The organism is Mycobacterium palustre, assembly GCF_002101785.1.
Taxonomy (GTDB): Bacteria; Actinomycetota; Actinomycetes; order Mycobacteriales; family Mycobacteriaceae; genus Mycobacterium; species Mycobacterium palustre.
The window spans coordinates 54204-111507 of the sequence record NZ_LQPJ01000112.1; the positions used below are offsets into that span (position 1 = coordinate 54204).

General features: G+C 71.2%; 52 protein-coding genes and 2 pseudogenes (2 of these 54 only partly in view). 37 read left to right on the forward strand and 17 right to left on the reverse strand.

Annotated elements, in window-relative coordinates; genetic code table 11:
- Positions 1 to 387, reverse strand: a pseudogene (gene mycP, locus AWC19_RS17405) (type VII secretion-associated serine protease mycosin) (it extends 920 nt beyond the left edge of the window).
- A complete protein-coding gene (eccD, locus tag AWC19_RS17410; RefSeq protein ID WP_245849070.1) occupies positions 384 to 1748 on the reverse strand; it encodes a type VII secretion integral membrane protein EccD in 1365 nt (454 codons plus the stop codon). Before eccD ends, mycP begins: the two are co-directional and overlap by 4 nt.
- A gap of 130 nt (positions 1749 to 1878) precedes the next feature.
- On the opposite strand from eccD, the gene eccCa reads away from it, so the two are divergent.
- From eccCa to AWC19_RS17455, 9 genes are all read left to right on the forward strand, one after another.
- Positions 1879 to 5499 carry a type VII secretion protein EccCa gene (eccCa, locus tag AWC19_RS17415; RefSeq protein WP_085079301.1) on the forward strand — a complete coding sequence of 1207 codons (3621 nt, stop codon included), beginning with the start codon at positions 1879 to 1881 and terminating at the stop codon, positions 5497 to 5499.
- The gene (locus AWC19_RS17420) at positions 5496 to 6764 is read left to right on the forward strand and encodes a type VII secretion-associated protein (RefSeq protein WP_245849074.1); all 1269 of its coding nucleotides are present in this window, start codon (positions 5496 to 5498) and stop codon (positions 6762 to 6764) included. Before eccCa ends, AWC19_RS17420 begins: the two co-directional genes overlap by 4 nt.
- A 53-nt stretch (positions 6765 to 6817) precedes the next feature.
- Positions 6818 to 7129 (forward strand): WXG100 family type VII secretion target, encoded by a 312-nt coding sequence (locus tag AWC19_RS17425; RefSeq protein WP_085079302.1) that lies wholly within the window; start codon positions 6818 to 6820, stop codon positions 7127 to 7129.
- 14 nt (positions 7130 to 7143) lie between these two features.
- Entirely contained in the window at positions 7144 to 7440 is a 297-nt protein-coding gene (locus tag AWC19_RS17430; protein WP_085079366.1) for a WXG100 family type VII secretion target, read from the forward strand.
- A gap of 227 nt (positions 7441 to 7667) precedes the next feature.
- Positions 7668 to 8111 carry a 50S ribosomal protein L13 gene (gene rplM / locus AWC19_RS17435; protein ID WP_085079303.1) on the forward strand — a complete coding sequence of 148 codons (444 nt, stop codon included), beginning with the start codon at positions 7668 to 7670 and terminating at the stop codon, positions 8109 to 8111.
- On the forward strand, positions 8108 to 8587 hold the full coding sequence (rpsI, locus tag AWC19_RS17440; RefSeq protein ID WP_085079304.1) for a 30S ribosomal protein S9: 480 nt from the start codon (positions 8108 to 8110) through the stop codon (positions 8585 to 8587). Before rplM ends, rpsI begins: the two co-directional genes overlap by 4 nt.
- Before the next feature lie 148 nt (positions 8588 to 8735).
- A complete protein-coding gene (gene glmM, locus AWC19_RS17445; RefSeq protein ID WP_085079305.1) occupies positions 8736 to 10073 on the forward strand; it encodes a phosphoglucosamine mutase in 1338 nt (445 codons plus the stop codon).
- 46 nt (positions 10074 to 10119) lie between these two features.
- Positions 10120 to 10407, forward strand: coding sequence for a type VII secretion target (locus AWC19_RS17450; RefSeq protein WP_085079306.1), 288 nt, complete (start codon positions 10120 to 10122; stop codon positions 10405 to 10407).
- A gap of 2 nt (positions 10408 to 10409) precedes the next feature.
- Positions 10410 to 11831: a hypothetical protein gene (locus AWC19_RS17455; protein WP_085079307.1), complete on the forward strand. Its 1422-nt coding sequence runs from the start codon at positions 10410 to 10412 to the stop codon at positions 11829 to 11831.
- 4 nt (positions 11832 to 11835) lie between these two features.
- Here AWC19_RS17455 and AWC19_RS17460 read toward each other — a convergent pair whose 3' ends face one another.
- From AWC19_RS17460 to AWC19_RS17470, 3 genes are all read right to left on the reverse strand, one after another.
- Complete coding sequence (locus AWC19_RS17460; RefSeq protein WP_085079308.1) at positions 11836 to 12879, reverse strand: LLM class F420-dependent oxidoreductase; 1044 nt, start codon at positions 12877 to 12879, stop codon at positions 11836 to 11838.
- A 102-nt stretch (positions 12880 to 12981) separates the two neighbouring features.
- Complete coding sequence (locus tag AWC19_RS17465; RefSeq protein ID WP_085079309.1) at positions 12982 to 13821, reverse strand: dienelactone hydrolase family protein; 840 nt, start codon at positions 13819 to 13821, stop codon at positions 12982 to 12984.
- A gap of 70 nt (positions 13822 to 13891) precedes the next feature.
- Positions 13892 to 14104 (reverse strand): Rv1535 family protein, encoded by a 213-nt coding sequence (locus AWC19_RS17470; protein WP_085079310.1) that lies wholly within the window; start codon positions 14102 to 14104, stop codon positions 13892 to 13894.
- A 518-nt stretch (positions 14105 to 14622) separates the two neighbouring features.
- On the opposite strand from AWC19_RS17470, the gene glmS reads away from it, so the two are divergent.
- The 3 genes from glmS (at position 14623) to AWC19_RS17485 (ending at position 18217) form a co-directional block, all read left to right on the forward strand.
- Complete coding sequence (gene glmS / locus AWC19_RS17475; protein ID WP_085079311.1) at positions 14623 to 16509, forward strand: glutamine--fructose-6-phosphate transaminase (isomerizing); 1887 nt, start codon at positions 14623 to 14625, stop codon at positions 16507 to 16509.
- A gap of 115 nt (positions 16510 to 16624) precedes the next feature.
- The gene (locus AWC19_RS17480) at positions 16625 to 17464 is read left to right on the forward strand and encodes a DUF4436 domain-containing protein (RefSeq protein ID WP_085079312.1); all 840 of its coding nucleotides are present in this window, start codon (positions 16625 to 16627) and stop codon (positions 17462 to 17464) included.
- Between the two features lie 45 nt (positions 17465 to 17509).
- Complete coding sequence (locus AWC19_RS17485; protein WP_245849076.1) at positions 17510 to 18217, forward strand: rhomboid-like protein; 708 nt, start codon at positions 17510 to 17512, stop codon at positions 18215 to 18217.
- 27 nt (positions 18218 to 18244) lie between these two features.
- Here the strand turns inward: AWC19_RS17485 and AWC19_RS17490 are convergent, their stop codons facing one another.
- Positions 18245 to 19171, reverse strand: coding sequence for an SAM-dependent methyltransferase (locus tag AWC19_RS17490; protein ID WP_085079313.1), 927 nt, complete (start codon positions 19169 to 19171; stop codon positions 18245 to 18247).
- A 73-nt stretch (positions 19172 to 19244) separates the two neighbouring features.
- On the opposite strand from AWC19_RS17490, the gene AWC19_RS17495 reads away from it, so the two are divergent.
- From AWC19_RS17495 to groL, 10 genes are all read left to right on the forward strand, one after another.
- A complete protein-coding gene (locus AWC19_RS17495) occupies positions 19245 to 20666 on the forward strand; it encodes an NAD(P)H-hydrate dehydratase (RefSeq protein WP_085079368.1) in 1422 nt (473 codons plus the stop codon).
- Between the two features lie 15 nt (positions 20667 to 20681).
- On the forward strand, positions 20682 to 22064 hold the full coding sequence (gene gad, locus AWC19_RS17500; RefSeq protein WP_085079314.1) for a glutamate decarboxylase: 1383 nt from the start codon (positions 20682 to 20684) through the stop codon (positions 22062 to 22064).
- Positions 22065 to 22109: 45 nt separating this feature from the next.
- On the forward strand, positions 22110 to 23285 hold the full coding sequence (gene alr, locus AWC19_RS17505) for an alanine racemase (protein ID WP_085079369.1): 1176 nt from the start codon (positions 22110 to 22112) through the stop codon (positions 23283 to 23285).
- Positions 23286 to 23337: 52 nt separating this feature from the next.
- Positions 23338 to 24390, forward strand: coding sequence for an alpha/beta fold hydrolase (locus tag AWC19_RS17510; RefSeq protein WP_211284943.1), 1053 nt, complete (start codon positions 23338 to 23340; stop codon positions 24388 to 24390).
- A complete protein-coding gene (gene tsaE, locus AWC19_RS17515; protein ID WP_085079316.1) occupies positions 24383 to 24847 on the forward strand; it encodes a tRNA (adenosine(37)-N6)-threonylcarbamoyltransferase complex ATPase subunit type 1 TsaE in 465 nt (154 codons plus the stop codon). The genes AWC19_RS17510 and tsaE overlap by 8 nt, the downstream gene beginning before the upstream one ends.
- A gap of 56 nt (positions 24848 to 24903) precedes the next feature.
- Positions 24904 to 25467, forward strand: coding sequence for a tRNA (adenosine(37)-N6)-threonylcarbamoyltransferase complex dimerization subunit type 1 TsaB (gene tsaB / locus AWC19_RS17520; RefSeq protein WP_245849088.1), 564 nt, complete (start codon positions 24904 to 24906; stop codon positions 25465 to 25467).
- On the forward strand, positions 25464 to 25931 hold the full coding sequence (rimI, locus tag AWC19_RS17525; RefSeq protein WP_085079318.1) for a ribosomal protein S18-alanine N-acetyltransferase: 468 nt from the start codon (positions 25464 to 25466) through the stop codon (positions 25929 to 25931). The genes tsaB and rimI overlap by 4 nt, the downstream gene beginning before the upstream one ends.
- Positions 25928 to 26956: a tRNA (adenosine(37)-N6)-threonylcarbamoyltransferase complex transferase subunit TsaD gene (gene tsaD, locus AWC19_RS17530; protein WP_085079319.1), complete on the forward strand. Its 1029-nt coding sequence runs from the start codon at positions 25928 to 25930 to the stop codon at positions 26954 to 26956. Before rimI ends, tsaD begins: the two co-directional genes overlap by 4 nt.
- A gap of 238 nt (positions 26957 to 27194) precedes the next feature.
- Positions 27195 to 27497, forward strand: coding sequence for a co-chaperone GroES (gene groES, locus AWC19_RS17535; RefSeq protein WP_007167930.1), 303 nt, complete (start codon positions 27195 to 27197; stop codon positions 27495 to 27497).
- An 84-nt stretch (positions 27498 to 27581) separates the two neighbouring features.
- Entirely contained in the window at positions 27582 to 29201 is a 1620-nt protein-coding gene (gene groL / locus AWC19_RS17540; protein ID WP_085079320.1) for a chaperonin GroEL, read from the forward strand.
- Between the two features lie 92 nt (positions 29202 to 29293).
- Here groL and AWC19_RS17545 read toward each other — a convergent pair whose 3' ends face one another.
- The gene (locus tag AWC19_RS17545; RefSeq protein WP_085079321.1) at positions 29294 to 29836 is read right to left on the reverse strand and encodes a lipoprotein LpqH; all 543 of its coding nucleotides are present in this window, start codon (positions 29834 to 29836) and stop codon (positions 29294 to 29296) included.
- Between the two features lie 125 nt (positions 29837 to 29961).
- On the opposite strand from AWC19_RS17545, the gene AWC19_RS17550 reads away from it, so the two are divergent.
- The gene (locus AWC19_RS17550; protein ID WP_245849078.1) at positions 29962 to 30699 is read left to right on the forward strand and encodes a hypothetical protein; all 738 of its coding nucleotides are present in this window, start codon (positions 29962 to 29964) and stop codon (positions 30697 to 30699) included.
- 160 nt (positions 30700 to 30859) lie between these two features.
- On the forward strand, positions 30860 to 31810 hold the full coding sequence (locus AWC19_RS17555; protein WP_085079371.1) for an LLM class F420-dependent oxidoreductase: 951 nt from the start codon (positions 30860 to 30862) through the stop codon (positions 31808 to 31810).
- A gap of 129 nt (positions 31811 to 31939) precedes the next feature.
- On the opposite strand, the gene AWC19_RS17560 is transcribed toward AWC19_RS17555, so the two are convergent.
- The gene (locus tag AWC19_RS17560) at positions 31940 to 32248 is read right to left on the reverse strand and encodes a WhiB family transcriptional regulator (RefSeq protein ID WP_085079322.1); all 309 of its coding nucleotides are present in this window, start codon (positions 32246 to 32248) and stop codon (positions 31940 to 31942) included.
- Between the two features lie 356 nt (positions 32249 to 32604).
- On the opposite strand from AWC19_RS17560, the gene AWC19_RS17565 reads away from it, so the two are divergent.
- The 3 genes from AWC19_RS17565 to AWC19_RS17575 all read left to right on the forward strand — a co-directional run bounded on the left by AWC19_RS17565 (position 32605) and on the right by AWC19_RS17575 (position 34903).
- Positions 32605 to 33417, forward strand: a complete 813-nt coding sequence (locus tag AWC19_RS17565; RefSeq protein ID WP_085079372.1) for a hypothetical protein — start codon at positions 32605 to 32607, stop codon at positions 33415 to 33417.
- A gap of 81 nt (positions 33418 to 33498) precedes the next feature.
- Complete coding sequence (locus tag AWC19_RS17570) at positions 33499 to 34074, forward strand: sigma-70 family RNA polymerase sigma factor (protein WP_085079323.1); 576 nt, start codon at positions 33499 to 33501, stop codon at positions 34072 to 34074.
- Positions 34067 to 34903 (forward strand): anti-sigma-D factor RsdA, encoded by an 837-nt coding sequence (locus AWC19_RS17575; RefSeq protein WP_085079324.1) that lies wholly within the window; start codon positions 34067 to 34069, stop codon positions 34901 to 34903. Before AWC19_RS17570 ends, AWC19_RS17575 begins: the two co-directional genes overlap by 8 nt.
- A gap of 26 nt (positions 34904 to 34929) precedes the next feature.
- Here AWC19_RS17575 and AWC19_RS17580 read toward each other — a convergent pair whose 3' ends face one another.
- Positions 34930 to 35340 (reverse strand): DUF5319 domain-containing protein, encoded by a 411-nt coding sequence (locus AWC19_RS17580; protein WP_085079325.1) that lies wholly within the window; start codon positions 35338 to 35340, stop codon positions 34930 to 34932.
- Positions 35341 to 35502: 162 nt separating this feature from the next.
- On the opposite strand from AWC19_RS17580, the gene guaB reads away from it, so the two are divergent.
- Positions 35503 to 37101: an IMP dehydrogenase gene (gene guaB, locus AWC19_RS17585; RefSeq protein WP_085079326.1), complete on the forward strand. Its 1599-nt coding sequence runs from the start codon at positions 35503 to 35505 to the stop codon at positions 37099 to 37101.
- 14 nt (positions 37102 to 37115) lie between these two features.
- Positions 37116 to 38243, forward strand: coding sequence for a GuaB3 family IMP dehydrogenase-related protein (locus AWC19_RS17590; protein WP_085079373.1), 1128 nt, complete (start codon positions 37116 to 37118; stop codon positions 38241 to 38243).
- 17 nt (positions 38244 to 38260) lie between these two features.
- On the opposite strand, the gene AWC19_RS17595 is transcribed toward AWC19_RS17590, so the two are convergent.
- Positions 38261 to 38854: a TetR/AcrR family transcriptional regulator gene (locus AWC19_RS17595; RefSeq protein ID WP_085079327.1), complete on the reverse strand. Its 594-nt coding sequence runs from the start codon at positions 38852 to 38854 to the stop codon at positions 38261 to 38263.
- Positions 38855 to 38955: 101 nt separating this feature from the next.
- On the opposite strand from AWC19_RS17595, the gene AWC19_RS17600 reads away from it, so the two are divergent.
- From AWC19_RS17600 to AWC19_RS17610, 3 genes are all read left to right on the forward strand, one after another.
- Positions 38956 to 40971, forward strand: a complete 2016-nt coding sequence (locus AWC19_RS17600; RefSeq protein ID WP_085079328.1) for a molybdopterin-containing oxidoreductase family protein — start codon at positions 38956 to 38958, stop codon at positions 40969 to 40971.
- Positions 40968 to 42065, forward strand: coding sequence for an NAD(P)H-dependent amine dehydrogenase family protein (locus AWC19_RS17605; protein WP_245849080.1), 1098 nt, complete (start codon positions 40968 to 40970; stop codon positions 42063 to 42065). Before AWC19_RS17600 ends, AWC19_RS17605 begins: the two co-directional genes overlap by 4 nt.
- Before the next feature lie 62 nt (positions 42066 to 42127).
- Positions 42128 to 43873, forward strand: a complete 1746-nt coding sequence (locus AWC19_RS17610) for a GMC oxidoreductase (protein WP_085079329.1) — start codon at positions 42128 to 42130, stop codon at positions 43871 to 43873.
- Here the strand turns inward: AWC19_RS17610 and AWC19_RS17615 are convergent.
- Positions 43870 to 44763: a TauD/TfdA dioxygenase family protein gene (locus AWC19_RS17615; protein WP_085079330.1), complete on the reverse strand. Its 894-nt coding sequence runs from the start codon at positions 44761 to 44763 to the stop codon at positions 43870 to 43872. The genes AWC19_RS17610 and AWC19_RS17615 overlap by 4 nt on opposite strands.
- Positions 44764 to 44821: 58 nt before the next feature.
- On the opposite strand from AWC19_RS17615, the gene AWC19_RS17620 reads away from it, so the two are divergent.
- Positions 44822 to 45400: a TetR/AcrR family transcriptional regulator gene (locus AWC19_RS17620; RefSeq protein WP_085079331.1), complete on the forward strand. Its 579-nt coding sequence runs from the start codon at positions 44822 to 44824 to the stop codon at positions 45398 to 45400.
- Here the strand turns inward: AWC19_RS17620 and AWC19_RS17625 are convergent.
- The 4 genes and pseudogenes from AWC19_RS17625 to AWC19_RS31420 form a co-directional block, all read right to left on the reverse strand.
- On the reverse strand, positions 45394 to 47760 hold the full coding sequence (locus AWC19_RS17625) for a glycoside hydrolase family 65 protein (protein WP_085079332.1): 2367 nt from the start codon (positions 47758 to 47760) through the stop codon (positions 45394 to 45396). The two genes, AWC19_RS17620 and AWC19_RS17625, sit on opposite strands and share 7 nt — an antisense overlap.
- A gap of 13 nt (positions 47761 to 47773) precedes the next feature.
- Positions 47774 to 48550, reverse strand: a complete 777-nt coding sequence (locus tag AWC19_RS17630; protein WP_245849090.1) for a beta-phosphoglucomutase family hydrolase — start codon at positions 48548 to 48550, stop codon at positions 47774 to 47776.
- Between the two features lie 232 nt (positions 48551 to 48782).
- Positions 48783 to 49007: a hypothetical protein gene (locus AWC19_RS17635; protein ID WP_085079334.1), complete on the reverse strand. Its 225-nt coding sequence runs from the start codon at positions 49005 to 49007 to the stop codon at positions 48783 to 48785.
- A gap of 226 nt (positions 49008 to 49233) precedes the next feature.
- Positions 49234 to 49702 (reverse strand): annotated as a pseudogene (locus AWC19_RS31420) (MFS transporter); the annotation flags it as partial.
- A gap of 238 nt (positions 49703 to 49940) precedes the next feature.
- On the opposite strand from AWC19_RS31420, the gene AWC19_RS30730 reads away from it, so the two are divergent.
- From AWC19_RS30730 to AWC19_RS17660, 4 genes are all read left to right on the forward strand, one after another.
- Positions 49941 to 50132, forward strand: a complete 192-nt coding sequence (locus AWC19_RS30730; protein WP_245849082.1) for an SCP2 sterol-binding domain-containing protein — start codon at positions 49941 to 49943, stop codon at positions 50130 to 50132.
- 60 nt (positions 50133 to 50192) lie between these two features.
- Positions 50193 to 51764: a glutamine-hydrolyzing GMP synthase gene (guaA, locus tag AWC19_RS17650; RefSeq protein WP_085079335.1), complete on the forward strand. Its 1572-nt coding sequence runs from the start codon at positions 50193 to 50195 to the stop codon at positions 51762 to 51764.
- A 190-nt stretch (positions 51765 to 51954) separates the two neighbouring features.
- The gene (locus AWC19_RS17655) at positions 51955 to 52623 is read left to right on the forward strand and encodes a hypothetical protein (protein WP_085079336.1); all 669 of its coding nucleotides are present in this window, start codon (positions 51955 to 51957) and stop codon (positions 52621 to 52623) included.
- A gap of 51 nt (positions 52624 to 52674) precedes the next feature.
- Positions 52675 to 54210 (forward strand): DNA polymerase Y family protein, encoded by a 1536-nt coding sequence (locus tag AWC19_RS17660; RefSeq protein WP_085079337.1) that lies wholly within the window; start codon positions 52675 to 52677, stop codon positions 54208 to 54210.
- On the opposite strand, the gene AWC19_RS17665 is transcribed toward AWC19_RS17660, so the two are convergent.
- Positions 54211 to 55365, reverse strand: coding sequence for an alpha-hydroxy-acid oxidizing protein (locus AWC19_RS17665; protein WP_085079338.1), 1155 nt, complete (start codon positions 55363 to 55365; stop codon positions 54211 to 54213).
- A gap of 11 nt (positions 55366 to 55376) precedes the next feature.
- Positions 55377 to 57304: the 3' portion of an FAD-binding and (Fe-S)-binding domain-containing protein gene (locus AWC19_RS17670; RefSeq protein WP_085079339.1), read on the reverse strand. It continues 1219 nt past the right edge of the window; 1928 of the gene's 3147 nt are visible here — the last part of the coding sequence; its start codon lies off the right edge, out of view — the gene reads right to left on this strand; the stop codon is at positions 55377 to 55379.

Below are 57304 nucleotides of genomic sequence, written 5' to 3' on the forward strand. Positions count from 1 at the left end.
CAGGGTGCCGTGGGCGTCGCAGTCCTGGGTGCCGTCGCCGCCGGCCACGTAATCGCCGCCGGCCACCACGTCGGGCAGCCGGCGCTGGCGTGAGACCCCGGTGTCGATGACCGCGATCCGTTGTCCCGCACCGCGCGTCAGCTGCCAGACCCGCGGAAGGTCGTCGAGGCCCGCGAGCTGGCCACGGCCCGTTGTGGAGCCGGCCGGGATCGTCGCACACACCTCGCGCTGCACCGTCGGCCACGGCGGCGCCGGGAGAGCCGGCTTCGGCAACAACGTGTCGTCGATCTGCGGCGGCGAAACCGCCTGCGCCCAGGGCGATCCCGGGACAACCAGCGCGGCGAGCGCCGCCGCCGCCAGCAGGCGCACCAGGCGGGTGGCGATCACGTCAGGCTCAACCCGCGGACGGCGGAGTACAGCCCGGACGCCCAGGCCGCCAGGGGCACCACCGCCGCCAGCGCCAGCCATTCCAGGATCTCGGCGCCGCGCCGCAGCGCCGGCGGGAGCGCTACCGCCGGGGCGACGAAGCCCAGGTGAATCGCCGCGGCGGCCAGCGACGCCGTCGCCGCGGTTATCCATGCCCCGCGCCCGTCCGTGGCCGAGGCCGCGACCGCGAACGTCGCGGCGACGACGGTCGTCCCGCCGATGGCGCACACCAGTGCGCGTGCTTGACCCTGCGACCGGGCGCGCGCCAGCAGCAGCGCGCCGGCGAGGCCGCCGAAAGCCAGGCAGCTCGGCCGCGGGGCGCCCGCTAGCACGGTGACGACGGCGCCGAGGGCGGCCGCCGACGAGGCCGCGGAAACCAAGCCGGTGAGCCAGCCCTCGGCGCGAAACGCCTTGTCCGCCAAGTCATCAGCGGGCTCATGATCGAGTGGCGGTGTGAGCCGCGGCGACAACCCGGCCAGCAGGAGGGAGATGCGCGGCGCCCACCCGATCAGGCCGAGCGACGTCAGTGTCAGCACCGACCCGACAGCGGCCACCGGGGCGCCGGTCAGCACCCCTCCCAGCGCGGCGAGCGCAGCGAGCGTAGCCGCACACGCGATCGCCGTCAGCGCGACGACACCGCAGCCGACCGCGCGGATCGCCAGCACCGCCGTGGCCGCCGCCGCGGCGGCGGCCAGCAACGCGTTGGGCAGACCCGGACCGCCGGGCACCGTCAGCAAGCCGGCGACCGCCGAGAACGCGATGCCGGTGACGCTCAGCGCAAGCGCGGCCATCGCGTCGCGATACGACCTGTGTGCGACCGCCGCGCCAAGCAGCGCGATGACCCCGGCCGCCGCCGCGATGCCCGCCGCGGCGCCGTCTTCGCCGAAGCCATTGGCCCTCATCTCGTTTCGGATGAGGACCACGGCACCGATGCCGGTGAGGCAGCCCGCCGCCATGGCACCGACGAGACGGGCCGACCGCCGCCGGGGCCCGGGCGCCCGCCCCGCGCGAAGCGCGCTCGCTACGGCCTCGGCCACGTCGTCGCAGCGGGGGGTGAGTCGCGGTGTCGGCGTATGGGTCAAGACCAGCACGTCACCGTCTCGAATGCCGTTCTGCGCCAAGGTCTTCGACGAATCCAACGCGCACGCGCCCGGTGTGAACAGCTGATAGCGCTTGGCCTCGCAATCACCGGAACCGTCAAGGAAGTCCACGATCGACGGGATCAGGACTGCGACGGGAACCTCGGCGGGCAGGGCTAGATCGACGTCGGCGGTGCCCGCATGAACGGACACGCGGCGCAGCCCCGATTCGGACGCAGGCAACGGAGACCCCCTCGCTCGGATTACCGGCACAGTAGCCACGTTTCGGACCCGGTCCATCCGGTTGTCCACAGGCGACTTGCAGCCGACTCGGGCCCCGCTTACCGTCGCCAAACGCTGGGAGGGGGCGAGATTGACTCAAAGTTTCGCGCCGGTGGCGCGGCGGCCGCCGCCGGCGGTCGCCACCGCGGACGTCGTCGTCGAGGCGCCACCGGACCCGCCACCTCGACCCCCGAGCGTGCTGCCTCGGCTGGTGCCGGTTGTCGCATTGGTCGTGAGCCTGGGCGCCATGGCGGCGGCCTACTGGTCCGGCTCGTCGGTCACCCGCAACCCGATGATCGCGGCGTTCCCGATCATGATGCTGGTCTCGACCGCGGTGAGCGTGGCGGCCGGGCGCGGCCCGCGGCGAGCCGGCGGCGTCGACTCGGATCGGGCCGACTATCTCGGATACTTGTGCGAACTGCGCCGCACCGTCACCGAAACCGCGGCGGCCCAGCGTCTTTCGCTGCTCTGGAGCCACCCCGATCCGGACACGCTGTGGACGTTGATCGGGGGGCCTCGGATGTGGGAGCGGCAGGTGCGCGACACCGACTTCGGCGTGGTCCGCGCCGGCCTGGGAACGCAGCCGCTGGCCACCCGGTTGGTGGCCCCGGAGCCGAAATCGGGGCAGCGCGCGGATCCGGTCACCGCCACGGCCCTGCGTCGATTCCTCGACGCACAGTCGACGGTGGGCGAGGTGCCCCTCACCGTGGGGCTGGGAGCCGAAGGGACGGTGACGGTCGACGGCGACGGGGAGGCGGTGCGCGCACTGCTGCGGGCACTGATCTGCCAACTGGCCGTGCTGCACCCACCGGACCAACTGCTGGTCGTCGCCGCGCTCAGCGACCGCCATCATGCCGACTGGGATTGGCTGAAGTGGTTGCCGCACAACCAGCATCCGGTCGCCACGGACGCGGTGGGATCCGCCCGCCTGGTGTATCGGAGCCTGGGGCAGGCCCGCGACGCTATAACCGGTGCCGGCGCACCGCACCGGGTGATCGTCGCCGACCTGGACGACCGCACCGATCCGGATGTCGCCGAGACGATTACCGGTGCGACCATCCTGCGGGTCTGCGCCCGCGCCGACGACACGGCGGTGACGGTCCGTCGTGCCGGCGTGGTTCAGCCGCTGCCACGGCCCGACCGGATGAGTCGGTTGGACGCGCTGGTATGCGCCCGTCGGCTCGCGAAATACCGCGCCGGCTCGAGCGGGGCCGACGAAATCGCCTGGCTCGAGGTGGCCGGGCCGGCCGATGCCGCACACGCCGGTCGGCTCCGCGTTCCCATCGGCACCACCGCCGACGGAGCGCCGCTGCTGCTGGACATCAAAGAGGCCGCCGAAAACGGCATGGGGCCACATGGCCTGTGCGTGGGCGCCACCGGGTCGGGCAAGTCGGAGCTGCTGCGCACCATCGCGGTGGGCATGATGGCCCGGAACTCCCCGGAGGAACTCAACCTGCTGCTCATCGATTTCAAGGGCGGCGCAACGTTTCTCGATCTGTCGCGGGCCCCTCACGTGGCCGCGGTCATCACCAACCTTGCCGAGGAGGCGCCGTTGGTGGCCCGCATGCACGACGCGCTGGCGGGCGAGATGAACCGCCGGCAACAGCTGCTGCGAACGGCGCGCTGCGCCGGCGTCGCGGCCTACCAGCGGGCGCGTCGAGCGGGCGGCGCCTTGCCCCCGCTGCCGACATTGTTCATCGTCGTCGACGAATTCTCCGAATTGCTCAGCCAGCACCCCGATTTCGCCGACATCTTCGTCGCGATCGGCCGGCTCGGCCGCTCGCTGGGGATGCACCTGCTGCTGGCCAGTCAGCGGCTCGACGAGGGCCGGCTGCGCGGGCTGGAGGCGCATCTGTCCTACCGCATCTGCCTGAAGACCCTCTCCGCGGGAGAATCGCGGGCGGCGCTGGGTACACCCGATGCGTATCACCTGCCGAATACGCCCGGCGCGGGTTTGCTCCGCTGCAGCCACGGCGAACCGGTTCGCTTTCAGGCCGCGTTCGTTTCGGCGCCGCTGCGCGTCGCGCCGCGGCGCGTCGCGGCGGTGCGGGCGCCGTCGGTCAGCCTCTTCAGCGCCCGGCCGGCCGGCGCCCCGGCGCGGGCGACGGAGGTGGCCGCGCCGCCGCCAAGGACCGTCCTGCAAGCCGTCCTGGACCGCCTGGAGGGACAGGGACCGCCCGCGCACCCGGTGTGGCTACCGCCGCTGGGCGCGCCGCCCGCGCTGGGCGCCCTGCTCGGCGACGGTGCGCCCGTGTTGGCCGACCTGACCGTTGCGATCGGCATCGTCGACCGACCATTCGAGCAGTGCCACACCCCGCTGACGGTCGACTTATCCGGGGCCGCAGGCAACGTCGCGGTCGTCGGTGCGCCCCGATCGGGCAAGTCGAGCGCGCTGCGAACCCTTGTCACCGCCTTGGCCGCGACGCACGACGCGCACCGGGTCCACTTCTACTGCCTGGACTTCGGCGGTGGGGCGCTGGCGTCGCTGCGCTCCTTGCCGCATGTGGGCGCCGTCGCCGGGCGGGCCGAGCCGGAGCTGGTGCGGCGGACGGTCGCCGAGCTGGAGTGCGTCATCCGTTGCAGGGAGGCGCGGAGGTCCGATGAACCCGTCGCCGACGTGTTCCTCGTCGTCGACGGCTGGGCCGGCCTGCGTCACGAGTTCGAGGCGCTCGAGGGCCCGATCACCGCGCTTGCCGCGCAAGGCCTTTCGTTCGGCGTGCACCTGATGTTGTCGGCGTCGCGCTGGGCGGAGATCAGGCCGTCGCTGAAGGATCAAATCGGCACCCGCATCGAGCTGCGGCTGGGTGATCCCGCGGATTCCGAGATCGACCGCAAGCGGGCCCGGCAGGTGCCCCACGATCGCCCGGGCCGCGGCCTGTCCCCCGAGGGGCTGCACATGGTGATCGCCCGGCCCATCGACGACCTTCCCGAGGGCGACGCGGTCGCCCCGCCGATACCGCTGTTGCCCAGCCACGTGGACCTCGACACCGTGGTGCGCGGGGCGGATGCCGGGGCCGCCGGGCGGATCCTCCTCGGCGTCGAGGAGCGCCGGCTCGCCCCGGTGACGGTCGATTTCAGCCGGCATGCGCATCTGCTGATCCTCGGGGACAACGAGTGCGGCAAGACCGCCACGCTGCGCACCCTGTGCCGCGAGATCGTTCGGACGCAATCCTCCGCGCGAGCCGAACTGCTCATCGTCGACTTCCGCCGAGCCCTGCTGGGCGTCGTGGAGTCGGAACACCTTGGCGGCTACGCCACGTCGCCGGCCGCACTCGGTGCGGTGCTGCCGGGTCTGCTCGACGTCCTGCGACGGCGCATGCCACCCGCGGACGCGACCCAGGCGCAGCTGCGGGCGCGGTCCTGGTGGTCGGGGCCGGACGTCTATCTCGTCGTCGACGATTACGACCTCGTCGCGACCCCGGCGGGTAATCCGCTCGCGCCCCTCACCGAATACTTGCCGTTCGCAACGGATCTGGGGCTGCACCTCATCGTGGCGCGCCGCAGCGGCGGCGCCGAGCGCGCGTTGTTCGAGCCGCTGTTGGCCGGGCTGCGCGACCTCGGCTGCCTGACGCTGACGATGAGCAGGCGCCCGGACGACGGTCCCCTGTGGGGCCCCGGCCGCCCCGCGCGATTGCCGCCGGGCCGAGGCCTGCTGGCCGCGAGCGGCGGCGACGAACTGCTCGTACAAGTGGCCTGGACCCCGGCGCCGTGAGACCGGCCACCGGCCCACGCCGCGCGATCATCGAGGCGGGGCCCGGCACGATCCGCCGATTGTGTTGTGGCACAACGGCACAGCCTGACGACGACACATCTGAGATCGTCGGGGAGGCGCTGGGCGCGATAGACGATCGGGTGGCGCTCGTCGCCGGCCGCCCGGTCACCGTCGACTCGTTGTGGCGCAGCGTGTTTCGGTCACTGGAGTGCGAGCACCGCGACGGCCTGGTCCTGGTGCATCCGTCATGGTGGTCGTCGGCGCGTGTCGCCGTGGCGACCAACGCCGCCAAGCGGACGACCGGCGAGGTGGTGGCGCGCCCCCGGGCCTGGCTGCTGGCGCAGGCGGCCGACGGGCGCCGCGACGCGACCGTCGTCGTGGAGATCGACGAGCGGCTGGTGGTGGTCACCGGCGCGCGGACGGCCGCGATACCCCGGATCGAAGAACCGGCCCTTATCGTCGAGCAGACCGTGGCGGTCGTCGCGGACATGGCGCGGGGGACGGCGACCACCGTGGTGATCGATGCTCCCGCAACGGTCGCGGCGGCGGTGCCGCTCGGCGCATCGCTAGCCGCTGCGCTGCGCGACGGCGGGCGACCGGTGATCGAAATCGGTGACGCCCGGCTGTGCCGCGTGGCCCGGTCCGCGCTGGCGATCCCCGACGAGCCCCGCGTGGCCGGCGGGGACGACGAGCGCGGCCCGGTTCGCCGCCGACGCCGGATGGCGGCCGGCGCCTCGGGTGCGGCCGTCGTCGTGACCGGCTTGTTGCTGGGGCTTCCCGCCGTGGCGGCGCCGGGCCGTCGGGGGACGCCGCCGCCGGTGCCGGTCCCGGCGGCGCCGACGACGTTTCTGGTCGAAGGGCGCGTGGCGCTGGAGGTGCCCGCCGCGTGGCCGACGCAGCGGGTGGTCTCCGGGCCCGGTTCGGCGCGGGTGCAGGTCACGTCGCCCACGGATCCGGAGGTCGCCTTGCACGTCACGCAGTCGCCCGTGGCCGGCGAGACGCTAAGCGGCGCCGCCGAGCGGTTGAAGCACGCGATCGACGCGGAGGCCGCCGGGGTGTTCGTCGACTTCAATCCGTCCGGCGCCACGGCGGGACGGCCCGCGGTGACCTATCGCGAGGTGCGCCCGCAGCATCACGTGCGGTGGACGGTGCTGCTGGACGGCCCGGTCCGGATCAGCATCGGCTGCCAGAGCCGGCCCGGCGACGAGGACGCCGTCCGCGAGGCCTGCGAGCGGGCGGTGCGGTCCGCCCACGCGATCGGATAGGCCGGCGACCGAGACGGACGGAACCGAACCGGCACCGGCGCGGTCCTACTTGTATGGCGAACACATTGAGCACCGACTTCGACCTGATGCGCTCGGTCGCGGACACGACGGACGCGCGCAATGACGAAATCCGGGCGACGTTGCAGGCCTTCATCAGCAGGATGAGCAACACGCCGCCATCGGTGTGGGGCGGGCTCGCGGCGGGGCGGTTCAAAGAGGTGGTCGATCGCTGGAACGCCGAGTCGACGCGGCTGTATCACGTCTTGCACAGGATCGCCGAGACCATCCGGCACAACGAGGCCACGCTGCGGGCGGCGGGCCACGATCATGCCGACCGCATCGTTGCGGCCGGCGGAAACTTGTGACGGGCGGGCGACCCGTGGACCCCGTGCTCTCGTACAACTTCGGCGAAATCGAATACTCGGTACGCCAGGAGATCCACGCCACCGCGGCCCGTTTCAACGCCGCGCTAGACGAACTCAGGTCACAGATCGCGCCGTTGCACCAGATGTGGACCCGCGAGGCGGCGGCCGCCTACCAGGCCGAGCAGCTCAAGTGGCATCAGGCGGCGACCGCGCTGAACGAGATACTGGTCGACCTTGGACACGCGGTGGCAGACGGCGCGCACGAGGTGGCGAACGCCGACCGCCGCGCAGCCGGCGTCTGGGGAGGTTAGGGCCCGAGAGCCAGATAGCCCCTGTGTGGTCCCGGCGGAGGAGAGCCGCCGGGACCACACAGTCGTTTTGACCTGCGGGGACGCGCATCGGTAAGCTGCTCGGTTGGCGTGCGGTACGCCGGGGCCTCGGGTCAACGTCGGTCGCCGAGATTAACCCCACCGTGGACGCCTGACCGGCACCCGGCTCGACCCGGGATCCACCTCGAGAAGAAGAGAAGGTAAGCGCTGTGCCCACCTATGCGCCCAAGGCGGGTGACACCACGCGGTCGTGGTACGTCATCGACGCCACGGACGTGGTGCTTGGCCGCCTTGCCGTCGCGGCGGCCACCCTGCTGCGCGGCAAGCACAAGCCGACGTTCGCCCCCAACGTCGACGGCGGTGATTACGTCATCGTCGTCAACGCCGACAAGGTCGCCATCAGCGGCGACAAGCTGCGGAGCAAGCTGGCCTACCGCCACTCGGGGTATCCCGGCGGCCTGCGCAGCCGCTCGATCGGCGAGCTGATGCAAAAGCACCCGACCCGCGTCGTGGAGAAGGCGATCGTCGGCATGCTGCCCAAGAACAAGCTGAGCCGTCAGATCCAGCGCAAGCTGCACGTCTACGCCGGCCCCGAGCACCCCCACACCGCTCAGCAGCCGGTTCCGTTCGAGATCAAGCAGGTGGCCCAGTGACCGAGACAACCGAGGCCCTCGAGGCCACCGCCACCGCGGACGTGGCGACGGAGGCCCCGGCCGCCGTGGCCGGCGAATCGTTCGTGTTCGAGCGGCCCATCCAGACCGTCGGCCGCCGCAAGGAGGCCGTGGTGCGGGTGCGCCTGGTGCCCGGCACCGGCAAGTTCGACCTCAACGGCCGCAGCCTGGAGGACTACTTCCCCAACAAGGTGCACCAGCAGCTGATCAAGGCCCCGCTGGTCACCGTCGACCGGGCGGAAAGCTTCGACATCTTCGCCCTGCTGCACGGCGGCGGGCCGTCGGGTCAGGCCGGTGCGCTGCGCCTGGGCATCGCCCGCGCGCTGATCATCGCGTCGCCGGAGGACCGGCCCGCGCTGAAGAAGGCCGGCTTTTTGACCCGTGACCCGCGGGCCACCGAGCGCAAGAAGTACGGCCTGAAGAAGGCCCGCAAGGCGCCGCAGTACAGCAAGCGCTGATCAACCGTCACTTTCTGGCCGCAATCGTGCGTCTGTGCATGGTGGCGCGGCGTGCCCGCGCGCATCCGTGCGCGGTTTCGGTCAGAAAAGAACGGGCACGTTAAGTGCACGTTGGTTCTCGGTCGTCAACTGTGAGAGGTTTGTCCGCATGGGTCGACTATTCGGCACCGACGGCGTACGCGGGGTCGCCAACCGCGAGCTGACCGCCGAGCTGGCCCTGGCGCTGGGCGCCGCGGCGGCGCGGCGCCTGGCGGGCGCGGGCGGACCGGGCCGGCGGGTCGCCGTGATCGGCCGCGACCCGCGGGCCAGCGGCGAAATGCTGGAGGCGGCGGTGATCGCCGGGCTGACCAGCCAGGGCGTCGACGCGTTGCGGGTCGGGGTGCTTCCCACCCCGGCCGTGGCCTACCTGACCGGCGCGTACGACGCCGACTTCGGGGTGATGATCTCGGCGTCGCACAACCCGATGCCCGACAACGGCATCAAGATCTTCGGCCCGGGCGGCCACAAGCTCGACGACGACACCGAGGACCAGATCGAAGAGCTGGTGGCGGCCGGACCCGGGCTGCGCCCGGTCGGCGCCGGGATCGGGCGCGTCGTGGACGCCGAGGACGCCGCCGACCGCTACCTGCGCCACCTGAGCAAGGCCGCCACGCTGCGCCTGGACGGCCTGACCGTGGTGGTCGACTGCGCGCACGGCGCGGCGTCGTCGGTGGCGCCGCGCGCCTACCGGGCGGCCGGGGCGCGGGTGATCGCGATCAACGCCGACCCCAACGGCCTCAACATCAACGACGGCTGCGGCTCGACGCACCTGGATTCGCTGCGCGCGGCCGTCGTGGACCACCGCGCCGACCTGGGGCTGGCGCACGACGGGGACGCCGACCGGTGCCTGGCCGTCGACGCCAACGGCGAGCTCGTCGACGGCGACGCGATCATGGTCGTGCTGGCGCTGGCGATGCGGGACGCCGGCGAGCTGGCCTCCGACACGCTGGTGACGACGGTGATGAGCAACCTCGGCCTGCACCTTGCCATGCGCGCGGCGGGCATCACGGTGCGCACCACCGGCGTCGGCGACCGCTACGTCCTCGAGGAGCTGCGGGCCGGCGACTACAGCCTCGGCGGCGAGCAGTCCGGCCACATCGTCATGCCCGCGGTGGGCTCCACCGGCGACGGCATCGTCACCGGGCTGCGGCTGATGACGCGCATGGTCCAAACCGGCTCTGCGCTGGCCGATCTCGCCTCGGCGATGCGGGCGATGCCGCAGGTGCTGATCAACGTCAAGGTCGCCGACAAGGCCACCGCCGCCGCGGCCCCCTCGGTGCGGGCCGCGGTCGCGCGGGCCGAGGCCGAGCTGGGCGACACCGGTCGAATCCTGTTGCGCCCCTCGGGAACCGAGCCGATGATCCGGGTCATGGTGGAGGCACCCGAAGAGGGCATCGCCCAGCGCGTCGCCACCCGGTTGGCCGAAGCGGTGAGCGCCGCGGGCTGATCCTTCGCGCTGGAACCCCGACGCCGCGCCGGGCGTCGGATTAGGCATGAGGTTCGACAGCGCGGGGGTGCACCAGATCGCCGACCAGCTCGGCGCGGCCGCGGAAGTCATCGACGACGCGGTGTCAAATCACTTGGCGCGCCTGGCTTTCGGCGGCTCCGCGGCGGGGCGGGCGCATGGCGCGCGCGGGGACGCGCTGCGCGTCGAGCTGGAGCGTCTCAGGGACGAGGTGTCGCAGTGGTCTCGGGTGGTCGTCGAGACCGCCGCCGCGTTGCGCGCCGGCGCCGACCGCTACGCCGACGCCGACCTGTACGCCGCGGCGCGGATCGCCTGATCGTGGCCGACCGGTGGGACGTCGCCGAGCGCCTCTCGGAGGGCCGGGCCGCCGTCGAGCACACCCAGACGTACGTGCAGGCCTGCCATGCGCTCGGCTACCAGCATCCCGAGATGACGGCGCGCCCGTCCCAGATCCGCGACTGGTACGACACCGAAGACGGGATGGATCTTCGCGCGCTGGACCGCGATTGCGCCGAGCTGCGGGCGGCGGGCGAGGCGCTGACGGACGCGTTGCGGTTGCAGCGCGCCCAGATCGCCCGGCTGGCCGCGGCGTGGAGCGGGCCGGGCGGAGACGCCGCGGTTCGATTCCTGGAGCGCCAGGTCGACACCGCCGGCGCGGTGGCCGCCGAGGTGCGCTCGGCGGCCCAACGGTGCGAGTCGCTGCGCGACAACCTGTGGTACCTCGTCGACTCGAAGGTCGCCGCGGCCGTCGCCATCGACGACCGCACGCGGGCGCAGCGCGCCCAGTGGCTTTCCGCCGCCGCTGCCGTGACCACCGGGGCGGGCGGTCGCGCGGCCGCCGAGGACGTGATCCGCCAACAGGTAAATCCTTACGTGGACAACGAGATTCGGGACGACTGGCTGACCGTGATGCGTTCGACGGCCGAGGGGGTGGCGACGTCCTACGACATGGTCATCGACCGGATGGCGGCCGCGCCGGTGGCGCGTTTCGAGTCTCCCGGCGACCTGGGGCCCGACGACGGGCCGCGTTCGACGAGTCCGCCCGCATCGGCTGGCGTCGTCGCACCCGCCGCGGTGCCCGCCGCGCCGGCCCAAGCCGTTGCGCCGCCGGCGGCGACGACCGCCGCGCCGGCCCAAGCCGTTGCGCCGCCGTCCGTCCCCGCGGCGTCGCTGCCGCCCATCCCCGCGGCCGCGCTGCCCGATCTCGGGTCCACCCTGCCCGATCTCGGGTCCGCGCTCGGCGGCGGTTCGGCCATGCCCGGCGGCGAGCTGGGCGGGTTGGGTGGGTTAGGCGGGCTGGCCGGCCGGATCGTCGATGCGATGGCTTCCCTGCTGGGTCCGGCGCGCGGCGGGCTCGACGACTCGTCGGAGCTCGGGGGCTTCGACGGGGATCCCGACGAGGACCCCTTCCATCCCCTCGACGAGCGCGACGACGACGAGCGCGACGACGAGCGGCGTCGCGAGGATCACGAGGAGCACCCGACGCAAGACACCGAGGAGGCCGACCAAGCCGAGGAGGCCAAGCCGGCCGAAGAGGCCAAGCCGGCCGAGGAGGCGCAGCCCGTCGCGGGGCCAACGCCGCCGGACCCGCCGCCCGCGCAGGCGCCGCCGGAGGACGCGCCCGCACCGGAGCCGGTCGCGGCTCCCGCGCCGGCCCCCGCGCCGCCCGGCGGCGGCCCCGGACCGGGCTCGACGCCCTGCGAAATCGCCGTCGACCAGCTACCGCAGGCGGGGCAGTGACGAATCAGGCGGGGCGCAGCCGCAGGACGTCCTCGACGAAGCGCACCGACTCGCGCGGGTCGGCGGCCAGGGGGCTCACCAGCAGCGTCGTCACGCCGGACTCGGCGAAGGCGGCCAGGCGTTCGGCGACGTACCCGCGCGGGCCGACCAGCGACATCCCGCGGACCAGCTCGTCGGGCACCAGGTCGGTGGCCTCGGCCTTGCGGCCGGACAGGTACAGCTCCTGGATGCGGTCGGCGACCTCGCCATACCCGTAGCGGGTCGCCAGGTCGTGGTAGAAGTTGCGGCCCCTGGCGCCCATCCCGCCGATGTAGAGCGCCAGCTGCGGCTTGGCCCACGCCAGCCGCTCGCCGACGTCGTCGCCGATGGCCAGCGACGCGTGCACCACGACGTCCAGCGGGCCCAGGGCCGGGTCGCGCTTGGCGGCGCCGGCCGCCAGCGCGTCGCCCCACACCGTGTGCGCCTTTTCGGGAAGGTAGAACACCGGCTGCCAGCCCTCGGCGATCTCGGCGGTCAGCTCGACGTTCTTGGGCCCCAGCGCCGCGATCGTGATCGGAATCCGTTCGCGCACAGGGTGATTGATGAGCTGCAGCGGCTTGCCCAGGCCCGTACCGCGGTCGGCGGGCAGCGGGATCTGGTAATGCTTGCCGTCGTGTCGCACCCGCTCGCGGCGCCACACCTTGCGGCAGATCTCCACCACCTCGCGGGTGCGGCCCAGCGGGGCGTCGAACGGGACGCCGTGAAAACCCTCCATCACCTGCGGTCCCGACGTGCCGATGCCCAGCCGGAACCGCCCGTCGGACACGAAGTCCAGGCCCGCCGCGGTCATCGCCAGCAGCGACGGGGTGCGGATGTAGAGGGGAAACACCCCGGAGGCCAGCTCGACGGTGCCGGTCTTGGCGGCCAGGTACCCGAGCTGGCTGACCGCGTCGAAGGAATACGCCTCGGCGACCACCGCGATGTCGATGCCGGCCTTTTCCAGTTCGACGACGCGCTCCACGCCCTCGCGGAAGCCGCCCGAGTAATCCAACGCGATCCCGATTCGCATCCCCGACAGATACCACGGCCGCCGGGGCGGGGCCGCGGACGGGCCGATGCCCGGGCCGACGTCGAGGGGCCGCCGAGCCGAAGCCGCGCTACCCGCTTTCCGTCACTTCAGCAGCGCGGCGATCTTCTCTTCGAGCTTGATCGCCTCGGCCTCGGGATCCACCCGGTCGGTCCGGGGCAGCCTGACGTCGGCGTCGGCGAAGCCGCGGTAGGTCTTGTCGCCGCCGAGCGCATAGAGCAGGTAGCCGGTCAGCAGCGCCCGCACCGACCGCTGGGTGCGCCGGTGCGCGCCGGCCAACCCGACCACCCTCGCCAGCCGCCGGCCCTCGACCAGCCCGCCGGGCTGGGCCTTGCCCACGACGCGCAGCGTCGCGGTGTCCCAGGCGGCGGCCAGCGCCAGCGCGTTGGAGTTGAGCGCCTTGGCGTCGCCCGGCGCGGCCAGGATCAGGCCCGGGACCTTCAGCGCGGCGGCCGGCTGCTCGGCCGGGGGACTGGTGACGGCCGGGAAGATCGCGGCCGCCGCGGCCGGCTTGTCGGGCATGCCGGCCGCGGCGAACACGGCCGCCGACCCGCCGAAACCGTGGCCCACCACGCCGAGCTTGGCGGGGTGCACGCTGATCTTGCCCGGCCCCAGGCGCACGCCCGCCACGACGTCGAGCGCGGTCCCGATATCGAAGGCGAAGTTGAGCACCGACGGCGCCACGCCCCGTTCGGTGTCCGGCGCCCCGGCCACGATGCCCCACGACGCCAGGTGCTCCAGCAGGCCCGCGTAGCGCGCGGCGCCGGTGAGCCAGTCGTGGCCGAAGGCCACGCCCGGCAGGTTGAACCCGGTCTCGGGGGTATACACCACGCCCGGCAAACCGGCGAAGGCCAGGTCACCGCGCAAGACCCGGTGCGGACCACGGCGGCTGAGGGCTGCGACGAGCTTGCGGATGCGGGCCACGGGTCGACGTTAGCGCATCGCGGTGGCGTGCCGGTTGGTGCGGCGGCGCCGCGGGTCCGCCGGGCGCCGGCTAGGCGATGACCTCGATCAGGCCCATCCGCCACAGCACCGCGTAGACCTGGCGCAGCGGAATGCTCAGCAAACGGGCGGCCCCGTCGACCAGGGGGTCGCCGCCGCCGACGGGGGCGCGGTGGGGGCGCTTCGTGACCTGGGCCGGCTCGGGGGCGGTCGACCGCGCCGCGGGTAGGTTCGTCACCACGTCGTCGTGCAGAACAGCGGTCATGGTTCCCCTCCTGGGAGATCTACGCGGGCGGTCAGAGCGGAAGTCCGGTAGTCGGGTGCGACCCGTTCGTACATTCTTCGAATTCAGGGTTGGCGTTTCGAAAGGCCGGACATTGTCGCGGTGTTTACGTGTAGCTGAACTATTGGCGTTGATTTGTGTTGCGACCGACGCCGAGTGCCCGTCACGGTCAACCTTTGGCCCGCAGCTTGTTTCGCGGGGAGCGGTTGGTTGCTGCCAGTCGTCGCCCGACATTTCGCAGTGTAGGGCGGCGGCCCGCCGGCGCACCGAAGGCAACGAAAACGGCGCGAATACATCAGATGAAATCGCCGACGGCCGTTTGTGAAGACGACGTGAATCCATTGCTGCGGTCCTCCCCGGTGTCGGTTTCGATGCCACAGCGTCCCGCGGGGTCCTTGGCGGATTCTCAACGTCGCCTTGGCGCGGGCCGGCGGGGGTTAACCCGCAGGTCGGGTCGGTGCTGACGGCTCCGGCGCGGTCGCTGCACTACCCTGTTCAGGATGTGCGGGATCGTCGGCTACGTCGGGCAGCGCCCGGCCTGCGAGGTCGTCATGGACGCGCTGCGCCGGATGGAGTACCGCGGCTACGACTCCTCGGGAATCGCGCTGGTCGACGGTGACGGCAAACTGACCGTGCGGCGCCGCGCCGGCCGGCTGGCCAACCTGGAAGAGGCCGTCAAAGAAGCAGCCGAGGCGTCCCCCGGGTCGCTCGGCGGCACCACCGGGCTCGGCCATACCCGCTGGGCCACGCACGGCCGTCCCACCGACCGCAACGCCCACCCGCACCGCGACGCCGCCGGCAAGATCGCCGTCGTCCACAACGGGATCATCGAGAACTTCCCGGCGCTGCGCCACGAGCTGGAGGCCCAGGGCGTCGAGTTCGCCAGCGACACCGACACCGAGGTCGCGGTGCACCTGGTGGCTCAGGCGTACCGCCACGGGGACACCGCCGGCGATTTCGCCGCGTCGGTGCTGGCGGTGCTGCGCCGGCTGGAGGGCCACTTCACCCTGGTGTTCGCCAACGCCGACGAGCCGGGCACCATCGTGGCGGCCCGCCGCTCCACCCCGCTGGTCGTCGGGGTCGGCGACGGCGAGATGTTCGTCGGGTCCGACGTGGCCGCTTTCATCCAGCACACCCGCGAGGCCGTCGAACTCGGCCAGGACCAGGCCGTGGTGATCACCGCGGACGGCTACCGCATCACCGACTTCTACGGCAACGACGACCTGCAAGCCGGGCGCGAGTACCGCGAGTTCCACATCGACTGGGACCTCGCCGCCGCCGAAAAGGGCGGCTACGAGTACTTCATGCTCAAGGAGATCGCCGAGCAGCCCACGGCGGTGGCCGACACCCTGCTCGGGCACTTCGTCAACGGCCGCATCGTGCTGGACGAACAGCGCCTCTCCGACCAGGAGCTGCGCGAGATCGACAAGGTGTTCGTGGTCGCCTGCGGCACCGCCTACCACTCCGGGCTGCTGGCCAAATACGCCATCGAGCACTGGACGCGGCTGCCCGTCGAGGTCGAGCTGGCCAGCGAGTTCCGCTACCGCGACCCCGTGCTGGACCGCAGCACGCTGGTGGTCGCCATCTCGCAGTCCGGCGAAACCGCCGACACGCTCGAGGCGGTGCGGCACGCCAAGGAGCAGAAGGCGAAGGTGCTGGCGATCTGCAACACCAACGGCTCGCAGATCCCGCGCGAGAGCGACGCGGTGCTCTACACCCGCGCCGGCCCGGAAATCGGGGTGGCCTCCACCAAGACGTTCCTGGCGCAGATCGCCGCCAACTACCTGGTCGGCCTGGCGCTGGCGCAGGCCCGTGGCACCAAATACCCCGACGAGGTCGAGCGCGAGTTCCGCGAGCTGGAAGCGATGCCGGATTTGGTGGCCCGGGTGCTGTCGACGATCGAGCCGGTGGCCGCCCTGGCGCGCCAGTTCGCCCCGTCGTCGACCGTGCTGTTCCTCGGGCGCCACGTCGGCTACCCGGTGGCGCTGGAGGGCGCGCTCAAACTCAAGGAACTGGCCTACATGCACGCCGAGGGCTTCGCGGCCGGCGAGCTCAAGCACGGCCCCATCGCGCTGATCGAGGACGGGTTGCCCGTCATCGTCGTGATGCCGTCGCCCAAGGGCTCGGCCACGCTGCACGCCAAGCTGCTGTCCAACATCCGCGAGATCCAGACCCGCGGCGCGGTGACGATCGTGATCGCCGAGGAGGGCGACGACACGGTGCGGCCCTACGCCGACCACCTGATCGAAATCCCTTCGGTGTCAACCCTTTTGCAGCCTCTGCTGTCGACCATCCCGCTTCAGGTGTTCGCCGCCTCGGTCGCGCAGGCCCGCGGCTACGACGTCGACAAGCCGCGCAACCTGGCCAAATCCGTCACCGTCGAATAACCGGGCCTAACCGCTTACAATGTTCCGGGCCGTCAATTGATGGCAGTGACCGACTAGGGGCGCGGTGTCGTCGAATCGTTCGTCCGCTCAGGGCAAAAGGTTTCGACGGCTGTTGATGATCGGCCTGGTGGCGCTCTTCGTCGTCACCTACGCCATCACGGTCGGGCTCTATGCCAGATCCGGCTGTGGGTGCCCCCTGCAGGTCACGCAGGGCCGGCCGACGGCGGACGGAACCACCGTGACCATCGACCTCCAGGAGTTGCAGGCGGTGCGGGGCGTGCTGAACGGCAACGTCACCGTCTCGCCCGGATCCGACTTGCTGGACCCGCTGACCGGCGGCCTGCGGGACGATCTCACCGTCGCGGTCCACTCCGCGGTGACGCCCAGCCGGCGCAGCTGGGCCAAGGGCACGGTGCCGGGCGTCTTTGCCGTGCCGCTGCCGATCGCGGGTGACTCGTCGGACTACCCGTTCGACCACTACCGCACGGGCCCGATCACCGTCGATCTCTTCCGCGGCACCAGCCAAGTGCCGCAACGGGTGTCGGTCGCGTTCGTCGACCGCCTGCCGGGCTGGAAGGTGGGCGTACCAGCCGGCGCCAAAACGGATCCGCCCGCCCCCTACCGGATCGAGGTGCACCGGTCGTTGAGCACGGCCGCCTTCGCCGCCGTCATCGTCGCCATGCTGATCGCCGTCGCCGCGATCGGTCTCGTCGTCGCCGTCCAGACGCTCCGTGACCGGCGGAAGTTCCAGCCCCCCATGACGACGTGGTATGCGGCCATGCTGTTCGCGGTGATGCCGCTGCGCAACGCCCTGCCCGACACGCCGCCGATCGGCTCGTGGATCGATGTGACCATCACCTTGTGGGTGATCGTCGCCCTGGTGAACGCGATGCTGATCTACATCGTTTGCTGGTGGCGCCACCTAAAACCCGAGCCGGTACCGGCCGCGCCGTAGGCGACGCTGCACCGGCGCAACGCCGGGCGTGCAAAAGTTGACATCGTGGTGAACACGTCGGTGCGAAAACGCCTGCGGAGCATCTGGCTTTCGGCGCTGCAATTCGTCACCGGCGCGCCGCTGACCTACAGCTGGCTGTTCGCGCTGATGATCACGACGATCATCCAGAACCAACTTCCCGGCCGGCAACTGCACACCGTGCTGCTGCACCGTTCCACCAACATCCACGCGCTGGGCACCGATCCGCTCGACGTGCTGTTCTCCAGCCTGTTGTGGATCGACGGCAAGAACCTCGAGCCCTACCTGCTGCTGTTCACGCTGTTCTTGGCGCCCGCCGAGCACTGGCTGGGCCAGTTGCGTTGGCTCACCATCGGATTGAGCTCCCACATCCTGGCCACCTACCTCAGCGAGGGCATCCTCTACTACGCGATCGAGAACCACGAGGCCTCCGAACGGCTGGTGCACGCCCGCGACATCGGCGTCAGCTACTTCCTCGTCGGCGTGATGGCCGTGCTCGCCTACCACATCGCGCGGCCCTGGCGCTGGGGCTCCCTCGGCGTGCTGTTCGTCATCTACACCTTCCCGCTGCTGACCATGGACCGCCACGAGCTGAACTTCACCGCGATCGGTCACTTCGCCGCGATTTTGATCGGGCTGTGCTTCTACCCGATGGCCCGCGAGCGCAGGCATCCGCCGTTGAACCCCGCCAGGTTCCGAGCCGCCGTGCGGCGGATCGGCGCGCGCGAGGGCTAGACGTTCTCGTCGACGACCGGGGGGCGGCTAGGTCCGCCTGGCGGTCACGTACTGCAGCTCGGTGAGGGTCTGGGCCTGCCCGTCGGCGGCGGCGGGCAACGACAGGCCAAGGGAGGCGGCCAATTCGGCGATGCCGATCGGCGACGTCGCCCAGCCGCGGCCGCTTAGGTACTCGACGACGTCGTTGCGGTCGCTGGCATACCACAGGTCGCTCATCTGGACGTCGAAGCCGTGCCGGCGCCACTGCTCGGTGACCTCACGCATGCGGTCGGCCATCGCCTGCACCGAATCGCTGCCGCCGCGCATGTTCTCGGTGGCCAGCTGGCTTCCCGGCGGGCTCAACGCAGAGATGTTGTCCAGCAACCGATCCTGCGCGTCGGGCGGAAGGAACGGCAGCAGGCCCTCGGCGCTCCACGCGGTGGGCTTGTCGGGATCCAGGCCCGCCGCGCGCAGCGCCGCCGGCCAGTCGTGGCGAAGGTCGACCGGGACCGCCCGCCGCTGGGCCGTCGGCGCGGCGCCCAGATCGGCCAGGGCCGCGGCCTTGAACTCGAGAACCCGGGCCTGGTCGATCTCGAACACGGTGGTCCCCGCCGGCCAGGGCAGCCGGTAGGCGCGGGCATCCAGACCCGACGCCAGAATCACCGCCTGCCGGACGCCGGCCTCGGCCGCGGCCATGAAGAAGTCGTCGAAAAAGCGGGTGCGCAGGCCCATCATGGCCACCATCCGCACCATCGAAAAGTCGCCGTTGTCGTCGACCGTCGCGGGATCCAGCTCGCCGCAGGCGAGCCGGGTGAAGAAGTCCACGCCGACCGCGCGCACCAGCGGCTCGGCGAACGGGTCGTCGATCACCGGGTTCTCGCCGCGACTGGCCAGCGCGCGCCCCAGCGCGACCCCGGTGGCGGTGGCGCCCACGCTGCTCGCCAGGTCCCAGGTGTCGTCGTCCGTCCGAGCCATCGGTGCCCCCCATGTCCGCCGTTTCGTCCGAGCCGTGCGCGAGGATACGCCCCGGCATGGAATGCTTGCCTCGATGCGGCATTACTACTCCGTAGACGCGATCCGCGACGCCGAGGCGCCGCTGCTGGCCAGCCTGCCCGACGGTGCCCTGATGCGGCGCGCGGCCTTCGGGCTGGCCACCCGAATCGCCGGCGAGCTGACCGCGCGCACCGGCGGGGTCGCCGGCCGCCGGGTCTGCGCGGTCGTCGGCTCCGGCGACAACGGCGGCGACGCGCTGTGGGCCGCGACGTTCCTGCGCCGCCGCGGCGCGGCCGCCGACGCCGTGCTGCTCAACCCGGAACGCGCCCACCGCAAGGGGCTGGCCGCGCTGCTGAAAGCCGGCGGCCGTATCGTCGAAAGCGTCTGCGCCACAACCGATCTCGTCATCGATGGGGTGGTGGGCATCTCCGGCTCGGGGCCGCTGCGGCCCGCGGCGGCCGAGGTGTTCGACGCGGTCGAGGCGCAGGGGATCCCGGTCGTCGCCGTCGACATTCCCAGCGGCGTCGACCCGGCGACCGGCGCGGTCAGCGGCCCCGCCGTGCACGCCGCGCTGACCGTCACGTTCGGCGGGCTCAAGCCCGTGCATGCGCTGGGCGACTGCGGCCGCGTCGAGCTGATCGACATCGGGCTGGACCTGCCGGACACCGACATGCTGGGTTTCGAGGCCGCCGACGTCGCCGCGCGCTGGCCCGTGCCCGGCCCCCACGACGACAAGTACACCCAGGGCGTGACCGGGGTGATGGCCGGCTCGTCGACGTATCCGGGCGCCGCGGTGCTGTGCACCGGTGCCGCCGTCGCGGCGACCTCCGGCATGGTCCGCTACGCCGGCAGCGCGCACAAGGAGGTCCTGGCGCAGTGGCCCGAGGTGATCGCCTCGCCCACCCCGGCGACGGCCGGGCGGGTGCAGGCCTGGGTCGTCGGCCCCGGGCTGGGCACCGACGACGCCGGGGCCGCGGCGCTGTGGTTCGCCCTGGAGACCGACCTGCCGGTGATCGTCGACGCCGACGGCCTGACCATCCTGGCGGCCCACCCCGAGCTGGTGGCCAACCGCACCGCCCCGACGGTGCTGACCCCGCACGCGGGCGAATACGCGCGGCTGGCGGGTAACCCGCCCGGCGACGACCGCGTCGGCGCCTGCCGCAAGCTGGCCGACACGTTCGGCGCCACGGTGTTGCTCAAGGGCAACGTCACGGTCATCGCCGACCCCGGCGGCCCGGTCTACCTCAACCCGGCCGGGCAGTCGTGGGCGGCCACCGCCGGCTCGGGCGACGTGCTGTCCGGGATGATCGGCGCGCTGCTGGCGGCGGGCCTGCCGCCCGCCGAGGCGGCCGCGGCCGCGGCCTTCGTGCATGCCCGTGCGGCGGCCCTGTCGGCGGCCGACCCGGGCCCCGGCGAGGCGCCGACGTCGTCGTCGCGGATGGTCCCGCACGTCCGGGCCGCCCTGGCCGCCCTCTAGCGAAAGGAACCGCTCGTGCCCCAACATCCGTCCCTGCCGGCGCACTCGATCGCCCCCGCCTACACCGGCCGGCTGTTCACCGCGCCGGTGCCCGCGCTGCGGATGCCCGACGAATCGATGGACCCGGAGGCCGCGTACCGCTTCATCCACGACGAGCTGATGCTCGACGGCAGCTCGCGGCTGAACCTGGCCACCTTCGTCACGACGTGGATGGACCCCGAGGCCGGCAAGCTGATGGCCGAGACCTTCGACAAGAACATGATCGACAAGGACGAATACCCGGCGACCGCGGCCATCGAGCAGCGCTGCGTGTGCATGGTGGCCGACCTGTTCCACGCCGAGGGCCTCAACGACGCCGACCCCTACAGCGCCTGCGGGGTGTCGACGATCGGCTCGAGCGAGGCGGTCATGCTGGGCGGGCTGGCGATGAAGTGGCGGTGGCGGGCGAAAGTCGGGAAGGGCTGGGAGGCCCGCCGGCCCAACCTGGTGATGGGCTCCAACGTCCAGGTGGTGTGGGAGAAGTTCTGCCGCTACTTCGACGTCGAGCCGCGCTACCTGCCGATGGAGGAGGGCCGCTACGTCATCACGCCCGAACAGGTCGTCGACGCCGTCGACGAGGACACCATCGGCGTGGTGGCGATCCTGGGCACCACCTACACCGGCGAGCTGGAACCCGTCGCCGATATCTGCGGCGCGCTGGACAAGCTGGCCGCGGGGGGCGGGGTGGACGTCCCGGTGCACGTCGACGCGGCCAGCGGCGGGTTCGTGGTGCCGTTTTTGCACCCCGAGCTCAGGTGGGACTTCCGGCTGCCCCGGGTGGTGTCCATCAACGTCAGCGGCCACAAGTACGGGCTGACCTACCCCGGCGTCGGTTTCGTGGTGTGGCGCAGCAAGGAGCACCTGCCCGACGAGCTGGTGTTCCGGGTCAACTACCTCGGCGGTGACATGCCGACCGTCACGCTGAACTTCTCCCGCCCGGGCAACCAGGTGGTCGGCCAGTACTACAACTTCCTGCGGCTGGGCCGCGACGGCTACACGAAGGTCATGCAGGCGCTGTCGGGGACGGCGCGCTGGCTGGCCGAGCAGCTGCGCGTCAGCGACCACTGCGAGCTGATCTCCGACGGGTCGGCGATCCCGGTGGTGGCGTTCCGGCTGGCCAAAAAGTGCGGCTACACCGAGTTCGACGTCTCGCACGAGCTGCGGACCTACGGCTGGCAGGTGCCGGCCTACACCATGCCCGACAACGCCACCAACGTCTCGGTGCTGCGCATCGTGGTGCGCGAAGGCCTGTCCGCCGACCTGGCGCGGGCGCTGCACGACGACGTCGCCTCGGCGCTGGCGTCGCTGGACAAGGTCAAGCCGGGCGGCCATTACGACGCCCAGCACTTCGCGCACTAGCCGCGCGGCGCCGGCGCGTGGCGCGCTTCTGGGACAATGGCGGCCATGCAAGGGCGCGCCGTTACGCCGACATCCCTGTCGCCCGGGGTCCTCGCCGAGGCCGTCGTGGACCTGGGTGCGATCGCGCACAACGTGCGGCTGCTGCGCGAGCACGCCGGCGCCGCGCAGGTGATGGCCGTCGTCAAGGCCGACGGCTACGGGCACGGGGCCACCGCGGTGGCCCGCACGGCGCTGGCCGCCGGGGCGGCCGAGCTGGGTGTGGCCACCGTCGACGAGGCGCTGGCGTTGCGCGCCGACGGGATCACCGCGCCGGTGCTGGCCTGGCTGCACCCGCCCGGCCTCGACTTCGCGCCGGCGCTGCTGGCCGGCGTGGAGCTCGGCGTGTCCTCGGTGCGCCAGCTCGACGAGGTGGCCGACGCGGCGCGCCGCACCGGCCGCACGGCGACGGTCACGGTCAAGGTCGACACCGGGCTGAACCGCAACGGGGTGGCCCCGGCGCACTACCCGGCGATGCTTTCCGCGCTGCGCGCCGCCGTCGCCGACGGCGCCATCAGGCTGCGGGGCCTGATGTCGCACATGGTGCACGCCGACCAACCCGAGAGCCCCGTCAACAACCTTCAGGCGCAACGGTTTTCCGAGGCGCTGGCCCGGGCGCGCGACGAGGGGCTGCGGTTCGAGGTGGCGCACCTGGCGAACTCGTCGACCACGATGTCGCGTCCCGATCTCGCCTTCGACCTGGTGCGGCCGGGCATCGCGGTGTACGGCCTGAGCCCGGTGCCGCAGCGCGGCGACATGGGCCTGATACCGGCGATGACGGTGAAATGCGCTGTGGCGCTGGTCAAGCCGGTCCGCGCGGGTGAGGGCGTGTCGTACGGGCACACCTGGATCGCCGAGCGCGACACCAACGTGGCGCTGCTGCCGATCGGCTACGCCGACGGGGTGTTCCGGTCGCTGGGCGGGCGGCTGGACGTGCTGATCAACGGCCGGCGGCGGCCCGGTGTCGGGCGGATCTGCATGGACCAGTTCGTCGTCGACCTGGGGCCCGACCCGGTCGACGTGGCCGAGGGCGACGAGGCCATCCTGTTCGGGCCCGGTACCGGCGGGGAACCCACCGCGCAGGACTGGGCCGACCTGCTGGGCACCATCCACTACGAAGTCGTGACCAGCCCCAGGGGCCGGGTCACCAGGACCTACCGGGAGGCCGAAGGCGTTGGGCCCTGACAGAACCCGCGGGCGCCAGAGGGAACGGGCTTGGCTTGCGGGAGGCGCCGGGCTGAGCGCCGTGGCGACCATCGTCGGAGCCTCCGTCGCCCGGTCGATGACCCAGCGCGCCACCGCGTTCCAGGACCCTTACGCCGACGAGGATTTCGACACGCTGGACCGCGACCGCAGCTACGTGGTGATCACCCCGGACGGTGTGCCGCTGGCCGTGCGCGAGGCGGGTCCCGTGGACGCCGATGTGACCATGGTCTTCGTCCACGGATTCTGTCTACGGATGGGAGCCTTCCACTTTCAGCGCACCCGGCTTCCGGACCGGCTGGGCCCGGGGGTGCGGATGGTGTTCTACGACCAGCGCGGGCACGGGCGCTCCGGCGAAGGCGCGCCGGAGACCTACACGCTGACCCAGCTGGGCCAGGACCTGGAGAGCGTGCTGAAAAAGGTCGCGCCCCGGGGGGTGATCGTGCTCGTCGGCCACTCGATGGGCGGCATGACGGTGCTGTCGCACGCCCGCCAGTTCCCCGACCAGTACGGCGGCCGGATCGTCGGCGCGGCGATCATCTCCTCGGCCGCCGAGGGCGTCACCCGGTCGCCGCTCGGCGAGATCCTGAAAAACCCTGCGCTGGAAGCCTTTCGGTTCACCGCGCGCTCGGCGCCCAGGCTGATGCACCGCGGCCGCAACGTGTCGCGGTCGCTGATCGGCCCGATCCTGCGGGCGGCCTCCTACAGCGACCTGCAGGTCAGCCGGAGTCTCGACGCCTTCTCGCAGCGGATGATGAACGGCACCCCGATCGCCACCATGGTCGGCTTTTTGGAGGCGCTGGAAAAACACGACGAGACGGCCGGGCTGTGGACGTTGCTGAAGGTCCCGACCCTGATCGCATGCGGCGACCACGACCTGCTCACCCCGGACGAATACTCGCGGAAGATGGCCGAGTCGCTGCCGCGATCCGAGCTGGTGATCGTCGACGGGGCCAGCCACCTCGCGCTGCTGGACAAGCCCGAGGCCATCAACGACGGCCTGGTGCGGCTGGTGCGCCGCGCCGTTCCGGGCAAGTGGGCGCTGCGATACCGGCGCCTGCGGGAACGGTTGCGGCGGAATGGATGACAGGGGCGGCACGGCCACGCTGGAGCGCGTCGAGGACACCATCGCGCTCGGGCAGCGGCTCGGGCGCGAGCTGAAGGCGGGCGACGTGGTGGTGCTCTCCGGGCCCCTGGGCGCGGGAAAGACCGTGCTGGCCAAGGGGATTGCCGCCGCGATGGACGTCGACGGCCCCGTCACGTCGCCGTCGTACGTGCTGGCGCGGGTGCACCCGCCGCGCCGCGGTGGCGCGCCTGCGATGATCCACGTCGACATGTACCGGCTGCTGGACCGCGACGGCGCCGACCTACTCGGCGAACTCGACTCGCTCGACCTGGACACCGATCTCGACGACGCGGTCGTGGTGGTCGAGTGGGGCGAGGGCCTGGCCGAACGGCTCGCCGAGCGGCATCTGGACGTCCGGCTCGAACGCGTCAGCCACTCCGACGTGCGGATCGCGACCTGGAATTGGGGCGGCCCGTGACGCTCGTGCTCGCCCTCGACACCTCTACCCCGGCCGTCACGGCGGGCGTCGTCCGCATGCCCGGGCTGGCGGTCCTGGCCGAGCGCGTCACCCACGACGCCCGCGCGCACGCCGAGCGGCTCACGCCCAACGCGCTGGCCGCCCTCGACGACGCGGCGCTGACGATGGCCGACCTGGACGCCGTCGTGGTGGGCTGCGGCCCCGGCCCGTTCACCGGCCTGCGCGCCGGGATGGCGACCGCCGCCGCGTACGGGCACGCGCTGGGCATCCCGGTGCACGGGGTGTGCAGCCTCGACGCCATCGGCGTGCGGACCACCGGCGACGTCCTGGTGGTCACCGACGCCCGCCGCCGCGAGGTCTACTGGGCCCGCTACCGCGACGGCGCCCGCACCCACGGCCCCGCCGTCAACGCGCCCGCCGACGTCGACCCCGGGCCGGCGCGCGCGGTCGCCGGCTCACAAGAACACGCCGCCCTGTTCGGCCTGCCGCTGGCCGGGCCCGAGCGGCCCACCCCGGCCGGCCTGGCCGCGGCCGTGGCGGACTGGTCGTGCGACCCACCGCCGCTGGTCGCGCTGTACCTGCGCCGCCCCGACGCCAAGCCGCTGGCGGCGCGGCGATGACCGCCTGCAGCGAGCCCGTGACCATCGGCGCGTTGACCCCCGCCGACGCCAAGCGGTGCGCCGAGCTCGAGGCGGTGCTGTTCCCCGGGGACGACCCCTGGCCCGCGGTGGCGTTCAACCGGGAACTGGCCAGCAAGCACAACCACTACGTCGCCGCGCGCGCCGGCGACACGCTGGTCGGCTACGCCGGCATCTCCCGGCTGGGCCGCACGCCCCCGTTCGAATACGAGGTGCACACCATCGGCGTCGACCCGGCCTACCAGGGCCGGGGGATCGGCCGCCGGTTGCTCGACGACCTGCTGGCCTTCGCCGACGGCGGCGCCGTCTACCTGGAGGTCCGCACCGACAACGAGGCCGCCATCGCGCTGTACCGCAGCTCGGGTTTCGAGCGGATCGGCTTGCGCCGCCGCTACTACCGGGTCAGCGGCGCCGACGCGTACACGATGCGACGGGAGCCCACGTGATCGTCTTGGCCATCGAAACCTCTTGCGACGAAACGGGAGTCGGCATCGCGCGCCTCGACGGCGGCACCGTGACCCTGCTGGCCGACGAGGTGGCCTCCAGCGTCGACGAACACGTCCGCTTCGGTGGGGTGGTTCCCGAGATCGCCTCCCGCGCGCATTTGGAGGCCCTCGGCCCCACTATGCGCCGCGCCCTGGCGGCGGCCGGCGTGACGAAACCCGACGTCGTCGCCGCCACCATCGGGCCCGGGCTGGCCGGCGCGCTGTTGGTGGGGGTGGCCGCGGCCAAGGCGTATGCCGCGGCGTGGGGGGTGCCGTTCTACGCCGTCAACCACCTGGGCGGGCACCTGGCCGCCGACGTCTACGAGCACGGGCCGCTGCCCGAGTGCGTGGCGCTGCTGGTGTCCGGCGGGCACACCCACCTGCTGCACGTGCGGTCGCTGGGCGAACCGATCGTCGAGCTGGGAAGCACCGTCGACGACGCCGCCGGCGAGGCCTACGACAAGGTGGCGCGGCTGCTGGGGCTGGGCTACCCGGGCGGCAAGGCGCTCGACGACCTGGCCCGCGCCTGCGATCGCGACGCCGCGGAGATCCCGGCGTTCCCGCGCGGTATGACCGGCCCCGCCGACGACCCGTACGCCTTCAGCTTCTCGGGGCTGAAGACCGCCGTCGCGCGCTACGTGGAAAGCCATCCGGACGCCGCGAGCGCCGACGTCGCCGCCGGCTTCCAGGAGGCGGTCGCCGATGTGTTGACCAAGAAGGCGGTGCGCGCCGCGACGGACGTCGGCGTCCAGACCCTGCTGATCGCCGGGGGAGTGGCCGCCAACTCGCGGCTGCGCGAGCTGGCCACGCAGCGCTGCGCCGAGGCGGGCCTGACGCTGCGGATCCCGCGGCCGCGGCTGTGCATCGACAACGGCGCGATGATCGCCGCGTTCGCCGCGCACCTGCTGGCCGCCGGGGCCGCGCCGTCGCCGCTGGACGTCCCCAGCGATCCCGGCCTGCCGGTGCTAAAAGGCCAGGTGGCGTGATCGCTTTGGGCGAACACGCGGGAAGCAGCGGGCCGCCCTTGAGTGCTAGCACTCTCCTGTATAGAGTGCTAGGTGGCAATCGGACGATCCCCTGTGCCGGCACCCGCGACGACGGCGCGAGGGCACGAACGAATGCCGATCACCTGATAAATCGGACGGTTCGGGGCACGCTCGGACCGGCCGCCCAACCCCGGTCCGGATTCCCGGACCCGCTACCAATTACTGGAGGGCTCCAATCGTGGCGAAGGTGAACATCAAGCCACTCGAGGACAAGATCCTCGTGCAGGCCAACGAGGCCGAGACCACGACCGCGTCCGGTCTGGTCATTCCTGACACCGCCAAGGAGAAGCCGCAGGAAGGCACCGTCGTGGCAGTCGGCCCCGGCCGGTGGGACGAGGACGGCGAGAAGCGTATTCCGCTCGACGTGTCGGAGGGTGACACCGTCATCTACAGCAAGTACGGCGGCACCGAGATCAAGTACAACGGCGAGGAATACCTGATTTTGTCGGCACGCGACGTGCTGGCCGTCGTATCCAAGTAACTCGCGTCCCGCCCCGGCGATCCCTGCGTTGCTACGCGGGTGATTTCCGGGGCGGCATGCGTTCGTAGCCGGTGAGGGAACCTGATGAGCAAAGTTATTGAGTACGACGAAACCGCCCGCCGCGCCATGGAGGCCGGCGTCAACAAGCTAGCCGACGCGGTCCGGGTGACGCTGGGGCCGCGCGGTCGGCACGTGGTGCTGGCCAAGGCATTCGGCGGACCCGCCGTGACCAACGACGGCGTCACCGTCGCGCGCGAGATCGACCTGGAAGACCCGTTCGAAAACCTCGGTGCCCAACTGGTCAAGTCGGTGGCCACCAAGACCAACGACGTCGCCGGCGACGGCACCACCACCGCGACCGTGCTGGCGCAGGCGCTGGTCAAGGACGGCCTGCGGATGGTCGCGGCCGGCGCGAACCCGATCGCGCTGGGCGTCGGGATCGGCAAGGCCGGCGACGCGGTGTCGGAGGCCCTGCTCGCGGCGGCCACCCCGGTGTCGGGCAAGGACGCCATCGCCCAGGTGGCGACGGTCTCCTCGCGCGACCCGCAGATCGGCGAGCTGGTCGGCGAGGCGATGACCAAGGTCGGCGCCGACGGCGTCGTCAGCGTCGAGGAGTCGTCGACGCTGAACACCGAGCTGGAGTTCACCGAGGGCGTCGGCTTCGACAAGGGCTTCCTGTCGGCGTATTTCGTGACGGACTTCGACTCGCAGGAGGCGGTGCTCGACGAGCCGCTGATCCTGTTGCACCAGGAGAAGATCAGCTCGCTGCCGGACCTGCTGCCGATGCTGGAGAAGGTCGCCGAATCCGGCAAGCCGCTGTTGATCATCGCCGAGGACGTCGAGGGCGAGGCCCTGGCGACGCTGGTCGTCAACTCGATCCGCAAGACGCTGAAGGCCGTCGCGGTCAAGGCGCCGTTCTTCGGTGACCGGCGCAAGGCGTTCCTCGAGGACCTCGCGGTGGTCACCGGCGGTCAGGTGATCAACCCCGACGCCGGGCTGCTGCTGCGCGAGGTCGGCACCGACGTGCTGGGCTCGGCCCGCCGCGTGGTGGTCAGCAAGGACGACACCATCATCGTCGACGGCGGCGGCTCCAAGGACGCGGTCCAGGCGCGCATCAAGCAGCTGCGCGCCGAGATCGAGAAGACCGACTCGGACTGGGATCGCGAGAAGCTGCAGGAGCGGCTGGCCAAGCTGGCCGGCGGCGTGGCCGTCATCAAGGTGGGGGCCGCCACCGAGACCGCGCTCAAGGAGCGCAAGGAAAGCGTCGAGGACGCCGTCGCGGCGGCCAAGGCCGCCGTCGAGGAGGGCATCGTGCCCGGCGGCGGGTCGGCGCTCGTTCACGCCCGCAAGGCGCTGCAGGAGCTGCGGTCCTCGGTCAGCGGCGACGAGGCCCTGGGCGTCGACGTGTTCTCCGAGGCGTTGGGCGCACCGCTGTACTGGATCGCCACCAACGCCGGGCTGGACGGCGCGGTCACGGTCAACAAGGTCGGCGAGCTGCCCGCCGGGCAGGGCCTGAACGCCGAGACGCTCAGCTACGGCGACCTGCTCGCCGACGGCGTCATCGACCCGGTCAAGGTGACCCGCTCGGCCGTCGTCAACGCGGCGTCGGTGGCCCGGATGCTGCTCACCACTGAGACGGCCGTCGTCGACAAGCCCGCCAACGAGGATGACGACCACGGGCACGGGCATCACCATCACCACTGAGTGGCGCTAGAAACGCACCGAAACGAATGACCCCACGTCTTTCACGGGGGGTCATTCGTTTCGTTGGAACACGGCGCGCGAGCTGATGGAACTTACCGACATTTGACGTTGAGCTGGAAGGGTTTCGGTGGACTCGAGTCCTTCGTGTCCTCTGGGACCGCCTCGCCGGTGATTTCATACATGCCGTCGTGTTCGGAGACCTTCGCGTCGCGTGCGACGAGCGACTTTCCGGTCGAGTTACCCAGATCTATGTCCCTCACGCCGGAACCTCCCGGCGCGAGGCGGACGTCGATGCCCGCGGGCAAGTCTCCCACCGTGATGACGTCACCGCCGGCGTGAGAACTACACGAAATCGCACCCCGAACGTCCTGCTTCTTGTCCCCGATTACGAGGCTGACGTCATCGCCCGGCACGGTCGAGCAACCAGCCACCCATGACAGGCTGGCCGCCGAAATCAACAACACCGCCAGTCGTTGCACTGCTCCGCTCCGATGGCCGTCGGAATTGTCATTCAACACACCCAAGACGTGAGTGACTGCCGGACAACGAAATAATGCTTGGGCTGTACGTCCTGCACCGCCGAGACGGCCGCTGTCGAGAAGTCGGCTGAGGAGGACGACCACGGCCTCGGTCATCTGGCCGGGGGGTTTTCGTGGCTCAGCCGCGGGTTTCCGTCCGCGGTTGATCTTGGCAATCAAAAGACGTACTAGCCCGCCCGCGGCGATTGTTAAGCTGGCTACACCATGAGGGGGGCACGAGCGTGAGCTATCCGCAGCAGTGGCCACCGCAGCCGCCGCGGTACCCGCAGCAGTACCCGCCGCAATGGCCCGCGACGTACCCGCCGCCGGTTCCAGCGCCGGCTCGCGCGCCGCGCAAGACCAATGTCGCGCTGATAGTTCTGCTTTCGGTGGCGGCGATGATCGTTCTCGTACCGGTGGCGTTGGTCGGGTTCTTCGTGGTGCAGGACATGGCCCGCGACGGGCGCGGCGAAAGCCGGAAAGCCGCCTCCCCGGGGGACTTCGACGTCGTGTGCGATGGCGGGTCGATCAGCAACGCCGCCGCGTACGGCAAGCCGTACAAGATCGCGGCGTTCGCCCCGGACGACGAGCCGGACCCGATGCGCGAAATCACAGGTGTCCACTGGCGCGCGGTGACACTCGATGCCGGTGCCGATTACCGGATGAACACCGACGACCTCCAGTCCACGAATGTCGTTGCCTGCCTTACCCGTAAATCCGGTACCGAGGTGAAGTCCCGCACCTGCGACATGAAGACGGACGCCGGCGAACACGTCGGCATCGACTACTACGCCGTGCAGTACGACATCGAACTCCGCGAGGCGCGGACCGGCAAGCACATCGAACAACTGGGAACGGTCGACGGTCCCACGACCAGCTGCCCGTTCTATGTGTGGGTCAACAAACGCGATCGGAAGACATACGCGGAACCCGATGCCGCGGCGGTGAGTGCCAAGCTCGCCGAATTCGCGCATCGGTGACACCCATGGGGTGCTTCGCCGCCGGGGCCGCCTGCGTCCAGACATAAATCACGCACACTCACCTCGGCGTGTCGTCGCAGACGTCGACGTGTCGCGATGGCCTGTGATCGACGGCCGACCCCCGGAATGCGAACGGCGCCCGACGGCGTTGCAACAATGCGTGACTATTCGCCTCGGATTGCAGATTCCCAACTTCTCCTACGGCACACCGGTTGCCGAACTGTTCCCCGCCGTCCAGGCTCAGGCCCGAGAGGCCGAGGCCGCGGGGTTCGACACCGTCCTGCTGATGGACCACTTCTACCAACTGCCGGGGCTCGGTGAGCCCGACGAACCCATGCTGGAGGCCTACACCGCGCTGGGCGCCCTGGCCACGTCGGTCGAGCGGGTGCAGCTGTCGACGTTGGTGACCGGCAACACCTATCGCAACCCGACCCTGCTCGCCAAGGAGATCACGACGCTGGACGTCGTCAGCGCGGGGCGCGCGATCCTCGGCATCGGGGCGGGATGGTTCGAGCTGGAGCACCGGCAACTGGGCTTCGAGTTCGGCACGTTCACCGAGCGGTTCGAAAAGCTCGAGGAGGCGCTGCAGATCGTCGTCCCGATGCTGCACGGCGAGCGACCCAGCTTGTCCGGCAAGTGGTATCACACCGAGGGCGCGATCAACGAGCCGCGGTATCGGGACCACATTCCGGTCATGCTCGGCGGGAGCGGCGAAAAGAAGACGTTCCGGCTGGCCGCCCGCTACGCCGACCACCTCAACATCATCGCCGACATCGACCAGCTGCCCGGCAAGCTCAGCGTGCTGCGGCAGCGCTGCGCCGAAATCGACAGGAACCCGGCAACTTTGGAAACCAGCGCCCTGTTGACGATCGTGCTCGACGGCTACGGCGCCCCCAGCAACATCGGCGAGGCTCAGGGCGGCCGCGCCATCGCGGGCACGCCCCAGCAGGTGGCCGACGAGATTCAGCGCCGGGTGCTCGGCGCGGGCATCGACGGCGTGATCGTCAACCTGCCGACGCATCGCTACACGCCCGGTGTCATCACAGCGGTAGGGGAGGCCCTCAAGCCACTGGTCGACGCGCAGTCGGGTAATCGGGTCACGGCGCACTGAGCAGAGCCGCGCGTCCTCGCACGCAGCCTGTTGATCGTGGAGCGGCGCGGGCGGGTGATGCGCTCGCCTTGTCGCCCAGTCGACGGGGAGCACACGTGCGGCGAGTGGGATGGCTCAAATCGCTCGCGGTCAGGCCGACCGGCGGATGCCGCGCCCGCGGCCGATGTCGCCCTTCAGGAGGAGGTCGCGCTCGGACTCCGACAGGCCACCCCAAACGCCGTACGGCTCACCGACTTCCAGCGCGTGGGAACGGCATTCCTGGATGACCGGGCACTGGCGGCACATCTCCTTGGCCCGCTGCTCGCGTTGCATGCGGGCGCGGCCCCGCTCCCCGTCGGGGTGGAAGAACATCGAAGAGTCGACGCCGCGGCACAGGCCTTGCAGTTGCCAGTTCCAGATGTCGGCGTTGGGTCCAGGTAGCTGCTCCGGCTGTGGCATTGGATCGTTCCCTCTCTGCACGGCATCGCCCGCAGCGTCGGGCTGGCGAAGTGATTGTGCAACCGATTTCGGAGTGGGGTCACCGATGACTACCCGTCAACGGTAGAACTTAGGACCGACCGCGAATTTCCGTCAATAGCCACTTAGCCCGGCAAAATATGTAACCGTTAGAGCAGAATTAACTCATCGTTCATCTGTCACCGATTTACCGGCCGACAACCGTGCTACCAGGAGCTTCACCGAACCGTGATTTCCCAGCTCAGGCCGTCGGAAAGTGGCGAGAGCAATTAGCGCGCCGCCGATCATAATTAACAGCTCGGTAACACAAACAGCACGAAGTGTTTACTACCATCACCGTGATTGAAACTGGTCACACTTCCACGATCGAGCAAAAGCTCGCCGCGGCCGCCTTCGGGGACCGCCCCGGCACCTGGCCGCTGCCGGCGGCGGCCACGCCGCAGCAGCTGTGGTGGCGCGCCGTCGCCGCCGGCGGCCAGGGCCGCTACGGCAGCGCCTACCGCGACCTGGAGTTGCTGCGGCGCGCCGTCGCGGCGGGCCCGCTGCTGTCGCTGGCCCACAGCACGCGGGGATCGTTCCTGCGCCAGCTCGGCTGGCATGCGTCGGCCCGCGGCTGGGACGGGCGCGCGCTGGCGCTGGCCGGTGACCACCCCGAGGCCCGCGCCGACGCGCTGATCGGTCTGGCGGCCGACGCGCTGGGCGTCGGCCGCTTCGCCGCGGCGGCAACGCTGTTGGCGCGGGCGGACCCGACGCCCGGCGCCGTGCCGGATCGCCTGCCGGTGCGCCGCGGGTGGGTGGCCGCCGAGCTGGCGATGGCCTCCGGCGACGGCCGAACCGCCGTGCGCCACGCGGAGGCGGCGGTCGATCTCGCCGCAACCATGGCCCCGGCGTCGGTGCGGCACCGCGTCAAGAGCGACGTGGTGCTGGCCGCCGCGCTGTGCAGCGCCGGCAGCGTCGAACGCGCCCGCGTCGTCGCGGACGCCGCGCTGCGGGCCACAGAAGAGCTGAACCTGATACCGCTTCGGTGGGCGCTGGCGTGCTTGCTGATCGATATCGAAAGCGACACGTTTTCGGCACGGAAGCTGCACGAAATTCGGGATGTCTGCGCAGGCCAGGTGCGGCGCGCCGGGGGCGCGTGGCGTTCCGCTTGAAACGGCCCTCCGACCGTTATTGTCATTTGGTTAGTTAGCCCGCGATGTGTCCCATTCGTAACGTTGGAGCTACCGCCGTCGATGACAATTCAAGGGGAGCGTCTCGACGCTGTCGTTGCGGAGGCCGTGGCGGGGGACAGGAACGCACTACGGGAGGTGCTGGAGACCATCCGTCCGATCGTCGTGCGATATTGCCGGGCGCGGGTCGGCACGGTCGATCGGGGTGGCCTGTCGGCAGACGACGTAGCTCAGGAGGTGTGCTTGGCCACCATCACCGCGCTGCCGCGGTACCGGGAGCGGGGCCGCCCTTTTCTGGCCTTCCTGTACGGCATCGCGGCCCACAAGGTCGCCGACGCCCATCGGGCCGCGGGCCGCGACCTCGCCTACCCCTCCGAAACGATCCCCGAGCGCTGGTCGCCCGACGCGGGTCCGGAGCAGCGGGCGATCGAGGCCGATTCGGTCAGCCGGATGAACGAGTTGCTCGAGATCCTGCCCGCCAAGCAGCGCGAGATCCTGATCCTGCGGGTGGTCGTCGGCCTGTCGGCCGAGGAGACCGCCGCCGCCGTCGGCAGCACCACGGGCGCCGTCCGGGTCGCCCAGCACCGGGCGCTGTCGCGGCTCAAGTCCGAGATCGTCGCGGCAGGTGACTATGCCTGAGTTCGGTTACGCGATGCCCGACCAACCGGCCCTCGACGAGTTGGCGCGCACCGATCTGCTCCTCGACGCGCTCGCCGAGCGCCGCCCGGTCGACCTCGACGACCCCAACGACGACGCGCTGGCCGTTTTGATGGGCGACTGGCGCGACGACCTGCGGTGGCCACCGGCCAGCGCGCTGGTGTCGCCCGAAGAGGCCGTGGAGGCGCTGCGCGCCGGGCTGGCCGAGCGCCGCCGCGCCCGCCGCGGCCTGGCGACGGTCGGGTCGGTCGCCGCGACCCTGCTGGTGCTCAGCGGGTTCGGTGCCATGGTGGTCGAGGCCCGCCCCGGCGACACCCTCTACGGCCTGCACGCGATGTTCTTCGACCAGCCGCGGGTCAACGACAGCCAGATCGAGCTGTCGGCCAAGGCCGATTTGGCAAAGGTCCAGCAAATGATCGACCAGGGCCAATGGGCCCAGGCCCAAAATCAGCTGGCCGAGGTCAGCAGCACCGTGCAATCCATGAACGACGGGGCCAGCAGGCACGACCTGATGAACGAGGTCAACCTGCTCAACACCCGGGTGGAATCGCGCAACCCGAACGCGACGCTGCCGCCGTCGGCCACGAGGGCGCCGAGCGCCCCGGCCGCCTCGACCACGCCGCCCTCGACCACGCCTTCCGCCAAGCCGTCGAGCGCGGCGGCCACGACGCCCCCGTCCGCGAGTCCGTCCGTGACGCCGTCATCGGGCCCCTCGGCGACCACCACGACGACGAGCCCGTCCTCGGGCCGGCACCACCACCACGGGCACACGACCACGCCGTCGACGCAGGCACCCGACGACACGCCCTGACGCGCGCGGGCCGGCCTGCGGGCCGTTCAGTGGCGGTGGTGGAAATCGGCGTCCGACGTGGCTTCGTTGAGCGAGGCGTCGGCGTAGCCGCGGCAGTAATCCCACGTGACGTAGGAATCGGGTTCGGGGTCGTAGGCCGGCTCGTGCGGGCGAACGGTCCCGTCGATGAGCAGCTGTAGCAGGTTGGCCCGCAACATGTCCCAGTCGTGGTAGTGGTCCTGCTGGCACTCGTCACAGCACACCACCAGTCCGCGAATCCCCTTGTGCGCCAACAGGGCCTCGTAGACGGCCAGGTCGGCCAGGTCGGCCTCGACCGCCATCCGCTCCTGCTGGTCGAGCGGTTGTCCCGGCTCGACGGCTTCCAGCGCAGCCGACGGATCGCATGGGTCGTCGGCGAAGGGGTCGGGCGGCAAACCCGGTGGGAGGTGGTCGCGCACGCCCCTAGCCTACGCAAGCGGGCCGTCATAGCGCCAGCAGGCGACGATCCGCGCAGTCCGTATCGGGTGCGCCGGGCGGCACGCCCGAGCAAGCGGGTCCGGGGCCCCGCCGAGCCGATAGGATGGGCTTCTCACTCCGCATTCGTATGGAGGGTCCCACCGATGTCCCGTGGCACGTCCGACCTAGAAGACAGCTCCGCCCTGGTCGCCAGTGCGTACGTGCGCGACCCGCACATCCGGGGCCTGACCGACGACCCGGTGCCCACCGGGGGCGACAACCCGTACAAGATCGCGATGCTGGGGCTCACCTTCGACGACGTCTTGCTGCTGCCGGCGGCCTCCGACGTGGTGCCCGCCACCGCCGACACCTCAAGCCAGCTCACCCGAAAGATCAGGCTCAAGGTGCCGCTGGTCAGCTCGGCCATGGACACCGTGACCGAGTCGCGGATGGCCATCGCGATGGCCCGGGCCGGCGGCATGGGCGTGCTGCACCGCAACCTGCCCGTCGCCGAACAGGCCGGGCAGGTCGAGATGGTCAAGCGCTCGGAGGCCGGCATGGTCACCGACCCGGTCACCTGCCGCCCGGACAACACGCTGGCCCAGGTCGACGCGCTGTGCGCGCGGTTCCGGATCTCCGGGCTGCCGGTGGTCGACGACGCCGGCGCGCTGGTCGGCATCATCACCAACCGCGACATGCGCTTCGAGGTGGACCAGACCAAGCAGGTCGCCGAGGTGATGACCAAGGCCCCGCTGATCACCGCCCAGGAGGGCGTCAGCGCCGACGCGGCGCTGGGCCTGTTGCGGCGCCACAAGATCGAGAAGCTGCCGGTGGTCGACGGCCACGGCCGGCTGACCGGGCTCATCACCGTCAAGGACTTCGTCAAGACCGAACAGCACCCGCTGGCCACCAAGGACAGCGACGGCCGGCTGCTGGTCGGCGCCGCCGTCGGCGTGGGCGGGGACGCCTGGGTGCGGGCGATGATGCTGGTCGACGCCGGGGTGGACGTGCTGGTGGTCGACACCGCGCACGCGCACAACCGGCTGGTGCTCGACATGGTCGGCAAGCTCAAGGCCGAGGTCGGCGACCGCGTCGAGGTGATCGGCGGCAACGTCGCCACCCGGGCCGCGGCCGCCGCGCTCGTCGACGCGGGGGCCGACGCGGTGAAGGTCGGCGTGGGGCCGGGGTCCATCTGCACCACCCGCGTCGTGGCCGGCGTCGGCGCCCCTCAGATCACGGCGATTTTGGAGGCCGTCGCGGCGTGCGCGCCCGCGGGCGTGCCGGTGATCGCCGACGGGGGCCTGCAGTACTCCGGCGACATCGCCAAGGCGCTGGCGGCCGGCGCGTCGACCGCCATGCTCGGCTCGCTGCTGGCCGGCACCGCGGAGGCGCCCGGCGAGCTGATCTTCGTCAACGGCAAACAGTTCAAGAGCTACCGGGGCATGGGTTCGCTGGGCGCGATGCAGGGCCGCGCCGGCGGCAAGTCCTACTCCAAGGACCGCTACTTCGCCGACGACGCGCTCTCCGAGGACAAGCTGGTGCCCGAGGGCATCGAGGGCCGGGTGCCGTTCCGGGGGCCGCTGTCGTCGGTGATCCACCAGCTCACCGGCGGGCTGCGGGCCGCCATGGGCTACACCGGCTCGCCCAGCATCGAGGTGCTGCAGCAGGCGCAGTTCGTCCGGATCACGCCGGCCGGCCTCAAGGAAAGCCACCCCCACGACGTCGCCATGACCGTCGAAGCGCCCAACTACTACGCGCGGTGAACAGCGAACTGGCCATGGTCGAGATCGGGATGGGCCGGGTCGCCCGTCGCACTTACGAACTCAGCGAAATCAGCATCGTGCCGTCGCGGCGCACCCGCTCGTCGCAGGACGTCTCGACGGCGTGGCAACTCGACGCCTACCGGTTTGAGATCCCGGTGATCGCGCACCCGACCGATGCCCTGGTGTCGCCGGAATTCGCCATCGAGCTCGGCCGCCTCGGCGGGCTGGGCGTGCTCAATGGCGAGGGGCTCATCGGCCGGCACGCCGACGTGGAGGCCAAGATCGCCCAGCTGATCGAGGCCGCCGAGAAGGAGCCCGAACCCTCCGCGGCGATCCGGCTGCTGCAGGAGCTGCACGCCGCGCCGTTGGACCCCGACCTGCTGGGGTCGGCGGTGGCCCGCATCCGCGAGGCGGGGGTGACCACCGCGGTGCGCGTCAGCCCGCAAAACGCGCAGGCGCTCACGCCGGTGCTGCTGCAGGCCGGCATCGACCTGCTGGTCATCCAGGGCACCATCGTCTCCGCGGAGCGGGTGGCGAACGACGGCGAGCCGCTGAACCTGAAAACCTTCATCTCCGAGCTCGACGTCCCGGTGGTCGCCGGCGGGGTGCTCGACCACCGCACCGCGCTGCACCTGATGCGCACCGGCGCCGCGGGCGTCATCGTCGGCTACGGCTCGACGCGCGGCGTGACCACCAGCGACGAGGTGCTGGGCATCAGCGTGCCGATGGCCACCGCGATCGCCGACGCCGCCGCCGCGCGCCGCGAATACCTCGACGAGACCGGCGGCCGCTACGTGCACGTGCTGGCCGACGGCGACATCCACACCTCCGGCGAGCTGGCCAAGGCCATCGCCTGCGGCGCCGACGCGGTGGTGCTGGGCACGCCGCTGGCCGAGGCCGCCGAGGCCCTGGGCGGCGGGTGGTTCTGGCCGGCGGCCGCGGCGCACCCGTCGTTGCCGCGCGGCGCCCTGCTGCAGATCGCCGTCGGCGAGCGCCAGCCGCTGGCGCGCGTGCTGGGCGGCCCGTCCGACGACCCGTTCGGCAGCCTGAACCTGGTCGGCGGCCTGCGCCGGTCGATGGCCAAGGCCGGCTACTGCGACCTCAAGGAGTTCCAGAAGGTCGGGCTCACGGTCGGCAGCTGAAAGCCGGCCGCGGCCGGTCATTCGCGTCGCGCCAGGCCGTGCAAAAGTGCGTCGACCGCGTCGTAGATCAGCGTGTCGTCGAGCGGCTCGATCATCCTGTTGTTGCCCATCGTCGCGATGCCGTGCAGCGTGGCGAAAAGCACCGTCCCGATGCGCTCGGGATCCCCGGCGATCAGCTCACCGGTGGCTTGGCCGGTCTCGACGAGTCGCGCGACGGGCGCGAAGCTCGCGTCGCGGGTCCGTTTCAGCTCGTCGGGGGCGTCGGCCAAATACCTGCGTTGGGACATCAGGTCGACCAACGAGGGATGGCCGGTGGCGAAGCGAACGTAGGCCACCGCGACGTCGTTCACCATGGTGACGAAGTCACGGCCGTCGGGTTCGGCCGCCTGCGCCAAGGCGTGGCCGAGCCGCTCGAAACCGTCGGCCACCAGGGCGTCCAACAGCGCGGCCTTGTCCTCGAAATGCCGCCGCGGAGCGGCGTGACTCACGCCCACCGCGCGAGCCAGCTCCCGCAGCGACAGACCGTTGACGCCGGATACCCGCAGCGTGCGTTCCGCCTGCTCGAGCAGTGCCGCTCGCAGGGCGCCGTGGTGGTATCTGCCGTCGACCATGCCCCGCAGACTACAGCAATGTTGTCATTGACATCATTGTTGTCTCTGGCTACATTCGGGGTTCGTGCCGGAGTGAGGCGGCTCACAATCGAGGAGACCCGATGACGCGACAGGCCGCGACGCGGACGGTCCGAAGTTTCTGCCGGATCTGCACCTCGGTCTGCGGGATCCTGGTCGACGTCGACGGCGACACCGTGACCCGCGTGCGCGGCGACCGCGAGCATCCGCGGTCGAAGGGCTACACCTGCCCGAAGGGCCGTGCGCTACCCAAGATGCACCACCACCCGGACCGGATCGAGCGGCCGATGATGAGGGTCGACGGGGACCTGGTGCCCGCGACCTGGCAGGAGTGCCTCGACGATCTGGGCGCCCGGCTCAACGGCATCATCGCCGACCACGGCCCGCAGTCGGTCGGGATCTTCTTCGGCAGCGGTCTTGGCATGGACGCCGCGGGCTACCGGACGGCGCAGGCCTTGCACGCCGCCCTGGGCACCCCCGCGAAATTCAGCCCGATGACCATCGACGGTACGGCCAAGGTGCTGGTCTCCGATCTGGTGGGCGGCTCGATAGCGCTGTCCGGGCGCCCCGATTACGACAACGCCGAGTTCGTCCTGCTGATCGGCACCAATCCCGTTGTGTCACATGGTCACAACATCGCTATGCCCAACCCCAAGGGTTACCTGCGCGCGCTGACACAGCGGGCGGCGCTGTGGGTGATCGACCCCCGTCACACGGAGACCGCGCGGCTGGCCACCGGCCACCTTGCGCCGCGGCCGGGCACCGACTACGCCGTGCTGGCGTTCCTGGTTCGTGAATTGCTTTGCCAGGGAGCCGATTTCGACTTTCTCGCGCAGCACACCACCGGCTCCGACGCGCTGGCCGAAGCGGTCACGCCGTTCACGCTCGACCACACCGCGCGGATCACCGACGTCCCCGAAGCGGGGCTGACGCGGCTTCTGGCGGCGGTGCGACGCGCCGGGCGAGTGGCGGTGGAAACCGGAACGGGCGTGACCATGTCGGCCGGCGCCAACGTCACCCAATGGCTGTCCTGGGCGCTGATGGCGGTGACGGGGTCGCTGAACCGGCCCGGTGGCTACTGGTTCCACCCGGGTTACTGGTATCAGCTCGAAACGTTCGAACTGCCGGTGTCGCCGGCCGAGGGCTCGTTCGGGCCGGGGCCACGCAGCCGACCCGAAACGCGCTCGATGCTCGACGAATGGCCCTGCGCGGCGTTGGCCGACGAGATCGATGCCGGCAACATCCGGGCCCTGCTGAACCTGGGTGGCAGCCTGATCACCGGTTTCCCCGACGCCGACGTTTTGGTGCCGGCGCTGCGGAAGCTCGAGGTCCTGGCGACCGTCGAGATCATCGGCAATGAGACGACCCTGCTGTCCACCCACGTGCTGCCCACCAAAGACCAGCTGGAGCGCGCGGACGTGACGCTGTGGGATGTGCTGTTGACGCAGGTCGCCGCGCAGTACACGCCCGCCGTCGTGGCCCCGGTCGGCGATCGCCGGTCGGCCTGGTGGGTCCTCGCCGAATTGGGGCGACGGTTGGGCTACCAGCTCGCGGAGACCACCGGCGAGCAGGCCGGCGACGACGCGATGCTGGCGGCGGTTGCCGCGGGCGCACGGGCACCGCTGCGGCGGCTCGTCGAGGAGGGTTGCGCGGAGGAAAGCCACCAGCTGCCGGCGCCGTGGGTCGACAGGCACGTCGAGCGGCTCGGCGGGTGGCGGCTGGCTCCCCGGTTGCTGGTCGAGCAGCTGGCGACGCTCCCCGAGCCGGCCCCGCTGGTGCTGGTACCGCGGCGGCAGCGCAGCCAGTTGAACTCGCAGCTGGAATACCTGGGCGAGCCCGCCGAGATCCTGATTCACCCCGACGACGCCGCGGCGGCCGGCGTCCTCGATGCCCAGGCGGTGATCGTTTGCAGCGCCAACGGTGAGCTCACCGGGGTCGCCAGGCTCGACGCGTCAATCCGCCGCGGAGCGGTGTCGATACCCCATGGACACTCCGCAGCCGCCAACGTCAACCGGCTCACCAGTAAGGACGACCTCGATTCCATCACCGGGATGACCCGCTACTCCGGCGTTCCGATCACCGTGGGCCCCGCGTCATGACACCGCCCGAGATGCAGCCGGACCCGTTAGTGCCCAACGGTTTTCGCTCAGAGCGCGAGGCGTATCGCGTCGTCCAGTGGGCCACCGGCACCATCGGCCGCCGCGCTCTGCGGGGCATCATCGAACACCCGGGTCTGAGGCTGGTCGGCGTGCACGTGTACGCCCAAGACAAAATCGGCCGCGACGCGGGCGAGCTGTGTGGGCTCCAGGGCGCCGGGGCCACGGGTGTCACCGCGACGGCGACCCTGGACGAGATCGTGGCGCTCGGCGCCGACTGCGTGCTGTACATGCCCCGCATCCCCGACATCGACGCGCTGTGCCGCCTGCTGTCGGCGGGCGCCAACGTCATCACCACCTGCGGGCAATTCCACCATCCGCCGAGCATGGACCGCGATCTGCGGGCGCGGATCGAGGCGGCCTGCGCCGCGGGTGGCACGTCGATACACAGCACGGGCAGCAGCCCGGGATTCATCTCCGAAGCCATGCCACTGGTCGTGCTGTCCTTGCAACGGCAGCTCCGCAGCCTGACCATCGACGAGTACGCGGACATGTCGCGCCGCGATTCGCCGGAATTGATGTTCGACCTGATGGGTTTCGGCCGCCCGCCGGCGCCGTTCGAAGAGTTCCGCGCCGACTACCTGCGGTCGAGTTTCGGGCCCTCGCTGCAGTTGCTCGCGGACGCCGTCCGCCTACCCCTGGACTCCGTGCGGGCCAGCGGGGAGCTCGCCACCACCGCCAAGACGGTGCGGATCGCCGCGGGCACGTTGGAGGCGGGCACTGTCGCGGCGCAGCGCATCACGGTGGCCGGCATCCGCGACGGCCGACCTTTGCTGCAATTCCGCGCCACCTGGTACTGCGCCCGCGACCTCGAGCCCGACTGGGACGTCGCCGCCACCGGCTGGCATGTCGTGGTCGACGGTGACGCGCCCCTGGACATCGCCATGCGGATGCCGGTGCCCCTGGACCGGATGGCCGAGGTCTCGCCGGCCTACACCGCCAATCGCGCCGTCAATCTGGTGCCCGCCGTCTGCGCGGCCGCACCGGGCATCCGCTCGACCATCGACCTGCCGCAGGTCCCGGCGGCGCTGGGCTGACGGGCCGGGCCGCAAGACGACCTCCCTGGTTTGTTACCGGCCGGTAAGGCCATACTGGTGCGGTGAAGCCTGATTACGACGTCCTGATCATCGGTTCGGGATTCGGGGGGAGCGTCAGCGCGCTGCGGCTGACGGAAAAGGGCTACCGCGTGGGCGTGCTGGAGGCCGGACGGCGCTTCGCCGACGAGGAGTTCGCCGAAACCTCCTGGGACCTGCGCAAGTTTCTGTGGGCGCCCAAGCTGGGTTGCTACGGCATCCAGCGGATCCATCCCCTGAAAAACGTGATGATCCTGGCCGGCGCCGGGGTGGGCGGCGGCTCGCTCAACTACGCCAACACGCTCTACGTGCCGCCGGAGCCGTTCTTCAAAGACCGGCAGTGGTCGCACATCACCGACTGGCGCGACGAGCTGATGCAGCACTACGAGCAGGCGCAGCGGATGCTCGGCGTGGTGGAGAACCCGACGTTCACCGACGCCGACCGCGTCGTCAAGGAAGTCGCCGACGAGATGGGGTTCGGCGACACGTTCGTGCCGACCCCGGTCGGGGTGTTCTTCGGCCCCGACGGCACCAAGGCGCCCGGAAAGACCGTGCCCGACCCCTACTTCGGCGGCGCGGGCCCGGCCCGCACCGGCTGCCTGGAGTGCGGCTGCTGCATGACGGGCTGTCGCTACGGGGCCAAGAACACGCTGGTGAAGAACTACCTGGGGCTCGCGGAATCGGCTGGCGCACAAGTTCATCCGATGACGACGGTGAAGAGCTTCGAGCAGCGCCCCGACGGCCTGTGGGAGGTTCGCACGGTCCGCACCGGCAGCTGGCTGCGCCGCGACCGGCGGGCCTTCACCGCCGAATACCTGATCCTGGCCGCGGGCACCTGGGGGACCCAGCACCTGCTGTTCAACATGCGCGACAAGGGCAAGCTGCCCCGGCTGTCCAAGCGCCTGGGAATGCTGACCCGCACCAACTCCGAATCGATCGTGGGCGCCGGGCGGCTCGAGGTGACGCCGGACCTCGACCTGACCCACGGCGTGGCCATCACGTCGTCGGTCCATCCGACGTCCGACACGCACATCGAGCCGGTCCGATACGGCAAGGGCTCCAACGCCATGGGGCTGTTGCAGACGCTGATGACCGACGGCGCGGACCCGGAGGGCCCCCCGGGCAGCGCGGTGCCGCGCTGGAAGCAGCTGCTGGATCAGGCGCGGGCGGACCCGCGGCGCATGATGCGGTTGCTCAACGTCAGCCAGTGGAGCGAGCGCACCCTGATCGCGCTGGTGATGCAGCACCTGGACAACTCGATCACCACCTACACCAAGCGCGGCAAGCTCGGAATCCGTTGGTATTCCAGCAGGCAGGGCCACGGCCAGCCGAACCCCTCGTGGATCCCGATCGGCAACGAGGTGACCCGCCGCATCGCCGACAAGATCGACGGCGTGGCCGGCGGCACCTGGGGGGAGCTGTTCAACATCCCGCTGACGGCCCACTTCCTGGGCGGCGCGGTGATCGGCGACAGCCCCGAGACCGGCGTCATCGACCCGTACCACCGGGTGTATGGCTACCCGTCGATGTACGTCGTGGACGGCGCGGCGATCTCGGCGAACCTGGGCGTCAACCCGTCGCTGTCGATCACCGCGCAGGCCGAGCGGGCCGCGTCGCTGTGGCCGAACAAGGGCGAGAACGACGTGCGGCCCCTGCAGGGAGACACCTACCGGCGCCTGGACCCGATCGCGCCCGAGCACCCGGTGGTGCCCGGGCACGCCCCGGGTGCGCTGCGCCGGCTGCCGATCAACCCGGTCAGCACCGCGGGCTAGCCGGCGATGGCGCGCAGCTCGGCGCCGCTGACCACGCGGCTGCGCCGGCCGTGCACGTCGACGGGCACGTCGCCCATCAGGGTGACCCGATGCATGAGCCGGTGCTGGCCGTCGTAGTCGTCGATCGCCCGGTGCTGGGTCGCCCGGTTGTCCCAGATGGCGACGTCTCCGTACGCCCAGCTCCAGCGAATCGTGTTCTCGGGCTGGGTGATTCGTCGTTGCAGCAGTTCGAATAGCGCCGTCGACTCGTAGCTGTCCAGGCCGACGAAGCCGCGCACGAAGTCTCCCAGCAAAAGCGTCCGCTCGCCGGTCTCGGGGTGCACGCGCACGACCGGGTGTTCGGTCTGGAAGTCCGGCTTTTCGAACGCCTGCCGGAACGCCCGCTGCGCGTCGGTCAGCGCCTCGTTCGCGACATAGTCGTAGCGGTTGGTGTGCAGCGCCCACAAATCCTCGACGAGACGCTTGAGCGGTTCGGGCAGCGCGTCGTAGGCCGCCGCGGTGGACGCCCACAGCGTCGACCCGCCGTAGCTGGGCAGCGTGACCGCGCGCAGGATCGACGCCGCGGGGTAGTTGGCGGCGAACGTGACGTCGGTGTGCCAGCGGGTGGCCTTGCCGTACTCGGAGTTGATCGGCGTGATGATCGGCGCGTTGTCGGCGGCCAGCACCGAGGCGGCCGGGTGACCGATCGGGGTGCCCAGCAGGCGCGCGAACGCCAGCTGCTGCTGGTCGTCGAGGTGGTCCTGGCCGCGGAAGAAGATCACCTTGTGCGTCAACAAGGCCCGCCGGATTTCCCCGACGCTGCCGTCGTCCAGGTCGCCGCCCAGGCGGACGCCGTCGAGTCGGGCGCCGATGCGGCTGCCCAGCTTGGTGACGGTGATCGAGTGGCCCATTTTCGTCCTCTTCGACTCGTAGCTGTAGTCAACTGACTACATGCGCTAGTGTAGTCATATGACTACAGGTTCGGCAAGGGCCGGCCGGAAAAACCCCACGGGGCGCGAGCAGGTGGCGCCCGCCATCCTGGAGGCGGCCACCGACCTGTTCGCCGAACGGGGTCCGGCCGCGACCTCGATCCGCGACATCGCCGCGCGGTCAAATGTCAACCACGGCTTGGTGTTTCGTCACTTCGGCACGAAGGACCAGCTGGTCGGCGCGGTGCTGGATCACCTGGGCGCCACCACCACCGAGCTGCTACAGGCAGACCCGTCGTCCGCCGAGGCCGAACGGGCGATGGACCGCCACCTGCGCGTCATGGCCCGCACCCTGCTCGACGGCTATCCCGCCGGCAAGCTGCAGACGCGGTTCCCCGGCGCCTCCCAACTGCTCGAGCGCATCCGCCCGGCTTACGGTCCGGGCCGCGAGGGGGACCGCGGCGCGCGCCTGGCCGTGGCGAATGCCTTTGCGCTGCAGTTCGGTTGGCGGCTGTTCGCGCCGTTCCTGCGGTCGGCGACCGGGCTCGACGACATGACCGACGACGAGCTGCGCAAGGCTGTCGTCGACGAGATGGCCCGGATCATCGAACCTCACTGAGTGCGCGCCAGGGCGCGCCGGCGCAGCGGCTCGCGTCCCGGCGGCTGCTGCGGGGTCGGCAGCAGCGGCTTGCGCGCGTGCAGCGCGATCGTCGCCGGGGACTCGGTGGTCAGCGTGATCTCCTGACCGGCGTGCCGCAGGCACAGCTCGGAACCGGGCCCGTCGTCGACCGTGTAGGTGACCTCGGAGTGGTTGACGTCCACGGTCAGCCGGAAGTCGCGCCACCGCAACCGAAACCGCAGGCGCGAGATGCCGTCGGGCAGTTGGGGGTCCAGCGACAGGATGCCCTCGTCGTCGCGCAGCCCGCCGAACCCCACGACCAGCGCCATCCAGGCGCCGGCCAGCGAGGCCATGTGCAGCCCGTCCCGGGTGTTGTGGTGCAAATCGCGGAGGTCGATCAACCCCGCCTCGTACGCGTAGTCGTGGGCCAGCTCCATGTGCCCGACCTCGGCGCACATCACCGCCTGGGTGCAGGCCGACAGCGACGAGTCGCGCACCATGCGCCGCTCGTAGTAGTCGACGTTGCGCGCCTTCTGCTCGGGCGTGAACGCGTGGCTCTGCCACTGCATGGCCAGCACCAGGTCGGCCTGCTTGATCACCTGGGCGGGGTAGAGCCGCACGTAGGCGTAGTGCAGCAGCAGCGGGTAGCTGGAGTTTTTCTCGAAGTCCCACTCCGCGCGGGTGGTGAAGCCCTCGCACTGTTGGTGGACGCCCAGCTCGGCGTCGTAGGGGATGTTGACGCGGCTGGCGGCGTCGCGCCAGGAGGCGGCCTCCTCGGTGGTGACGCCGAGCTCCTCGGCCTCGTCCGGGTGGCGGTTGCAGGCTTCGGCTGCGGTGACCAGGTTGTGGGCCGCCATCAGGTTGGTGTAGACGTTGTCGCGCACGATCGCGGTGTACTCGTCGGGGCCGGTGACCCCGTCGAGGTGCCACACGCCGTGGCGGTCGTGGTGCCCGATCGACATCCACAGCCGGGCCGTCTCGACCAGCACCTTCAGGCCGCACTCCTTTTCCAGGTCGTGGTCGCCGGTCACCACGCGGTACCGCTCGAAGGCCATCGCGATGTCGGCGTTGACGTGCCAGGCCGCCGTGCCGGCGGGCCAGTACGCCGAGCACTCCTGGCCGCGGATGGTCCGCCACGGAAAGCTGGCCCCGGCCAGGCCGAGTTCGGCCGCCCGCTCCTTGGCCAAATCCATCGTCGACGCCCGCCACCGCAGCGCGTCGGCGACGGCATGGGGTGCGGTGTAGCTGAGCACCGGCAACACGTAGGCCTCGGTGTCCCAGAAGGCGTGGCCGTCGTAGCCCGTTCCGGTGAGGCCCTTGGCGGGGATCGCGCGCCGTTCGGCGCGCGCGCTGGCCTGCAGCAGGTGAAACATCCCGAACCGGACCGCCTGCTGCGACTCCGGGTCGCCCTCGACCTCGACGTCGGCGTTCTCCCAGAAGTCGTCGAGGTAGGCGCGCTGCGCGTCGACCAGCCCCTGCCAGCCGGTGTAGCGGGCGCTGTGGATCGCCGCGGCGGCCTGGTCGCGCAGCGCCGGGCGCGAGCGCATGCTCGACCAGCCGTAGGCCAAATACTTGACGATGCGCAGCTTCTGGCCCGCGCGCAGCCCGCAGATCACCGTCGTCCGGGCCAGGTCCGGGCGGGCGTCGGTGCTGAACTCGACGCGCCCGGGCACGTCGATCTCGTGGTCCATCGCGGCGGACATCATCAGCGCGCTGGCCCGGGTCCGGTGCATGAGCAGCGCTCCGGTTTCGGTGCTTTCGTGGTCGACGGCCTCCAGGGGGTTTTCCAGGATGGCCGACACCCGCGGGTCGTCGGAGGTCTGCGGCTGGTCCTCGTTGGCGACGAGCTCGGACTGCACGGTCACGCGGACGAACTGTTCGACGGCCTCGACGACGTACTCGATCGCGGCGACGCCGCGCTGGGCCAGCGACACCAGCCGGGTGGACACCACCTTGACCTGCTTGCCGTTGGGCGAGGACCAGTGCGCGCGGCGGGTCAGCGTCCCGGCGCGCAGGTCCAGGACGCGCTCGTGGGAGAGCAGCTCGCCGTAGCGGACGTCGAACGGCTCGTCCTCCACCAGCAGCCGGATGATCTTGCCGTTGGTGACGTCGACGATCGTCTGGCCGGCCTCGGGGTAGCCGTATCCCGCCTCGGCGTAGGGCAGCGGCCGGATCTCGTAGAACGAGTTCAGGTAGGTGCCGGGCAGGCCGTGCGGTTCGCCCTCGTCGAGGTTGCCGCGCAACCCGATGTGCCCGTTGGACAGGGCGAACAGCGATTCCGACTGGGCCAGCAGGTTCAAGTCGAGCCGGGTCTCGCGGACCTGCCACGGTTCGACGGGAAAGGCTTCTTCAGTAATCATCGGGGAGCATGCCTCACAGCAGGTCGGCCAGGTCGGTCACCACCACGTCGGCGCCGTTGCGGCGCAAATCGTCGGCCTGGCCCACCCGGTCGACGCCCACCACGTAGCCGAAGTTACCGGCACGTCCGGCCTGCACGCCCGAGAGGGCGTCTTCGAAGACGGCCGCGGCCTTGGGGCCGACGCCCAGCAGCTCGGCCCCGCGCAGGTAGGAGTCGGGGGCGGGCTTGCCGGCGATGTGCTCCTCGCGCAGCGTGACCCCGTCCACCCGCTGCTGGACGAACCGGTCGAGGCCGGTGATCTGCAGGACGTCGCGGGTGTTGGCGCTCGAGGACACCACGGCGATGCCCAGGCCGGCCTGCGAGGCGGCCTCCAGGTAGCGCCGCGAGCCCTCGAATACCTCGACGCCGTCGTCGTGCAGGACCTTCTGGAACATCTCGTTCTTGCGGTTACCCAGCCCATTGACGGTTTCGGCGTCGTCCGGGTCGTCCGGCTCGCCCTCGGGCAGCTCGATGCCGCGGCTCCGCAGAAACGACCGGACCCCGTCCTCGCGCTTCTTGCCGTCCACGTACAGGCGGTAGTCCGCGGACGCGTCGAAGGGGACGAACTTTTCCCCGGTTCTCGTGGCCCGCTCGCGGAGGTAGGCGTCGAACATGGCCTTCCAGGCCTTGGTGTGCACGCTGGCGGTGTCGGTGAGCACACCGTCGAGGTCGAACAGGCAGGCACGTACCTTCTCGGGCAGACCCAGCACGGGTACCTCACTCTCCGGTGTCGGGGTGATAGCTAAAGCGATACCCACTCCACCATGCCGAGATGTCTGCCGCCAGCAATCACCGGGAATCGGCGGCGTGGCGCGTGACGCGCGCCGTGTCCGCGGGCCGGTGGTGGGTAGCGCCGATCCGGAAACTAGTTGTGCCGCCACGGTTCAACCTCTGCTCACGGCCTGGCGTCGCTCATTTCTGCGCCTTCGTCCATGCGGTGATGAGCGGGGGCAGCGTGATGAGGGCGTCGGCGGCCCGCGCCTCTTACCGGAATCGCGGCACGAACTCGTCGATGTCGAGCCCGTCGATGGCGAAGCCCCCGTCTTCCGCGGCCGGGGAGACCAGCCGCCGGACCGCCGCGGCGCAGGCCAGCATGTCGGCGTCGGCGGCGGTGCCGCTCGGCGTGCCCCGCGTCAGCCGCGGCGCGCCCAGGCCGGCGTCGGCGAAGACCGTGTGCGGCGTGGTGCCGAACCGCGTGCTGAGCCCCATGGCCTCGAAGGCGCGGACGATGCCCGTTATGACCCGATCGAACAGCGGCAGGTTCGGGACGCTGCGCGCCGCGGCGATGTCGTTCTCGGAGAACGAAAACGCAATGCAGCCAAGCCCCTTTCGGCGGCGCGGGCGCGGGCCAGCTCGACCATCGCGGGCGCGGCGTCGACGCCGAGGACGCTTCCCGTCGGACCGACCGGCCGGGCGGCGGCGAACGACACGCCGGGAACGCGCGGTCGACGGCGTCGCGCACGGAGCCGGCCTGTGGTGCGGGCAGCCGACCGATCACCTTGTGCGCCAACGCCATTGAGTGGCGCATCGCGTCGGCGGGCAATCCCGTCAACGTGGTCGCACCGAGGTGCCCCGAGTACACCGACGCGAAGATGCTGCCGGCGATGGCCACGCCGAGGGTGCCGCCCAGTTCGCGGGTGGTGTCGTTGACGGCCGAGCCGACGCTGGCCTTGTCGGCGGGCAGCGATCCCATGATGGCCTCGGTGGCCGGCGCCGAGCAGCAGCATCTGCAGGGCGATCTGGGGGTAGGGCGTCGCGGCGTCCGCCGTGGACGCCCATGCCAGGCCGGCGGCGACGACGGCGGTGGTGCCGATCCGCTCGGCCAGCCGCGGCCCCAGGACGCTGGCCAGCGCGATCGGGGCGGCGACCGGCAGCAATCGCACGCCGCTCTGAAATGCCGTGTATGCCGGCGCCGATCGGGCGCACCGTGTACACGCTTTCCGACCCGGGCTGGGAGCATGCTGCCGGTTTTGCAGAGCGTCGCCTGGTTCGGGCTGGACCGGTTGGACCCGATCGGGGACGGGCCGACGGCGCCGCTGAACGGGTTCTTGGCGGGATTTCTCTCGGTTTCGACTCGCGCGGCGCCGCCGGCCTGGAAGCGACGATCGCATCGAAATAGACGGCCGCCGTTTCGGGTTCGCCGTGACCCGCGGTCGGCTCGCCGCGGGGCGGGGTGAGCCGTCGGTGACGCTCAAGGCCAGCGCGGCGGACCTCGTCAAAGCGCGCCTCGGGGCCAGCGAGGCCAAGCGCAGGGGGGCGCTGCGGCGCCTCGAGTTCAAAGGCGACCCCGAGGTCGTCGACGCGGTGCGCCGGGCGTTTTCGCTGTCGGCGTAGGAGCCACCACGCTGAACCACGCCAGGAGCCGGCCCGAGCCGAGCCACTAAGCTGGCTGCCGTGGAAACACCCTCACCGCGGCCCGTACTGGTGGTCGACTTCGGTGCGCAATACGCGCAGCTGATCGCCCGCCGGGTCCGCGAAGCGCGGGTCTTTTCCGAGGTCATCCCGCACACCGCCTCGGTCGAGGAGATCAAGGCCCGCAACCCGGTGGCGGTCGTGCTCTCCGGCGGACCGGCCAGCGTCTACACCGAGGGCGCGCCGCAGCTCGATCCGGCGCTGTTCGACCTGGGCCTGCCGGTGTTCGGCATCTGCTACGGGTTTCAGGCGATGGCGCAGACCCTGGGCGGCACCGTCGCCCACACCGGCAGCAGCGAATACGGCCGAACCGAACTGAAAGTCCTTGGCGGCGAACTGCATTCGGGTCTGCCCGACGTTCAGCCGGTGTGGATGAGCCACGGCGACGCCGTCACGGCCGCGCCGGACGGGTTCGACGTGGTGGCCAGCAGCGCCGGCGCCGCGGTGGCCGCCTTCGAGAACCGCGGCCGGCGGCTGGCCGGTGTGCAGTACCACCCCGAGGTGATGCACACCCCGCACGGCCAGCGGGTGCTCAGCCGGTTCCTGCACGACTTCGCCGGGCTGGGCGCGGAGTGGACGCCGGCCAACATCGCCGACGCGCTGGTCGAGCAGGTGCGCGCGCAGATCGGTGACGGCCATGCGATCTGTGGGTTGTCCGGCGGGGTGGACTCGGCGGTGGCCGCCGCGCTGGTGCAGCGGGCCATCGGCGACCGGCTGACCTGTGTCTTCGTCGACCACGGGCTGCTGCGCGCCGGCGAGCGCGCCCAGGTGCAGCGCGACTTCGTCGCCGCCACCGGCGCCAACCTGGTCACCGTCGACGCGGCGGACACCTTCCTGCAGGCGCTCTCGGGGGTGACCAACCCCGAGGGCAAGCGCAAGATCATCGGCCGCCAGTTCATCCGCGCGTTCGAGGGCGCCGTGCGAGACATCGTGCGGGAGAGCGGGGCCGACACGGATTCTCAGGTCGAGTTCCTGGTGCAGGGCACGCTGTATCCCGACGTGGTGGAGTCCGGCGGGGGCAGCGGCACCGCCAACATCAAGAGCCACCACAACGTCGGCGGCCTGCCCGGCGACCTGAAGTTCAAGCTCGTCGAGCCGCTGCGGCTGCTGTTCAAGGACGAGGTGCGCGCCGTCGGACGCGAGCTGGGGCTGCCGGAGGAAATCGTTGCGCGCCAACCGTTCCCGGGGCCGGGGCTGGGCATCAGGATCGTCGGGGAGGTCACCGCCAAGCGGCTCGAGACGCTGCGGCGCGCCGACTCGATCGCGCGCGAGGAGCTGACCGCGGCGGGGCTGGACAACCAGATCTGGCAGTGCCCGGTGGTGCTGCTGGCCGACGTGCGCTCGGTGGGCGTGCAGGGCGACAACCGCACCTACGGGCACCCGATCGTGCTGCGGCCGGTGTCCAGCGAGGACGCCATGACCGCCGACTGGACCCGGGTGCCCTACGAGGTGCTGGAGCGCATCTCGACGCGCATCACCAACGAGGTGCCCGAGGTCAACCGCGTGGTGCTCGACATCACCAGCAAGCCGCCCGGCACCATCGAGTGGGAGTAGGCCGGCGGCTTTCCCGCGGCACCCGGCCAGTTGCGAAGACACGCCTCACGCGCGCTTTTTGACACATCGGCCCCACCAGCACCGGGCGCATAAAGCAGCCTCTTGGGTTTCTTGACGGTTGTCGGAGGGCGGGTGTTAACTCCAGCTGTATCGAACATACATTCGAACAACGCTGGCAGGAGGCTTCGTCATGACCACGGCTTTGGCCTCCGCACACGGCCGCAAAAACCGCGCTGACCAGCTGGAATCGCTGCGGCGACGGATGGCTGAAATCTCCGGGAAGGCCGTCGCCCCCGCCGAGGATTTGCTGCCGGAATCGGAAGCGCATGTGGCGTTGCCGCCGTGGCTGGCGGAGTCGCTGCCGGCGCCGTTGCCGCGCGGGACGGTGGCGGTGTGCTCGGGGGCCCGGTCGATGCTGCTGGGCATCGTGGCCGCGGTGACGGCGGCCGGCGGCAACGTCGCCATCGTCGGCCACCCGGACATCGGGCTGCTGGCCGCCGCGGAGATGGGCGCGGACCTGAGCCGGCTCGCGGTGATCCCGGATCCGGGAACCGACCCGGTGGAGGTGGCCGCGGTGCTCATCGACGGCATGGACCTGGTGGTGCTCGGCCTGGGCGGGCGGAAGGTGCCGCCGACCCGGGCCCGGGCGGTGGTGGCCCGGGCCCGCAACAAGGGCTGCACCCTGCTGGTCACCGACGGCGACTGGCAGGGGGCGCCGACGCGGCTGGCGGCCCGGGTCTGCGGCTACGAGCTCACGGCCGGAGGCCGGCCGGGATTCGGCCGGATCGGCAGGGTGCGGCTGCAGGTCAGCGGGATGTGCGCGGGCAGACGGGTGATCGGCCGGGCGCGAGCCGGGTGAAGTCGGGTGGCTCCTTCCCCCTCTGGTTCCCGGGTTTTGGCGATCTGGTGCATGGACTGGCCCGCGGTCGCGGCGGCGGCGGCGGCCGACCTGCCGGCGACGGCCCCGGTGGCGGTCACCCTGGCCAACCGGGTGATCGCCTGCTCGTCGGCCGCCCGCGCGGCCGGGGTGCGCCGGGGGCTGCGGCGCCGCGAGGCGGCCGCGCGGTGCCCGCACCTGCACGTCACCACCGCCGACGCCGACCGCGACGCCCGCTTCTTCGAAGGCGTGATCGCGGCGGTGGACGACCTGGTGCCCCGCGCCGAGGTGCTGCGGCCCGGGCTGCTGGTGTTGCCGGTGCGCGGGGCGGCCCGCTATTTCGGCTCCGAACAGCAGGCCGCCGAGCGGCTGATCGACGCGGTGGCTGTGAGTTCAGTGGCCGGCGCCGAGTGTCAGGTCGGCATCGCCGACCAGCTGTCCACCGCGGTGTTCGCCGCGCGGGCGGGCCGCGTGGTGGAGCCGGGCGGCGACGCCAGGTTCCTGTCGGTGCTGTCGATCCGGCAGCTGGCCACCGAGCCGAGCCTGTCCGGCCCGGGACGGGAAGAGCTGACGGACCTGTTGTGGCGGATGGGAATTCGCACCATCGGGCAGTTCGCCGCGCTGTCGGCTACCGACGTGGCTTCCAGGTTCGGCGCCGACGGGGTGGCCGCGCACCGGTTCGCCCGCGGCGAACCCGAGCGGGGCCCGTCCGGGCGGGAACCGCCGCCGGAACTGGTGGCCGTGCTCGACTGCGATCCGCCGATCGACCGGGTCGATGCCGCGGCATTCGCCGGCCGCTCGCTGGCCGGCACGCTGCACCAGGCGCTGATAGCGGCCGGGGTGGGCTGCACCCGGCTGGCCATCCACGCCGTCACCGCCAACGGCGAAGAGCTGCAACGGGTTTGGCGGTGCGCCGAGCCGTTGACCGAGGACGCCACCGCCGACCGGGTGCGCTGGCAACTGGACGGGTGGCTGAGCAATCGCACCGCCGACCGGCGGCCCACCGGGCCGGTGACGCTGTTGCGGTTGCAGGCGGTGGAGGTGGTGTCCGCCGAGGCGCTGCAGCTGCCGCTGTGGGGCGGCCTGGGGGAGGAGGACAGGCTGCGGGCCCGCCGGGCGCTGGTGCGGGTGCAGGGCCTGCTCGGCCCGGAGGCGGTGCGGGTGCCGGTGCTGTCCGGGGGCCGCGGGCCCGCCGAACGCATCACCCTGACCCCCCTGGGCGACGAGCCCGTGCCGCGGGCCGATCCCGGCCCGCCCTGGCCCGGGCAACTGCCGGAACCCTCGCCGGCCGTCCTGTTCGACGATCCGGTGGAATTGCTTGACGCCCAAGGCAACCCGGTGCGCGTTACCAACCGGGGGCTGTTTTCGGCCGAACCCGCGCGGCTGACCGTGCGCGGCCGCGACGAGCCGCTGTGCTGGTGGACCGGGCCGTGGCCGGTCGACGAGCGGTGGTGGGATCCCGAGGCAAAGGGCCGCACCGCCCGCGCCCAGGTCCTGCTGGAGGGCGAGCGGGCGTTCCTGCTGTGCTACCGCCAGCGGCGCTGGTACCTGGAGGGCAGCTACGAGTGACTAGCCGACGGGCCGCAACGCATCTGGCGTCAGGTCCTTCAGCGAGGCGTACCCGTCGACGGCCATGATCAGGTCCGCCTCGGCCAACATTGAACGCAGCACGTGCACGATGCCGTCGACCCCGCCCAGCGCCAGGCCGTAGGCGTACGGGCGGCCGATCCCCACCGCGGTCGCCCCCAGCGCCAGGGCCTTGATGACGTCGGCCCCGCTGCGAACCCCCGAGTCGAACAGCACCGGCAGCCCGTCGGCGGCCTCCAGCACCCCGGGCAGGCAGTCCAGCGTTGGAAGCCCGCCGTTGGCCTGCCTGCCGCCGTGGTTGGAGCAGTAAATGCCTTCGACGCCAATGTCTTTGGCGCGGCGGACGTCGTCGGGGTGACAGATCCCCTTGACCAGCAGCGGCAGGCTGGTCTCCGACCGCAGCCACTCCAGGTCACTCCACCGGAACGGCCCGCCGAAGATCGGCAGCTTGCGCACCGCGGCCTCGGTGGCGTCCTCGCCCGGTTGCAGGCCGGCGCGGAAGACCGGGTCGGAGGTGTAGTTGCTCAAACACCCGCTGGGCACCTGCGGGTAGTTGCCGGCGCTCAGGTCGCGCGGGCGCCAGCCGGTCACCCAGGTGTCGAGGGTGACCGCGATGGCCTTGAACCCGCACGCCTCGGCGCGGTGCACCAGGCTCGCCGCCATCTCGCGATCGGGCGGCGTGTACAGCTGGAAAAAGCTTGGGGTGTCGCCGACTTCACGCACGACGTCCTCCATCGGGTCCGACGTCAGCGTTCCCACGAAGAACGGCACGCCGGTGCGCGCGGACGCCCGCGCCGCGGCGATGTCGCCGTGGCCGTCCTGGGCGCACACGCCGATCACACCGATGGGCGCCATGAAGATCGGCGACGGCAAGGCGATGCCGAACAGCTGCACCGACATGTCACGCCGGTCGGGGGCGATGCCCATGCGCGGGTACAGGCCCCACCGCTTGAAGGCCTCGCAGTTGGCCCGCTGGGTGTGCTCGTCGCCGGCCCCGCCCGCGACGTAGCCGAGCACCTTGGGCGGCATCGCCGCGGCCGCCTTGGCCTCCAGGTCGGCGAAGTTGATCGGGTAGGGCGGCTGCCGGCCGGCCTGCCCCTGCTCGTACAGCTCGTTTTGATACTCGGCGAACGCCATGGGGAGGCCTCCTAATCGCTTGTGGCCCAAAGCCTTCGGGACAAGAGGGTGGCGGCGACGGCGCCGGCGCCCAGCGCGGCCACCGGAATCGCGATCCGGGCGGCGCGGGTGCGCCTGCCGGGTTCGGGCCGAGCCGGGGGAGCGGCGGAGCCGATGTCGGCCGACGCGTTGGCCATCGCGAGGACCTGGCCCAGATGCAGCGCCTTGGCCGAGCCCGAGTCGGCGATCTGCGTCTGGCACGAGAACCCGTTGGCCACCACCAGGGCGCCCGGATTCTCCCGGATCGACGGCAGCAGCGCCTGCTCGCCGCAGTCGAGCGAAAGTTGGTACTTGCCTTGCTCGAACCCCCACGAGCCGGCCAGCCCGCAGCAGCCGCTGGAGACCGGCACGACGTCGACGCCCGTCTGCCGCAAGACCTTTTGGTCGGCGTCGACGCCGCCGGTGGCCCGCTGGTGGCAGTGGCCCCACAGCAGCGCCCGCGCGCCGGACACCGCGGGGACGTCGATGTCGAACGACGCGACGAACTCGGCGAAGTGATAGCTGTTGCGCGCCAACCGGTCCGCGTCGTCGTCGTGCGGGAAGAGCTTCTTCAGTTCGTCCTTGAACACGGCCAGGCAGCTCGGCTCCATCCCGACGATCGGTGTGCCGGAACGGATCTCGTCGTGCAGTCGCCCCAGCACGTGCCGCAGGTAGCGCTCGGCGGCGTCGAGGAAGCCGTAGTCGTACAGCGGGCGGCCGCAGCAGATGTGCCCCATCGGCATGACGACCCGCCAGCCCGCCGCCTCGAGCGCCTCCACGCACGCCACCCCGACGTCGGTGTGCAGGCGGTTGTTGAACGTGTCGGGGAACAGGACGACCCGGCGCCCGCCGGGGTTGACCACCGCGCGCCCCGAAAACCACCGCTGCAGCGTCGTCGGCGCGAAGGTGGGCAGCGGCCTGCGGCGGTCGATCCCGGCCAGCGCCTTGGCGATTCGCGCGAGCCCGGGCGTCTGGGTGGCGAAGTTGGCCAGTTCGGGCATCGCGCTGGCCAACCGGGCGGCCTGGTCGATGAACCCGAACGCATAGGCGCAGCGCGGCCGCCAGCGGCGCGGCGACCGGAAGTGGTGGTAGAAAAACTCGGCCTTGTAGGTGGGAACGTCGACGTCGACCGGGCAGTCGCTGGTGCAGCCCTTGCACGCCAAACACAGGTCCAGCGCGTCGGCCACCTCGCGGGACTGCCAGCCGTCGGTGATCACCTCGCCGCGCAGCATCTCGAACAGCAGCCGCGCCCGGCCGCGGGTCGAATGCTTCTCCTCCCGGGTGACCTGGTAGCTGGGGCACATCGTGCCCTGCGCCTCGGGCACCCGGCATTTGCCGACACCGACGCAGCGCAGCGCGGCGTGCGAAAAATCGCCGCCGTCCTCGGTGTAGGCGAACTTCACCTTCGGCCGCGCCGGGTTGTAGTCGGCGCCGAGCTTGAGGTTTTCGTCGAACCGGTAGGCGTCGATCACCTTGCCGGGGTTCATCTTCCACTCGGGGTCCCAGATCAGCTTGAACTTGCGCATCGCCTCGAGCAGCCGCGGGCCGTACTGCTTGCCGAGCAGCTCGGCCCGTTGCTGCCCGTCGCCGTGCTCGCCGGACATCGAGCCGCCGTAGGACGCCACCAGGTCGCCGGCGGCCTCCATGAACCGGCGATAGGTGCGCAGCCCCTCGGGGTGCCGCAGGTCGAAATCGATCCGGGAATGGATGCAGCCCTCGCCCAGGTGCCCGTACATGGCGCCGCGCAGGCCGTGCTCGGCGTACAACCGCCGCAGGTCGCGCAGGTAGTCGCCGACCCGCGGCGGCGGCACGGCCGAGTCCTCCCATCCGGGCCAGTGATCGCCGCTGTCGGCGGGAAACGCCGTCGAGCCCAGGCCGGCCTCGCGGATCGCCCACAGCTCCTCGCTGTTCCCGCCGTCCT

Bases quoted from the DNA above. Each gene is read 5' to 3' on its own strand.
- AWC19_RS17425 (WP_085079302.1), top strand. From the start codon at position 6,818: ATGGCGAACACATTGAGCACCGACTTCGACCTGATGCGCTCGGTCGCG.
- glmM (WP_085079305.1), top strand. From the start codon at position 8,736: ATGGGTCGACTATTCGGCACCGACGGCGTACGCGGGGTCGCCAACCGC.
- AWC19_RS17450 (WP_085079306.1), top strand. From the start codon at position 10,120: ATGAGGTTCGACAGCGCGGGGGTGCACCAGATCGCCGACCAGCTCGGC.
- AWC19_RS17460 (WP_085079308.1), bottom strand. From the start codon at position 12,879: ATGCGAATCGGGATCGCGTTGGATTACTCGGGCGGCTTCCGCGAGGGC.
- AWC19_RS17470 (WP_085079310.1), bottom strand. From the start codon at position 14,104: ATGACCGCTGTTCTGCACGACGACGTGGTGACGAACCTACCCGCGGCG.
- glmS (WP_085079311.1), top strand. From the start codon at position 14,623: ATGTGCGGGATCGTCGGCTACGTCGGGCAGCGCCCGGCCTGCGAGGTC.
- AWC19_RS17480 (WP_085079312.1), top strand. From the start codon at position 16,625: ATGATCGGCCTGGTGGCGCTCTTCGTCGTCACCTACGCCATCACGGTC.
- AWC19_RS17490 (WP_085079313.1), bottom strand. From the start codon at position 19,171: ATGGCTCGGACGGACGACGACACCTGGGACCTGGCGAGCAGCGTGGGC.
- AWC19_RS17495 (WP_085079368.1), top strand. From the start codon at position 19,245: ATGCGGCATTACTACTCCGTAGACGCGATCCGCGACGCCGAGGCGCCG.
- alr (WP_085079369.1), top strand. From the start codon at position 22,110: ATGCAAGGGCGCGCCGTTACGCCGACATCCCTGTCGCCCGGGGTCCTC.
- tsaE (WP_085079316.1), top strand. From the start codon at position 24,383: ATGGATGACAGGGGCGGCACGGCCACGCTGGAGCGCGTCGAGGACACC.
- tsaB (WP_245849088.1), top strand. From the start codon at position 24,904: ATGCCCGGGCTGGCGGTCCTGGCCGAGCGCGTCACCCACGACGCCCGC.
- rimI (WP_085079318.1), top strand. From the start codon at position 25,464: ATGACCGCCTGCAGCGAGCCCGTGACCATCGGCGCGTTGACCCCCGCC.
- groL (WP_085079320.1), top strand. From the start codon at position 27,582: ATGAGCAAAGTTATTGAGTACGACGAAACCGCCCGCCGCGCCATGGAG.
- AWC19_RS17545 (WP_085079321.1), bottom strand. From the start codon at position 29,836: ATGACCGAGGCCGTGGTCGTCCTCCTCAGCCGACTTCTCGACAGCGGC.
- AWC19_RS17560 (WP_085079322.1), bottom strand. From the start codon at position 32,248: ATGCCACAGCCGGAGCAGCTACCTGGACCCAACGCCGACATCTGGAAC.
- AWC19_RS17570 (WP_085079323.1), top strand. From the start codon at position 33,499: ATGACAATTCAAGGGGAGCGTCTCGACGCTGTCGTTGCGGAGGCCGTG.
- AWC19_RS17575 (WP_085079324.1), top strand. From the start codon at position 34,067: ATGCCTGAGTTCGGTTACGCGATGCCCGACCAACCGGCCCTCGACGAG.
- guaB (WP_085079326.1), top strand. From the start codon at position 35,503: ATGTCCCGTGGCACGTCCGACCTAGAAGACAGCTCCGCCCTGGTCGCC.
- AWC19_RS17590 (WP_085079373.1), top strand. From the start codon at position 37,116: ATGGTCGAGATCGGGATGGGCCGGGTCGCCCGTCGCACTTACGAACTC.
- AWC19_RS17595 (WP_085079327.1), bottom strand. From the start codon at position 38,854: ATGGTCGACGGCAGATACCACCACGGCGCCCTGCGAGCGGCACTGCTC.
- AWC19_RS17600 (WP_085079328.1), top strand. From the start codon at position 38,956: ATGACGCGACAGGCCGCGACGCGGACGGTCCGAAGTTTCTGCCGGATC.
- AWC19_RS17605 (WP_245849080.1), top strand. From the start codon at position 40,968: ATGACACCGCCCGAGATGCAGCCGGACCCGTTAGTGCCCAACGGTTTT.
- AWC19_RS17615 (WP_085079330.1), bottom strand. From the start codon at position 44,763: ATGGGCCACTCGATCACCGTCACCAAGCTGGGCAGCCGCATCGGCGCC.
- AWC19_RS17620 (WP_085079331.1), top strand. From the start codon at position 44,822: ATGACTACAGGTTCGGCAAGGGCCGGCCGGAAAAACCCCACGGGGCGC.
- AWC19_RS17625 (WP_085079332.1), bottom strand. From the start codon at position 47,760: ATGATTACTGAAGAAGCCTTTCCCGTCGAACCGTGGCAGGTCCGCGAG.
- AWC19_RS17635 (WP_085079334.1), bottom strand. From the start codon at position 49,007: ATGGGGCTCAGCACGCGGTTCGGCACCACGCCGCACACGGTCTTCGCC.
- AWC19_RS17655 (WP_085079336.1), top strand. From the start codon at position 51,955: ATGACCACGGCTTTGGCCTCCGCACACGGCCGCAAAAACCGCGCTGAC.
- AWC19_RS17660 (WP_085079337.1), top strand. From the start codon at position 52,675: ATGGACTGGCCCGCGGTCGCGGCGGCGGCGGCGGCCGACCTGCCGGCG.
- AWC19_RS17665 (WP_085079338.1), bottom strand. From the start codon at position 55,365: ATGGCGTTCGCCGAGTATCAAAACGAGCTGTACGAGCAGGGGCAGGCC.